The organism is Micromonospora echinospora (assembly GCF_014203425.1).
GTDB lineage: Bacteria > Actinomycetota > Actinomycetes > Mycobacteriales > Micromonosporaceae > Micromonospora > Micromonospora echinospora_A.
In genome coordinates, this window is record NZ_JACHJC010000001.1 from 5,715,243 (window position 1) to 5,772,913 (window position 57,671).

Here is a 57,671-nt window from a genome sequence, read left to right on the forward strand (position 1 = left end):
CGGTCGAGGTGCTGGAGGTCCGCTCCGACCAGCGGCTGCCCGCCACCGCCGACATCTACCTGATCGGCGGCGGCGAGGACGGCCCGCAGGCGCTGGGCGCCCAGCGCCTGCTCGCCGACGGCGGCCTGCACCGGGCGGTGGCCCAGGGCTCGGTGGTCTTCGGCGTCTGCGCCGGCTACCAGCTGCTCGGCACCTCCTTCTTCGCCAAGGGCACCCGCTGCGCCGGCCTGGAGCTGCTCGACCTCTCCTCCGACCGCGGCCCCACCCGGGCCGTCGGCGAGCTGGCCGGCGAGGTCGACCCACGGCTGGGCATCCCGCACCTGTCCGGGTTCGAGAACCACGGCGGCCGTACCCACCTCGGGCCGGGCGTGTCCCCGCTGGCCCGGGTCACCGCGGGCGTCGGCAACGACGGCGCCACCGAGGGCGCGTGGCGGGGCAAGCTGCTCGGCACCTACTCGCACGGCCCGGCGCTGGCGCGCAACCCCGACCTGGCGGATCTGCTGCTGCGCTGGGCGACCGGCATCCACCAGCTTCCCCCACTCGACGACACCTGGGCCGACCGGCTCCGCTCCGAGCGCCGCACCGCGGTGGCCGCCGCCCCGAGGCCGTGACCGACGCCGCCCGGCCGGGGCGGCGACCGGTGGCCCGCCGGCTCGCCGGGTTGCTGCGGCAGCCCTCGGCGCGCCGGTTCGGGCTGCTTCTGCTGCTGCTCGCCGGGTTCGGCGTGACGCTGCTGCTGGTGCCCCGGCCGGATCCGGCCGACCTGCCCCGGCTCGCCGACTCGCTCGGCGGCTACGGCCCGCCCGCGGCGGTTCTCGGCGGCGCGCTGCTGCTGGTGGCGCTGGTGCCGCGCACGTTCGTCACGCTGGCCGCGGGCGCGGTCTTCGGCCCGGTGCAGGGCGCCGCGTACGCGCTCGGCGCGGCGCTGCTCGCGGCGGCCATCGGCTTCACAGTCGGCCGGGTGCTCGGCCGCGACTTCGTCGCCGAGCGGGTACGCGGCCGGCTGGCCCGCCTCGACGGCTGGTTCGCCCGGCAGAGCGTCTTCGGCGTGGTCACCGTGCGGCTGCTGCCGATCGCCGGGTTCGGGCTGGTCAGCTACGGCTACGGCACCACCGCCGCCCGGGTGCTGCCGTTCCTGACCGGCAGTGTGATCGCCTCCGCCCCCACCGCCATCGGCTACGCGGCGATCGGCGCCGCCGCGACCAGTCCCGGGTCGATCAACTGGTACGCCGCCGCGCCGGCCAGCCTCGGCCTGATCGCCAGCGTGCTGCTGGTCCACCGGTGGTGGCGGGCGGAACGGCGACGCGCTGCCGGCCCGGCCGGTCGACCTGCGGCGGAGGCCGGTCACGACGGTCCGCCGGGGGCGTCGGGCCGGTGACCGGGCCGCGGTGGCCCCCGGGAACGACCGCATGACGGTCCCGCCCGCCACGCGCAACGCGGTTGCCGGCGCTGCCTACCATTCGCGGGCATGAGGCTCTCGCCCCGCGCCGCGACCCGCTCCCGGACCTCGGCCGTCGTCTCGGCGGCCCTCACGGCGGCGCTGCTCTCCGCGTGCATCCCGGACAATGTGGCGCTCCCCTCGGGGACCGAGCACCTGCCCTCGTCGCAGGTGACCGCCGCGCCGGGTAGCGACTTCTGCCCGGTCGCCGTGCCGCAGAGCTGGCAGGACGCGGTCCGGGACGGTCGTCTGCCGCGGGAGCCCGGGGAACGGTGGGTGCCGCTCACCCCGGCGCCGGACGGCCGCTCCGCGTTCGCCACGGTGCAGCGCGACGGCCTCCCGGCGCTGCTGGTCAAGCAGGAGCGCAACGGCGACCGGCGGATCGTGGCCACCATGCCGGACCTGTTCACGTTCCCGCTGCTGGGGGACTTCGACGGGCGGTGGCTGGTCTACGCGCGCACCGACCTCCGCCGGGCCGCGCCGCACGGGGGTGGTGGCGCCGAGATCTTCGCCTGGGACGCGCAGACGGGGGGTGAGCCGCGGCAGGTCACCGGCGCCGTGCAGGGTGCCCGTCCGTTCCATCTGCACGACGGGAAGCTCGCCGTGACCCGGGTCGTCGACCAGTACCGGACCGAGCTGGCCCTGCACGACCTGGCGGCCGGAACGGCCCACCGGGTGGCCATCGGCCGGGTGAGCGCCGTCGGGTTCCGCGGCGCCGACCTGCTCTGGCACGACTGGTCGAAGCGCCGTCTGAACACCTTCCGTCCGAGCGGGAACCTGGTTTCCCAGCACGGAGCCTTCCTCGGCCGGGTCGAAGCGCCGGACATGACGACCGACGGCCGTACCATGGCCTGGATCTCCCCGGGCGACGGTGAGGTGAACGTCTGGCGGTCGGGCTGGAACGGACCCGTCCGGGTCCTGTCGGCGGCGCTGTCCACCCCGGTACCGGCGTCCGGCGGGCCCTCTGTCCCGCCGGACGCCGTGCCCCCGGCCGGCGGCCCCGTGAGCCGGGTCGCCAGACCCGCTGTCGTCGGCGACCTGGTGGTCTTCAAGTACAACCTGGGCTGGTACGTGGCCGACCTGCGGACCGGCTCGTACGCCCGGCTCACAGCGGACCACGCCGGGGCGGCGGTCTCGGGCCCGGCGCTGCTGATGGATTCGGACGACAGCTCCGTCCCGGCGGAACGGCACGCGTACTCACTGCTGCTCCTGGACCGGCTTCCGCCGCTGCCGGCATGCCCGTGACGTACCACGGGCATGCCGGCACCGGTCAGGCGACGACCGAGACCATGCGGCCCTTCACCACGATCACCTTGCGCGGCTCCTTGCCGGCCAGCGCGCCGGCGACCGCCTCCAGCGCCGCCGCGCGGACGGTCTCCTCGGTCGCGTCGGCCGGCACCTCGACCCGGCCCCGGACCTTGCCGTTGACCTGCACCGGGTACGTGACCGACTCGGCCACCAGCAGAGCCGGGTCGGCGACCGGGAAGTCCGCGTACGTCAGCGAGGTCTCGTGGCCCAGCTTGCGCCACAGTTCCTCGGCCATGTGCGGGGCGAACGGAGCGACCATCAGCACCAGCGGCTCGGCCACCTCACGCGGGGTCTCCGCCAGCCGGGTCAGGCCGTTCGTCAGCTCGATCAGCTTGGCGATGGCGGTGTTGAAGCGGATCCCGTCCATGTCGGCGCGGACCCCGTCGATCGCCTTGTGCAGCAGCCGCCGGGTCGCCTCGTCGGCCGGCGCGTCGGTGACCCACAGCTGGCCGGTCTGCTCGTCGACGACTGTGCGCCAGACCCGCTGCAGGAACCGGTAGGAGCCGACGACCGCCCGGGTCTCCCACGGGCGGGACACCTCCAGCGGGCCCATCGACATCTCGTACACCCGGAACGTGTCCGCGCCGTACGCCGCGCACATGTCGTCCGGGGTGACGACGTTCTTCAGCGACTTGCCCATCTTGCCGTACTCGCGCCGGACCTCGGTCTCGCCGTGGAACCAGCGGCCGTCGACCTCGACGACCTCCTCGGCGGGCACGTAGGCGCCGCGCGGGTCGACGAACGCGTACGCCTGGATCATGCCCTGGTTGAACAGGCGGCGGAACGGCTCGAACGACGAGACGTGGCCCAGGTCGTACAGCACCTTGTGCCAGAAGCGCGCGTACAGCAGGTGCAGCACGGCGTGCTCGGCGCCGCCGACGTACAGGTCGGTGCCACCGCAGTCGCCGTCGCGGCGCGGGCCCATCCAGTACGCCTCGTTCTCCGGGTCGGCGAAGCGCTGCGAGTCGGTCGGGTCCAGGTAGCGCAGCTCGTACCAGCAGGAGCCGGCCCACTGCGGCATCACGTTCGTCTCGCGGGTGTAGCGCCTGGGCCCGTCACCCAGGTCCAGCTCCACCTCCACCCAGTCGCGCCGCCGCGACAGCGGGGTCTCCGGGTTGCTGTCGGCATCCTCCGGGTCGAACGTCTTCGGCGAGAAGTCCTCCACCTCGGGCAGCTCGACCGGCAGCATCGACTCGGGCAGCGCGATCGGCGCACCGGTGGAGTCGTAGACGATCGGGAACGGCTCGCCCCAGTAGCGCTGCCGGGAGAACAGCCAGTCGCGCAGCCGCCAGGTGACCGCGCCGGCGCCGTGCCCGTTCGCCTCCAGCCACTCGATGATGCGGGCCTTGGCGTCGGCCACGCCCAGGCCGTCCAGGTCGATGCCGCGCTCCGGCGCGGCGCTGTTGATCGCCGGGCCGTCCCCGGTGTACGCCTTGCCGGCGAAGCCCTCCGGCGGCTGCACGGTCCGCACGATCGGCAGCTCGAAGACCTCGGCGAAGTCCCAGTCCCGCTCGTCCTGGGCGGGCACCGCCATGATCGCGCCGGTGCCGTACCCGGCCAGCACGTAGTCGGCGATGAAGATCGGGATCTGCCCGCCGGTCGCCGGGTTCGTCGCGTAGGCGCCGACGAAGACGCCGGTCTTCTCCTTGCTGTCCGCCTGCCGCTCCACGTCCGTCTTGGCCGCGGCGGCCTTCCGGTACGCCTCGACGGCCGCACGCGGACCGGCGTGCCCACCGGTCCAGGCGTCCTTCGTCCCCTCCGGCCAGGCCGCCGGCGTCAGCACGTCGACCAGTTCGTGCTCGGGCGCCAGCACCATGTAGGTGGCGCCGAAGACGGTGTCCGGCCGGGTCGTGAACACGCGCACCGGCGCCGCGTCGGTCGGGAAGTCGATGTGCGCGCCGGTCGACCGGCCGATCCAGTTGCGCTGCTGCAGCTTGATCGGCTCCGGCCAGTCCAGCGTGTCCAGGTCCTCCAGCAGCCGGTCCCCGTACGCGGTGATCCGCATCATCCACTGCTTCAGCTTGCGCTTGAAGACCGGGAAGTTGCCGCGCTCGGAGCGGCCGTCGGCGGTGACCTCCTCGTTGGCCAGCACCGTGCCCAGCCCTGGGCACCAGTTCACCGGCGCCTCCGAGACGTACGCCAGGCGGTGGTCGTCGACGATCTTCCGCCGCTCCCCCACGGTCAGCTCGGCCCACGGCCGCCCGTCCGGGGTGGCGCGGGTGCCGCCCTCGAACTCGGCGATCAGCTCGGCGATCGGGCGGGCCCTGCGCGCGTCCGCGTCGTACCAGGAGTTGAAGACCTGCAGGAAGATCCACTGGGTCCAGCGGTAGAACTCGGTGTCGATGGTCGCCACCGAGCGCCGCTCGTCGTGGCCCAGCCCCAGCCGGCGCAGCTGCGCCCGGTAGCGCTCGATGTTCGCCACAGTGGTGGTCCGGGGGTGGGTGCCGGTCTGCACCGCGTACTGCTCGGCGGGCAGGCCGAACGCGTCGAAGCCCATCGCGTGCAGCACGTTGCGCCCGGCCATCCGCTGGTAGCGGGCGTAGCAGTCGGTGCCGATGTAGCCCAGCGGGTGGCCGACGTGCAGGCCGGCGCCGGAGGGGTACGGGAACATGTCCAGCACGTACAGCTTCTCGGCGCCCGCGCGCGGATGACCCGGGTCGGCCAGCGGGCCGGTCGGGTTCGGCGCGTGGAAGGTGCCGTCCCGCTCCCAGACGTCCTGCCAGCGGTGTTCGATCTCGTCGGCCAGGGCGGCGGTGTACCGGAACGGGGGAATGTCGGTCGCCGGTGCGGCTGCCTCACTCATGGCGTCTCCTCGGCGCGGATCAATTCGAAAAATATGGGAGGTCTGCTGCGGGCACAAAAAAGCCCCTCGCGCAGGAGGGGCGGCCGTGCTGTCGCGCGTTCAGCGCATCAACACGGCTCGGTAAGAAGCAGGAAGAACCCGGCCATGCACGGCAGTGTACCTCGCCCGTCGGCCGGCCGGCGCGCCCGTTCCGGGTCGGCGGCCGATCCCCCGGTCCGGCGAATATTCCGGGCGTAACCGACCGACCACCTGCGGGAGTCGGCGATAACGACAAACATGGTTAGCCTGAGAGGCCAGTGAGATTACTGCGGCAGACGAGGCTCGGCGTCGCGAACCCAACGGCGGGTCCAGGTGCTCTATACAGAGCTGCCGTCCAGGCGACGAGGAGGAGGCCCGTGACACAACAGACCTGGGACGAGGTGGGCGGTCTGCTGCCGCACGACGAGTTCCGTGCCGCCAGCGAGGCCATCGTGGCCAACATCGAGCAGGTCATCGAGGGCAAGACCGCCACCGTCCGGCTCGCCCTGGCGGTGCTGCTGGCCGAGGGCCATCTGCTCATCGAGGACGTGCCCGGCGTCGGCAAGACCAAGCTCGCCAAGGCGATGGCGCGTTCCATCGACTGCTCGGTCCGGCGGATCCAGTTCACCCCCGATCTGCTTCCCAGCGACGTCACCGGCGTCAGCGTCTACAACCAGGAGACGCACGACTTCGAGTTCCGCCCCGGCGCGGTCTTCGCCAACCTGGTGGTCGGCGACGAGATCAACCGGGCCTCGCCGAAGACCCAGTCGGCGCTGCTGGAGTGCATGGAGGAGCGGCAGGTCACCGTCGACGGCGTCACCTACCAGCTGCAGACGCCGTTCATGGTGATCGCGACGCAGAACCCCATCGAGATGGAGGGGACGTACCCGCTCCCCGAGGCGCAGCGGGACCGGTTCACCGCCCGCATCGCGATGGGCTACCCCGACCCGCGGGCGGAGCTGGCCATGCTCGACGGGCACGGGGCCACCGACCCGCTGTCGGCGCTGCGCCCGGTCTCCGACGCGGCCACCGTCCGCCGGCTGATCGGCCACGTCCGGCAGGTGCACGTCGCCGAGGCGGTCAAGCAGTACGCGATCGACCTGGTCACCGCCACCCGGGAGGCGCCGGACCTGCGCCTGGGGGCGTCCCCGCGGGCCACGCTCCAGCTGCTGCGCACCGCCCGCGCGGTGGCCGCCCTGGAGGGTCGCGACTACGTGCTGCCGGACGACCTCCAGGTCCTCGCGGTGCCGGTGCTGGCGCACCGGATCATCCCGACCGCCGACGCCCAGCTGGCCCGGCGCACCACCGACGCGATCGTCGCCGAGCTGGTGCACCGCCTGCCGCTGCCGCACGACCGGCAGCGCTCGCCGTACGACACCCGGCCCGGCAGCGGCAACGGCAACGGCCGCGGGCCGTACGAGCCGCGGAGGCCGTGACGTGCGTGACGGCCTGCGTGGGCTGACCACCCGCGGCCGCTCCTTCCTGGCGGCCGCGGTGGCCGCCGCGATCTCCGCCGGCATCCTGGGCGAGAAGGACCTGCTCCGGGTGGCCGTCCTGCTCGCCGTGCTGCCGCTGCTGGCCGCCGCGTACGTCGGGCGCAGCCGGTACAAGCTGGCCTGCAACCGGTCGCTGGAGCCGCACCGGGTGCCGGTCGGGGCCAGCTCCCGGGTGGTGCTGCGGCTGCAGAACCTGTCCCGGCTGCCCACCGGCACGCTGCTGCTGGAGGACCGCCTGCCGTACGCGCTGGGCAGCCGCCCCCGGGTGGTGCTGGAGCGGCTCGGCGCGCACCAGGCCAGCTCCGTGGCGTACACCGTCCGGGCGGACGTGCGCGGCCGGTACGAGGTGGGCCCGCTGGTGATCCGGCTGACCGACCCGTTCGGGCTGTGCGAGCTGACCCGCTCGTTCCCCAGCACCGACCACCTCACGGTGATTCCGCAGGTCACCCCGTTGCCGGCGGTGCGGCTACCAGGTGAGTACGCCGGCAGCGGCGACAGCCGGGCCCGCTCGGTGGCGGTGCACGGCGAGGACGACGCCGCCACCCGGGAGTACCGGATGGGCGACGACCTGCGCCGCGTGCACTGGAAGTCCACCGCCCGCACCGGCGAGCTGATGGTGCGCCGCGAGGAGCAGCCGTGGGAGAGCCGCGCCACGGTGGTGCTGGACACCCGGGCCGGCGGGCACCGGGGCGAGGGGCCGACGGCGAGCTTCGAGTGGGCGGTCTCGGCGGCCGCCAGCATCGCCGTGCACCTGCGCCAGGCCGGCTACAAGCTGCGCCTGGTCACCGGCAACGGCGCCGACGTCGCGGCGACCGAGGCCGGCGGCGAGGGCCTGCTCCTGGACCAGCTCGCCGACGTGCACCTGGACCGGCGCGGCGAGATCACCACCCTGGTGCAGCAGGTCCGGCAGCGGGCCGACGGCGGCCTGATCATCGCGTTGCTCGGCACGCTCGGCGCCGCCGAGGCGGAGCTGCTGGCCGGGTTGCGCGGCAACGGCGCGACCTGCGTGGCGTTCCTGCTCGACAGCAACACCTGGCTGAACCTGCCGCCGAAGGCCCGCACCGAGGCGGAACGGGCGCACGGCGCCGCCGCGCTCGCGCTGCTGCAGAGCAGCTGGCGGGTCATCGGGGTGGAGCACGGCAGCCGTCTGCCGGCGCTGTGGCCGCAGGCCGGGCGCGGATCGCAGGGATTCGCGCTGCGGGCGGCCCTGGCCGAGACGGTCGCCGGAGGCATGCGATGACCGGAAGGAAGCTCCCGTGACCCCCCATCGCAACATCGGGTTCGTCGCCGCGGCGGCGACCCTGCTGGCGGCGGCCCCGCTGTCGGCGATCTTCGAACGCTGGACGTGGCTGATCCAGGCCACCATCGTGGTCGCCGTGGTGGCCGGCTCGGCCGCGTTGAGCCGGCTGGCCCGGGCACCGCTGTGGGGCCAGGTGCTGGCGATGCTGGCCGGCCTGACCCTGGGCCTGACGTGGATCTTCCCGGGCGGCACCGAGCTGCTCGCGTTCATCCCGACCCCGGGCACGTTCGCCCACTTCGGCGAGCTGATGCAGACGTCGCTGGAGGACATGCGCTCGTACGGCGTGAAGGTGCCCGACGTCGACTCGCTGCTGTTCCTCGCGGTGCTCGGCATCGGCGCGGTCGCCGTGGTGGTGGACGTCCTCTCGGTCGGGCTGCGCCGGCCGGCGCTGGCCGGCCTGCCGATGCTCGCCATCTACTCGGTGCCGGTGGCGGTCTACCTGGACAGCGTCCCCGCCACCCCGTTCGTGGTGGGCGCCGCCGGCTACCTGTGGCTGCTGGTCACCGACAACGTCGACCGGGTACGCCGGTTCGGCCGCCGGTTCACCGGCGAGGGACGCGACGTCGACGTCTGGGAGGCGTCGCCGCTGGCCGCGGCGGGCCGCCGGCTGGCAGTGGTCGGCGTGGCGGTGGCGGTGGCGCTGCCACTGGCCGTGCCCGGGATGACCGGTGGGCTGATGAACAACGTCGGAGCCGGGCCCGGTGAGGGCAACGGCCGGCCCGGCCAGGGTGGCAGCCCGGGCCGGATCGACCTGTTCGCGGCGCTCAGCGGCCAGCTCAACCAGAGCCAGGAAACCGAGCTGGTCAAGGTCAGCACCAGCGAGCCGAGCCCGTTCTACCTGCGCCTGGGCGTGGTCGACGACCTGCGGCCGAGCGGCTTCCAGGCGCGCGTGCCGACCGGGCGGCCGGTCACCCGCGGCCTGCCCGACCCGAGCGAGCGCGCCCCGCGTGGCGTCGAGCGGCAGCGCTACCGGGCCACCGTCGAGGTGTCGAAGAACCTGAACATGCCGCTGCTGCCGGTCTACGCCGAGCCGGTGAAGGCGGACGACCTCAACGGCAACTGGCTGTACGACTCGAGCCAGCAGATCGTCTTCTCCAACCGGGAGAACGCCCGCGGCAAGAACTACTCGTTCGAGTACGTGCGCTCGACGTTCAGCCCGGCGGCGCTGCGCGCCGCCCCGTCCCTGCCCTCGGACAGCCAGGTGAAGCGGCAGCTGACCGACCGGCCGTCGGTCCCGGCCGTCGAGGAGCTCGTCGACGAGCTGGTGAAGGGCAAGTCGAACGACTACGACAAGGTCCGCGCGATCTACGAGTACTTCTCGGTGGAGAACGGCTTCACCTACTCGCTGTCCACCCGCGACGGCAGCAGCGGGGAGGACATCACCGACTTCCTCGCCACCAAGGTCGGCTACTGCCAGCAGTACGCGGCGGCGATGGCCTGGCTGGTCCGGGCCGCCGGTATTCCGGCCCGGGTCGCCGTCGGCTTCACCAACGGCAGCAAGGCCGACAGCGGCACGTACGTGCTGACCAACCGCAACCTGCACGCGTGGACCGAGGTCAACTTCGGCAACGGAATCGGCTGGGTGCCGTTCGACGCCACCCCGGCGGCGAGCGTGCAGGGCTCGGTCCGCTCCGCCTGGGCGCCGGACACCGACGCCCCCGAGGAGGTCGCCCCGTCGCCCGGCAGCACCGTCGCTCCCGGCGCGGCCGACCCGTCGGCCGGCCCGAACGAGGCGGACCGGCTCGACAAGGACACCGACCAGGGTCTGGCCCTGGGTGGGAGTGACCCGGCCGAGCAGAACCGGGTGTGGCCGTGGTGGCTGGCGGCGGCGCTGGCGCTGCTGGCGCTGTTCGCCGTACCGGGCCTGCGCCGCTCCACCCTGCGCCGCCGCCGGCGCGTCCGGGTCCGGGCGCCCTCGGCGACCGCGCTCGCGGTGCCGGGTCAGCGGGGCGAGACACGGGAGGTCGTCGTCGGCGTGGACGCGGAGTCCGCCCGCGCCGACGCGCACGCCGCCTGGGACGAGCTGCTCGACACGCTCGTCGACTTCCACGTCCGGGTGGACCGCACGGAAACCCCCCGCGCGACCGCCGAGCGGCTGGCCCGGGAGGCGCTCGCCGAGAACGGCGACGCCGCGACCGGGGTACGGCTGCTGGGCCGGGCCGAGGAGCGGGCCCGGTACGCGCGGGATCCGCTTGCCGGCGCGGAGTTGCAGCCGGCGCTGCGGACGGTCCGGGGCGCGCTCGCGGCCGGGGCGGACCGCCGCACCCGCCTCCTGGCTGCGCTGCTGCCCCCGTCGGTGCTGCAGCGCTGGCGCACCGCCCTGGCCGAGCAGTCGGAGCGGGTCGTCACCGCGAGCGGGCAGGCCCGGACGCAGATGCTGCGCTGGAGCCCACGCCGCCTGTTGGCGGGTCGCACGGCCCGCTGACCGTTCCGCCCGCCGGCGCTCCCCCGCCGGCGGGCGGCCCTCTCCTCCTCCCTCCCCACCGCCCGCCCCCGTTGATCAAGGAGTTTGTGTCTCCGCGAGGCCGAATTCCACCCGCAAACCCCTTGATCACCGACTGCTCGGCCCGCCGGGAGGGCGTGGAGCGCCAAGCGCTTTGAGATCTTGGTAGGAAACGGCCCCTATGGGGGCTGTCATGTCCCGGGACATGTGTCAACGGGAAGTCCCGATAGATGTGTCAGGGGTTGTGGGTCATGGGGGTGGGGGTGAGGGGGATGTAGTTCTTGTCGGGGTTGAGGTGGAGGTAGCCGATGGGTTGGCCGTCGGGGTGGTAGATGGTGACGTGGTTGTTGTCGCGGATGGCGGTGACGGTGGTGCCGGCGTGGGTGGTGCCGACGCTGGTGCGGTGTCCGGCGACGGCGATGGCGCCGTTGCTGGCCACGGGGCAGTGGTGCAGGGTGGCGTCGGTTTGCAGGGGTGTGCTGGTGGGTCCGCCGAGGGTGGGTGCGTGGGTCCAGGCGTGGGCGGGTGTGGTGCGGCGGGGTAGGGCGCTGTGGCGGCGTTGGGTGTTGTAGTAGCGGCGGTAGGTGTCCAGGAGTGCTTGCAGGGCGGTGAGGGTCTGCGGTGGGGGTTGGGTGCTCAGCCATTTCTTGAGGGTTTGGTGGTGGCGTTCGACCTTGCCGCAGGTTTGTGGGTGGTAGGGGCTGGAGTTGATCGGGCGGGCGCCGTGGTCGATCAGGGTCTGCACGAAGGTGGAGATTGATCCGGGTCGGGTCCGGCGGCTGGTGAACGCGATGCCGTTGTCGCTGAGCACGATGGCCGGCACGCCGTAGGCGGTGAACGCCTGTCTGATCGCGGTGATCGCGGCTCGGGCGGTCTCCGCGGCGGCGGCGTGGCAGGCGACCAGGGTGCGGGTGCAGTCGTCCAGGACGTCGAAGACGACGACAGTGCGGCCGTCGGCGAGTTTCACTTCGGTGGCGTCGATCTGATAGCAGTCGCGGGGCCGGGCATAGCTGAAACGCCGCCACGAACTACGCGGTCGTTTAGCCGGAGTAGCCACGAGCAGGTCATGTCGGGCCAGCACCCGGTTGACCGTCGAGCGTGACGGCACCGACCAGGACGCGTCGGTGCGCCGGCGCACATCGTCCAACGCGTCTCGGATGAAGTCCGCCCCGTTGTCCGGGCCGAGTTCAGCGCGCAGTTTGCAGATCCACGCGTCCACCTCCGGCGGCGTGACCCGCGGACTGCTACGCGGACGCCGGGATCGTTCCTGCCACTGACCCTCGGCCCGGATACGTGCGCGGTGCCGGTACACCGTGCGCACCGACACCCCGTGCTCACGCGCGAACTCGGCCGCGTTCACCCGAACCCCCGCCGCCAGCTGCGCGTCCAGCAGGTTCATCACATGCCGCCGAGAAGCCATGCCCGGCAGCACATACCACCCGACCCAAGATCCCTACCACGTGACACATGTATCGGGACTTCAACGCTGACAGATGTCATGGGACTGAACAGCCCCTATGGGGGCACTTTCTTACCAAGATCTTCGTGGTTCCCGCGCTTCGGAAGATCCGTCTCAAACCCGTGGACCATGAGGAGACGGCAGGGGTCGACTGGGCGAAGCCTGGACCGTGGAGGCCGACTGCGGCACCAGGCCGGTCACCCGGCACTCCGGAACAGGCAACGGGTCGCGCGGATCACGGGAAGGGTCGAGCTGACCAGGGCGGCATCGTCGCGGGCGCTGACAGCTGACTCCGAAACCGCGGCGGTACGGGTGCCGAGCCGGCGCGGAGGGCGAACATCGGGCTGCCTGAGCCGTCGCGGGGCGAGGCGAGGCGAGGCGAGGCGGGGCGGGGCGCGGAGATGATGGTCGGCTGACGAAGCGCCGGTCGCGGGGCCAGTGGCGGCATCAGCGCTTCGAAATGGTCGCCCGTGTGCGGAGGGGGCGGGACTCACGCCGCGGCGAGGAAGCCGAGGGCCACCGCCACACCGGTCGGCGCCAACGACATCAGCGGGCACGGCGAGATCAACACCGGCCGGCGCCGTCAGCGGGCACGGCGGGGCCAACCGGGACGGCGACATCAGTCGGCCGTGAGCGGGCACGACGAAGCGAGCGCCGACGGGCGTCGCCGCGACATCCGCCCCGGTCAGGGGCGGAGCGCGGTCAGCGGTGTCCCTCCGGGCGCTGCCGCCAGCGGTCCTCCATCCGGTCGAGGAAGGAGCCCCGGCGGCCACTGCTGCGGCCACGGGGACGACGCCGGCTCGTTGTGCCGCCGACCACGTGCAGGTCGGGCGACTGGGATCGGCGGTGCGACTGCACCGCGTAGCCCAACGAGGCCAGCATGACGACGAAACCCGCCACGGCCACCGCGGGAATCTTGATCACGGCACCATAGATCAACAGGGCCAGACCAACGACGACCACGCCGGCAGCGACGAGCACGCGACGCCGCGCGTGGAAACGCGGGTCGCTGGCGCGCACGGCCGAGGCGAACTTGGGGTCCTCGGCAAGCGACCGCTCGATCTGCTCGAACAGCCGCTGCTCGTGCTCCGAGAGCGGCACGGCACTCCTCCCCGGTCACGTTGGTCGGCCCGGGCGGGCCGACAGACCGTGGCAGCCAACCGGCTGCTTACCCGCAAGTCTACGAGGGCCCCCGCGCGTCGGAAAGCGGGACGACCTACGGCCGGGTCGGTTTTTCGACTGGCCGGGTATCGCGACGGCTGAGAAGACTGGCCGGACCTATGACGGACCGCCCGAATCGGGCGGCCGCCGCGTCGGCTGCCGCCTCCGCCTCACGCCAGCCACGCTCGGGCGCACCGAGGGTGAGCTGCTGCGGGGTCTCCCCCGCGGGGGCGAGACCTTCCATCCGGACACCGACCAGCCGAACCGGCTCGCCGGGGGCGAGGGCCTCCCACAGCGCCCAGGCCGTGTCGAACATCTCCCGGGCGGTGTCGGTGGGCACGGGGAGCGTGCGGGAGCGGCTGATCGTCCGGAAGTCGGCGAAACGGACTTTGAGCGACACGGTACGGCCCACCTGCCCGGCCGCCCGCAGCCGGGCGCCGGCCTTGTCGGCGAGCGCGAGCAGGGACCGCCGGATCTCGTCCGGGTCGCTCACGTCGGTGTCGAACGTGACCTCCGCGCCGATCGACTTCTCCACGTGTTCCGGCGAGACCCCGCGCGGATCGCGGCCCCACGCCAGCTCGTGCAGGTGGGCGGCGGACGCCTCGCCCACGGCCCGCCGCAGCAGGCCGGCCGGCGCCTCGGCCAGGTCGCGTACGGTGCGCAGGCCGAGCCGCCGCAGCGCGTCGGCAGAGCGCTCCCCCACGCCCCACAGGGCGGACACCGGCAGCGGGTGCAGGAACTCCAGCACCCGGTCGGCCGGCACCACGAGCAGGCCGTCGGGTTTGGCGCGGGTGGAACCCAGCTTGGCCACGAACTTGCTCGGCCCGACGCCCACCGAACAGGTCAGCCGCTGCTCCTCGGCGACCCGCCGGCGGATCAGCCGGGCGATGGCGGCGGGCGGCCCGAACAGCCGGCGGGCGCCGGTCACGTCGAGGAACGCCTCGTCCAGCGACAGCGGCTCGACCAGCGGCGTGACGTCCCGGAAGATCCGCATGACCGCCCGCGACGCCTCGGTGTAGGCGGTGAAGTCGGGCGGAAGGTAGACCGCGCCGGGACAGAGCGCCCGGGCGCGGGAGGTGGGCATGGCGCTGCGGACGCCGTACCGCCGGGCCTCGTAGCTGGCGGAGCTGACCACCCCGCGCGGGCCGACGCCGCCCACCACCACCGGCCGCCCGCGCAGCTCGGGGCGGCGGCGCACCTCGACCGATGCGTAGAACGCGTCCATGTCGACGTGCAGGATGGTGCAGCCGGTGTCGTCGGCGTCCGCCCCGAAGCGCGGGTCACCGCCTCGGGGCAACGACTGGCTGCGGCCCATGTCAGCCAGGCTAGCCCGCCGGTCCGACAACCCACCGCGCCACCCGGTCAGCCCCGGATCACCAGCAGCGGGATGGTCATCTCGGCGGCGGTGTCCGCGCCGTGGTACGCCACCAGCCGCGACGCCATCGGCGGCTCGGAGCGGGTGGCGACCACCGCGTACGTGTCCCGGCAGACCACCACCACGTCGCCGATCCGGGTCAGGTGCGCCTCCGGCACCGGCCCGAACCAGCCGGTCGCCACCGCCTCGGCCCGGGTCAGCACGTGCGCGGCCGGGCCCAGCAGCTCGGTCCAGGCGGCCACCACGTCGTCCTCGGCGCCCGGCTCGGCGTGCAGGTAGCGGACCCGGGGCTCACCGGCGACCACCCGCACCCCGGCGCGTAGCCGGGGGTCGGCGTCCAGGTCGATCCGGTGCCCGGCGGGCACGTCGAGCTGGCCGTGGTCGGCGGTGACCAGCAGCGCGGCGTCCGGCGGCAGCCCGTCTACGAGCCGGGCCAGCAGCGTGTCCACATCGGCGGCGGCCAGCCGCCAGGGCTCGGAGTCGACGCCGCTGAGGTGCCCGTGCCGGTCCAGGTCGGGGTGGTACCCGGAGACGAGCGCGGGCCCGTCCCCGGCGGCCAGCGCCGCCAGCATCCGCGCGGCGAGCGCGTCGGCGCCGGCCGCGCCCCGGTAGTCGCCGCCCCGGTTGGCGGCGAGCGTCAGACCGCTGCCGGCGAACTCGGGACGGCTGACCACTGTCACCGCGATCCCGGCGGCGCGGGCCCGCTGGTACCAGGTGGGTACCGGCTGCCAGCTCGCCGGGTCGGGGTCGCCGGCCCAGTCGACGTGGTTGAGCACCCGGTCGGTGCCGGGCACCCGGACGGTGAAGCCGAGCACGCCGTGCGCGCCCGACGCGGTGCCGGTGCCGAGGCTGACCAGGCTGGTCGGAGTCGTGGACGGGAAGCCGGTGGTGAGCTGCCGGCCAGTGGTGGCGGCCAGTCCGGCGAGCGTCGGGGCGTACCGGGCGGCGGCGGGGATCTGGTACCAGCCGAGGCCGTCGACGAGCAGCACCGCGATGCGGCGCACCCCGGCCAGCCTCGGTGCCAGGCCGAGCCGGTCGGCCGCGCCGGGCACGCCGAGCACTGACAGCGCGCTGGGCAGCACGTCGGCCAGGCTGCCGCCGTCGTAGCGTGGCGGAACCCGGTCCAGCGGGCCGGGCGGCGGGCCGGTCATGCCGGGCGGCGGGCGAACAGGTGCAGTTGAGCGGCGAGATCACGGTACGGGGGCCGGGCCGCGAGCGCCCGTTCCAGCTCCACCAGGGCGGCCGGCTGTCCGTCGGCCACGGCGGCCGGAAGCAGGTCGGCGAGCACCCGTACCCCGTGGATCTCCTCCACGGCGAGGCCGGCGGCGGTGAGCAGCGCGCCCGCGTCGGCGGCGTCGTAGCGGCGGCGCAGCGTGTCCCGGCGACCGGTGGTGCCCTGCGGGTCGGCGGCGAGCGCGGCGGCGGCGTCCAGTTGCCCGTTCATCGCCCGGCCGAACACGGCGGCGGCCCGGCCGGCGACGAGCACGCTCGCCGCGCCGCCCGGTCGCAACGCGGTGACCAGCGCGGAGATCACCGGTTCCGGCTCGTCGACGACTTCGAGGACGGAGTGGCAGAGCACCAGGTCCACGCTGGCCGGTTCGACCAGCCCGGCGAGCGCGTCGGCGTCGCCCTGCGTCGCGCGTACCCGGTCGGCGACCCCGGCCTCGGCGGCCCGGCGGGTCAGCGCGGCGAGCGCGTCAGGGCTGGCGTCGACAACTGTGACCCGGTGACCGGCCTCGGCGAGCGGGACGGCGAAGCCGCCGGTCCCGCCGCCGACGTCGAGCACGGAGAGTCGTTCGCCGGCCCGCCGGTCCAGCTCGGCCCGGAGCACCGACCAGATGACGGCGGTGCGGGGGGTGAGGGTTCGGATCTGCTCCACGCGCCGAGCCTAGTCACCCCCCGGCCCGGGTTCAGGACTCGCCGCCGCCGGCGGGGTCGTCCTCGGCGCGGGAGCGCTCGGTGTTGGCCACCGGGCCCTCGGTCACCTGGTATTCCCGCGGCTCGGCCTCGTGGGTGGGCGCCCAGTCGGCGCCGAGGCGGGTCCGTCGGGCGTTGGCTACGCCACCGGCGTACGTACGGTGAAAGGTCATCGGTTCATCCCCCATACCCCGGGTGAGCCACTCTGCCCACCCGCGTCGGGAGTCTCCCGCCTCCGGCTCCCAGAAACCGTAATGTGGATCACTCCATCAACGGAAATCCCTGGATACCGGTGTGACGGGGGGCTCGATCGCGTCCAGCCGGTCCGCGGTGAGGTTCGTGACGCCCTCGTGCCGCTGCAGCCGGCCCCGCACCACCAGTGCTCCACTGGTGCGGGCGATTCGACGGTAGCGCTGCCACAGCCCCGGGGAGCAAGTGACATTGAGCATTCCGGTCTCGTCCTCCAGGTTGAGGAACGTGACGCCGCCGGCGGTCGCCGGGCGCTGCCGGTGGGTGACGATCCCGCCGACCCGGATCCGCCGCCCGGGCGGCACCTGGCCGAGCCGGGCGATCGGCACCGCGCCCAGCGCGTCGAGCCGGTCCCGGATGAACCGGGCCGGGTGGCTCTCCGGGGACAGGCCGGTGGCCCAGACGTCGGCGACCAGGCGGTCCACCGCGGCCATGCCGGGCAGGGTGGGCGGGTCCGCGCCGGTCACCGTGCCGGGCAGCCGGCCGGGCCGGTCCTGGGCCGCCGCGCCGGCGGCCCAGAGGGCCTGGCGCCGGGTCAGCCCGAAACAGGCGAAGGCGTCGGCGGTGGCCAGCGCCTCCAGCTGCGCGGCGGTGAGACCGACGCGGCGAGCCAGGTCCGGCATGTCCCGGTACGGCCCGTGCGCGGTCCGTTCCGCCTCGATCCGCTCGGCCACGTCCTCGCCGAGGGTGCGGACGCTGCCCAGCCCGAGCCGTACCGCCGGGCCGCCCAGCCCCCAGGCGTGCGGCGGCTCGCCCGGCACGCTGCCCCACCGGGTCTCCGGCGTGGACTCCAGCACCGCCTTGGCGCCGCTGGCGTTGATGTCCGGCCGGCGTACCTCCACGCCGTGCCGGCGGGCGTCGTCGGCGAGCGTCTGCGGCGAGTAGAAGCCCATCGGCTGGGCGTTGAGCAGCGCGGCCAGGAACGGGCCCGGGTGGTAGCGCTTGAGCCACGAGCTGGCGTACACCAGGTAGGCGAAGCTCATCGCGTGGCTCTCCGGGAAGCCGTAGCTGGCGAACGCGGTGAGCTTGCGGTAGACGTCGTCGGCCAGCTCGCCGGTGATGCCCCGCTCGGCCATCCCGGCGTAGAGCCGGTCGGCGATCTGTGCCATCCGTTCCACCGACCGTTTCGCCCCCATGGCCCGGCGCAGCTGGTCGGCGCCGGCCGCGTCGAACCCGGCCAGGTCGATGGCGAGCTGCATGAGCTGCTCCTGGAACAGCGGCACGCCGAGCGTCTTCTCCAGCGCGTTGCGCATCAGCGGGTGCGCGTACGTCACCGGCTCCTGGCCGTTCTTGCGCCGGATGTACGGGTGCACCGAGCCGCCCTGGATCGGGCCGGGCCGGATCAGCGCCACCTCCACCACCAGGTCGTAGAACTCGCGCGGCTTGAGCCGGGGCAGCGTGGCCATCTGGGCGCGGCTCTCCACCTGGAACACGCCCACCGAGTCGGCCCGGCAGAGCATGTCGTAGACCTCGGGGTCGTCCAGGTCCATGTCACCGAGGTCGAGGCTGGACCCGATCAGGTCGTAGCCGTAGTGCAGCGCCGACAGCATGCCGAGGCCGAGCAGGTCGAACTTGACCAGGCCGACGGCGGCGCAGTCGTCCTTGTCCCACTGGAGCACGCTGCGGCCGGGCATCCGGCCCCACTCCACCGGGCACACCTCGATCACCGGCCGGTCGCAGATCACCATGCCGCCGGAGTGGATGCCCAGGTGCCGGGGGAACGTCTGCAGCTCGTTGGCGTACGCGACCACCTGCTCGGGGATGTCCGCCACGTCGACCGCGGCGACCGAGCCCCACCTGTCGATCTGCTTGCTCCAGGCGTCCTGCTGGCCGGGCGAGAAGCCGAACGCCTTCGCGACGTCCCGCACCGCCGACCGGGGCCGGTACGAGATGACGTTGGCGACCTGGGCGGTGTGCTCCCGGCCGTAGCGGGCGTAGACGTGCTGGATCACCTCCTCCCGGCGGTCGGACTCGATGTCCACGTCGATGTCGGGCGGGCCGTCGCGTTCCGGGGCGAGGAACCGTTCGAACAGCAGCCGGTGCCGGACCGCGTCCACGTTGGTGATGCGCAGCGCATAGCAGACCGCCGAGTTGGCCGCCGACCCCCGACCCTGGCAGTAGATGTCCTGCGCGCGGCAGAACGCGACGATGTCGTAGACCACCAGGAAGTAGCCGGGGAAACCGAGGTCCTCGATCATCCGCAGCTCGTGCTCCAGTTGCGCGTACGCCTCCGGATGCGCCTCGGGCGGGCCGTAGCGCTCGCGGGCACCGTCCATGGTCAGCCGGCGCAGCCAGCTCATCTCGGTGTGCCCGGGCGGCACCGGGTACGCCGGCAGCTTCGGCGCCACGAGCTGCAGGTCGAAGGCGAGTTCCGCGCCGTACTCGGCGGCCCGTGCCACCGCGCCCGGGTACGCGGCGAACCGCGCCGCCATCTCCGCGCCGCTGCGCAGGTGGGCGGTGGCCGCGGCGGGCAGCCAGCCGTCGATCTCGTCGAGGCTGCGCCGGGCCCGGACCGCTGCGACGGTGGTGGCCAGCCGCCGCCGGCCCGGGGTGGCGTAGTGCACGTTGCCGGTGGCCACCGTGGGCAGCCCGACCGCGGCGGCCAGCTCGGCGAGCGCGTCGTTGCGGTCGGCGTCGACCGGGTGGCCGTGGTCGGTCAGCTCCACCGCCACCGTCTCCGCCCCGAACAGCGCGGTGAGCCGGTCCAGTTCCCGGGCCGCCGCGGCGACGCCCTCGGTGAGCAGCGCCGCGGGCACGTGTCCCTTGCGGCAACCGGTGAGCACCAGCACGTGGTCGCGCAACTCGGCGGCGATCTCCTCCAGCTCGCCGTAGACCGGGCGGCCCTTCTCCCCGCCGCGCAGCTGGGCCCGGGAGATGGTGGCGGCCAGGCGCGCGTACCCCTCGTGGCCGTGCGCGAGCACCAGCAGGTGCCGGCCGAGCGGGTCGGGTTCGCCGTTCTGCGGGCCGGGCAGCCCGAGGGAGAGTTCCGCGCCGAAGATCGTCGGCAGCCGCAGCGCGCGGGCCGCCTCGGCGAAGCGCACCACGCCGTAGAAGCCGTCGTGGTCGGTGACGGCGAGCGCGGTGAGCCCCAGCCGGGCCGCCTCCTCGGCCAGTTCCTCCGGGTGGCTGGCCCCGTCGAGGAAGCTGAAGTTGGAGTGCGCGTGCAGCTCCGCGTAGGGCACCACGCCGTCCGGCCGGTCCAGCTCCGGCGGCCGGTACTCCTGGCGCTTGCGGCTCCACGCCGGTGAGTCGCCGCCGTCGGCGTCGACCGCGAGCGGGTCGACCACGTGCAGGTGCCGCTCGCCCGTGGCCCGCCCGGAGAGCACCTGCTCCAGCTTGGACCAGGGCATCTTCGGGTTGTGGAAGCTCACCGGCGCCTCCCCCGCCCGGCACCCGACCGCCCGAGATCTTGGTACGAAAAGGCCCCTGGAGGGGCGCTTTCCTTCCAAGATCTTCCCCGGCGCTCAGTCATAGATCGCCTCCACCAGCCACTGCCCGCCCTCGACCGCGAGCAACAGGGCGGCGCCGTCGGCCAGGCACACCTGGAACCGGGCCCGGCGGCGCGCCTCGGCCGGCGCCCACCAGCGTTCGTCCACCGGCCACGGACCGGCCCACCCGGTGATCTCGGCCGGGCGGCCGGCGCCGACGGTGAGCCAGGCCGGCGCCGCGCTGACCGCCAGCCGAGCGCTCACCACGACCGGCTCCCCGGCGGCGTCACGCACATCGGCCGACAACGGGGTGGGCAGCACCACAGCCGGCGACGGCGGCGGAATCCGTCCCGGCCACGGCGGCTCGGCCACCGCCCGGCCCCGCCCGCCCCGCCGTCCCGCACGGCCCCCAGGGGGTACGACGACAGAGGCTCCCGCCGCCGCCGAGCCCGCAGGAACGTCTTCTGAACGGTGTCCGGACACCGGTGCCGGGGCGGGTGGTGGGCCGGGACGGGCGGGCACCCGCTCGTCGCCCCACGGCACGAGGCGCACCTGGTCGGCCGGGGAACGCCCGCCGCCGAGCACCGCGGTGACCACCGCCTCGGGGCCGAGGATGCCCTGCACCCGGCTCAGCGCGCGGTGCGCCCGCTCCCGCTCCTCACCGGTCTCCCCCCACAGCCCGGGTTGCAGGCCCGCCTGGGCGAGCACCCCGTCGGGCACCAGTCGCAACCGGACGATCCCTGCGGTCGGGCGGGCCGGGCGGGCCCCGCCCCGGCCGTTGCTGCCGGAGAGCCAGCCGTCGAGCTGCCAGCGGACCCGGTCGGCGATGGCCGCGGCGGTGAGCAGGCCGTCGTGCCGCCAGACCCGGTGCAGCTCCTGGCCGTGCGCGGTGACCGCCTCGATGCCGAGCCGGGTGCAGGCCAGCCCGTACGCGGCCAGCCGCTCGTGCAGCAGTTCGGCGAGCGTCCGGGCGGCGAACGCGGCGGCGTCGACCCGGTCGACCGGCTCGTCGTAGTCGGCGGTGACGGCCAGGTCGGCGGGCGGCTGCCGGACCGCGAGCGGGCGGTCGTCCCGGCCACCGGCGAGCCGGTGCGCCAGCGCGCCGTCGAAGCCGAACCGGGCCAGCACGTCCCCGGCGGGCAGCGCCGCGAAGTCGCCGAGGGTGCGGACGCCGAGCCGGCGCAGCAGGTCGGCCAGGGCGGGCCGGCCGAGCGCCTCGACCGGACGGCCGGCCAGGAACTCGCGGGTGCCGCCGGGGGCCACGATCCGCCCCTCCCGGGCGGCCAGCCCGGCCGCGAACACCCCGTCGGCGATGCCGGCCTGGCTCTCCACCGCGCAGCTCTGCGCGACGTGCTCGACGATCCGCTCGGCCGCCGCTTCCTCGCCGCCGAGGTAGCGGCTCGGCCCCCGGGCCGCGGTGGCGCAGGCGCCGGGCCGGATCACCTCGACGCCGGCGACCACCTCCTCCACGGCGGCCACCACCGGCTCGAACGCCCGCGCGTCCCGGCCGGGGTCGTGGTCGACCACTGTCAGGTGCGGGCACCGCCCCTGCGCCTCCCGGCGGCGCAGCCCGCGCCGGATCCCCTCGGCGCGGGCCCGCTCGGAGCAGGCGACCACCCGGTTGGCGTGCAGCACCACGACCGGGTCGGTGGCGGGCACCCCGTCGACGATCTCGGCGGCGAGGACCGGCCAGTCCGGGCACCAGAGCAGCAGCGTCCGCTGCGGTGCGCCGCTCACGCCGGACCGGCCGCGGCGAGCGTACGGGCGGGCGGGGCCACCACGCGCAGGCGGCGGGCCGACGCGGCGGACGGTGCGCCGAGCCCGGCCGAGCGGGGGATCACCCGGGTCAGCTCGTCACCGGGCAGCCACACCTTGATCTCCTTGGGGCGGGCGGCGGCGCCCCGGCCCCGGGCCGAGACGGTCACCTCGCGGCGGCGCAGCCGCCCGCGACCGGGGCCGAGCCCCTGCCAGACGCCCCGGACCACCTGGAGCGTCACGTCCGCGCCGTCCCACCGGCCGTACGGAACCAGCACGCTTCCGCGCTGCCGGGCGCGGGCGGCCAGCCGGGTGGTGACCGAGGCGGCGACAGTGGCCGGCACGGCGGTGACCACCACGTCGACCCCGTCGATGAGCGCGGCGACCACAGTGGGCCACTCCGGCCCGGGGTCGGGCACCAGGGCCAGCCGGTCCAGGGCGATGCCCGCCTCGGCCGCCGCGCCGGCCCCGAAGGTGGGTACGCCGACCACGGCGCACCACGAGCCGGCCCGGGACGCCTCGGCGAGCAACGCGAGGATCAGCGAGGTGGCGCCGCTGCGCCGGGGTTGGCCGGCGCCGATCGCGACGGTGCTGCCGCGGCGCAGGCCGCGGTTGGGCAGCAGCCCGGTCAGCTCGGCCCGGACGGGCAGCACCCGGTGGCCGCCGGCCGGGTCGGGCGCGCTCGCCGGACGGACCAGCTCGGCCAGGGCGGCGGAGCCGACCACCATGCGGCCCGCCATCGGACCAACCCCCCGTCGTGTTTCGCCACGGGTCCCGCCCGTGGATGGTGCTGTGGATCGTGTGCTGTGGATCGTGTCGGTGCTGCGGCACCCGCGTGCCGTTGGTGCGGCGCCCGGCCACCCGGGGTCCCGCCGGTGGTGGCCGGGCGCCACGAATCAGGCGGCTGCCGCTCCGGGCCGCGACGGCGGGGAGTCGGACGCGCCGCGCCGCAGGGGCCGGGGCAGGCCGTCGAGCGCCGGCTGGTGCGCCAGGCCGAGCGCGGTCTCCACCACTGTCACGAACTCCTCGGCGGCGCGCAGCAGGTCGTCGGCCTCCCGGGCGGTGACCACGCGGGGGATGCCGGCCTCGGCGGCGGCCCGCTTGCTCGCGCCGGCCGCGAAGTAGGCGGCCCACTCGTCCAGCTCGGGGGCGACGGTGGCGAGCAGCACCCAGACGCTGGTGATCCGGTTCCGGCGGGTGGGCGCGGGGCGGGCCCGGGCCGCGAGCACGGCGGCGGCGGCGCGCAGCGCCGCGAGGTGGGCGGCGGCGTACCGGAGGCCGTCGGGACGGGTGCGGGCGGCCTCGGCCAGCCCGTCGCGGGCCACCGCGAGCAACTGGGCGGGGGTGCGGTGCGGCAGCACGTGCGCGGGCACCGTGGGCGCCTGGGCCGGACTGGTCGGCATGGGTCTCTCCTCCGCGTGTGGCCGGGGCGGGCGGTCGCGCGACGGAAAACCGTCGCCCGGTCGCCCGGAGCGGTCGGTGCGGAGGAAGACGCACCTTGAGGTGGCTGGCCGGCCGGGTGTGGACGCTTCCCCACACCCACCCCCGGCCGGCGTACCGGCGGGTCCGTCGCCCGCCGCCCGGGGGTCGTGGGCGGCGGGCGACGACCTGCCTGACGGGCCCGGACTCGCGACTGTCCGAACCCGGTGCGGCCCGCGGTGCCGCACCTCCCGGAAACCGGTGCCGCGAAACACCGTCTCCGGAGCGTTCGACGGGTGCGCGACCGGCTCGAACCGGGGCCGGTCAGCCGGGGAGCTGAGCCGATGCCGTTCGGACTGGGCCGAACTTCGAACCGGAATCGAACACTCGTTCTAACTACCCTGACAGTACACCTCCCCCCCGACGAAAACGCAACGTGTGACGCGCCGAGGACACACGGGAGGCCACGGCCCCCGGCGGGGCCGTACCGGGGTGAGGGAAGAATGGGGTCATGCAGCCACACCCGAACGTGCAGGCGGTGCAGCGCGCGCTCGACGAGGCGGGCGCGCGGGACGGATCGGGCGAGGCCAGCCTCGTCCGACTGCTGCCCGACGCGGTGCACACCGCCGCCGCCGCGGCCGAGGCGCTCGGCGTCGCCGTCGGCGCCATCGCCAACTCGCTGATCTTCGACGCGGACGGCGCGCCGCTGCTGGTGCTCACCTCCGGCGCGCACCGGGTGGACACCGCCGGGCTCGCTGCCACGCTGGGCGTGACCCGGCTGCGCCGGGCCACCCCGGAATTCGTCAAGCAGCACACCGGGCAGGTGATCGGCGGCGTCGCCCCGGTCGGCCACCCCGCGCCGCTGCGCACCGTCGTCGACACCGCCCTGACCGGGTACGACGAGGTGTGGGCGGCCGGCGGCGTACCCCGGGCGGTGTTCCCCACCACGTACGCGGAACTGCTGCGGATCACCGCCGGCGCTCCGGCCGAGGTGGCGTGAACCCCGAACTCGTCACGCTGCACGTGTGGCGTGTGCCCCGACGGGCCGTACCCGGTGTGCTGGCCCGGATGGCCACCCACCCGGCGCGGCTGCGCCGCCTGCCCGGCGTCCGCTTCGCCAAGCTGCTCGGCACCGGGACCGGCACCGGATTCGGCCCCGGCGACGCCGACCTGACCCGGTGGGCCGCGCTCGTGGTCTGGGACTCCCCCGCCGACGCGGCCGGCTTCGACGCCTCCCCGGTCGCCCGGTCCTGGGCCCGGATCGCCCGCGCCGCGGTACGGGTCGAGCTGCGCCCGCTGACCAGCCGCGGCCGGTGGTCCGGCCGGGAGCCGTTCGGCGCGCCGTCGGGCGGACGGGTCACCGGGCCGGTGCTGGCGCTGACCCGGGCCCGGCTGCGGACCCGCCGGGCGGCCACGTTCTGGCGGGCGATCCCCCCGGTCGCCGCCGAGCTGCACACCGCGCCCGGCCTGCTCGCCCGCTTCGGCGTCGGCGAGGCGCCGCTGGGCTGGCAGGGCACGGTGAGCGTGTGGCGCGACCCGGCGGACCTGGTCGCGTTCGCGTACCGTTCCCCCGAGCACCGCGCCGCGATCACCCGCACCCCCACCGAGGGCTGGTACGCGGAGGAACTGTTCGCGCGGTTCGCGGTGGGCGACGTGGCCGGCGACCGCACGGTGCTCGGCTGGGCCGCCGAGGACGACCCGGAAACAGCGAGAGGGTACGCATGAGGCTGGTGCGGTGGACGCCGGACGACCTGGTCCGGCGGCTGGACGACGTGGTGGCCGTCTACGGCGAGGCGATGGGCTACCGGCCCGACCTGCTGGAGGCCCGCCGCGGCTACATCGCCACCCACGTACGCCGGCCCGGCTTCCGCGCCGTCGCCAGCCTGACCAGCGAGGGACACCTGGCCGGCTTCGGGTACGGCTACCGGGGCGCCACCGGGCAGTGGTGGCATGACCAGGTGCACCGGGCGCTGAACGCGCAGGCCCGGCAGCGCTGGCTCACCCACCCGTTCGAGGTGGTCGAGCTGCACGTCCGCCCGCCCGCGCAGGGGCACGGCCTGGGCGCCCGCCAGTTGCGCGCGCTGCTCGCCGTGGCCGAGGGCGACACCACGCTGCTGTCCACCCCGGAGGCCGACGAGGAGAAGTCCCGGGCCTGGCGGCTGTACCGCCGGTTCGGTTTCGTCGACGTCCTGCGCCACTTCCACTTCCCCGGCGACGAGCGGCCGTTCGGCGTGCTCGGCCGGGACCTGCCGCTGCCCCCGCCGGACGAGTCATGAAAGCCCGGTTGCCCTGGGCGCTGCTGGCCGCGCTGATCCTCGCCCAGATCTGCTACCCGCTCACCGGCGGCGCGACCCGGGCCGGGCTGACAGTGGCCACCGTGGTGCTCGGCTGGCTGCTCTCGGTCGGCCACGCGCTGCTCACCCGCGGCGCCCGTACCGCCGCCGCGCTCGTCGCGGTCGTCACCGGCGGCGGGTTCGCGGTGGAGGCGATCGGCGTGGCCACCGGCTTCCCGTTCGGCACCTACGACTACTCCGGCGAGCTGGGCCCGAAGCTGGCCGGGGTGCCGCTGATCATCCCGCTCGCCTGGACCTGGATGGCCTGGCCGGCGTGGCTCACCGCGGTCCGGCTCGTCCGCTCCCGCCTCGCCCGGATCGCGCTCTCGGCGGTGGGCCTGGCCGCCTGGGACCTGTTCCTCGACCCGCAGATGGTGGCCGAGGGCTACTGGACCTGGCTCGACGCCACCCCGGCGCTGCCCGGGCTACCCGGCATTCCGGTCAGCAACTACCTGGGCTGGCTGGGCTTCGCGGTGCTGCTGGCGATCGCGCTGCGCCCGCTCGCCGGGCCGTCGGTGGACCGGGTCGACGGCCGGGACGCGCCGATGTTCGCGCTCTACCTCTGGACGTACGCCTCCAGCGTGCTGGCGCACGCGGTGTTCCTGCGGCTGCCGGCGTCGGCGCTGTGGGGCGCGGCCGGGATGGCGGTGGCGGCGGTGCCGCTGGCGGTGACGCTGTGGCGGGCCCGCCGGGACCGGGCCGCCGAGCCGGAGCCGGCGCCGCGCGTCGACGCCCCGGCATGATCGCCGCCCTCGCGCTGGCCGTGGCGGTCGCCGCGCTCACCGGGCACACGCTCGTCAACGCGTACGCCTGGCTGCGCCGCCCCACCGCCGGCCCGGCCGAGGTGACCGAGCCGGTGGCGGTGCTGCTGCCGCTGCGCGACGAGGCCGAGCGGGTCACCCCGTGCCTGCGCGCGCTGCTGGCCCAGCGCGGGGTGCCGGACCTGCGGATCGTGGTGCTCGACGACGGATCGACCGACGGCACCGCCGACGTGGTCCGCGCGGTGGCCGATGACGATCCCCGTCTCACGCTGCTCACCGGCGTCGCCCCGCCGCCCGGCTGGCTGGGCAAGCCGCACGCCTGCTGGCAGCTCGCCACCCGTACCGCCCCGGAGCCGACGGTGCTGGCCTTCGTCGACGCGGACGTGGTGCTCACCCCGTACGCGGTGGCGGCGGCCGTGACCGAGTTGCGCGCGGCTGATGCGGCGCTGCTGTCGCCGTACCCCCGGATCGTGGTGCGGACGGCGGCCGACCGGCTGGTGCAGCCGCTGCTGCAGTGGTTGTGGCTGACGTTCCTGCCGCTGCGCGCGATGGAGCGCTCGCGGCGGCCCTCCCTCGCGGCGGCGGGCGGGCAGTTCCTGGTCCTGGACCGGGCCGGCTACCTGCGGGCCGGCGGGCACGCGGCGGTGGCCGACAAGGTGCTGGAGGACATCGAGCTGGCCCGGGCGGTGAAACGGGCCGGCGGGCGGATCGCGCTCGCCGACGGGTCCCGGCTGGCGTCCTGCCGGATGTACGACACCTGGCCGCAGCTGCGCGACGGCTACACCAAGTCGCTGTGGGCGACGTTCGGGCATCCCACCGCCGCGGCGGCCGTGCTGGCGCTGCTGGTCGCGCTCTACGTCGCGCCGCCGCTGCTGGCCCTCGGGGCGCTGCTGGCCGGCGCGCCGGTGGTGGCCGCGGTGGCGTTCCTGGCCTACCTGGCCGGGGTCGCCGGGCGGGTGGCGAGCGCGCGGGCCACCGGCGGGCGGGCGTGGCCCGACGCGCTGGCACACCCCGTGTCGGTCGTGGTCCTCGGTTGGCTGACCGTCCGGTCGTACCATCTGCGGAAGCGACGCCGGCTCACCTGGCGGGGTCGCCCGGTCACCTAGGAGGGGCACGCCATGGCGCGCATCGTGGTCATCGGCGCCGGCGTGGGCGGGCTCGCCGCCGCCGCCCGGCTCGCGGTCACCGGGCACGAGGTCACCGTCCTCGAACGGGCCGGCACGGTCGGAGGCAAGCTCGGCCGGTACGCCCACCACACCCCGGAGGGGGTGTGGCACTTCGACACCGGGCCGAGCCTGTTCACCCTGCCGCAGGTCTTCCACGACCTGTTCGAGGCGACCGGCGCGAAGCTCGACGAATACCTCGACGTGGTCCCGCTGGACCCGATCGTGCGGCACGTCTTCCCCGGCGGCGGGCCCACGCTCGACTCCTGCGCCGACCCGGACGAGTTCGCCGCCCGGATCGGCGCCGCGTTCGGCGACCGGTCCGCCGCCGACTGGCGCGGGCTGTGGCGGCGCGCCGGCCGGGTGTGGGCGGCCTCGCACCGGGACATCCTGCGCCGTACCGTCGACTCGCCCCGCGACCTGGCCGCGCTGGCCTGGCGGCTGGGCGACCTGGCCGCCATCGGCCCTGGCCGTACGCTGCGCGGGCTGGGCCGCCGCCACCTGTCCGACCCGCGGCTGCGGATGCTGCTGGACCGGTACGCCACGTACACCGGCGCCGACCCGCGCCGCGCCCCGGCCGCGCTCGTCGCCGTCCCCTACGCCGAGCTGGCGTACGGCGGCTGGTACCTGCGCGGCGGGCTGGGCACGCTCGCCGACGCGCTGCTGTCCCGCTGCCTGGACCTCGGCGTGGTGGTACGCACCGACGCCACAGTCACCCGGATCGACGCCGCGGGCGGCCGGGTGCACGGGGTACGCGTGGCCGGGTCCGCCGCGCCGGTGCCGGCCGACGTGGTGGTCGCCAACGTGGACGCGCTCACCGTCTACCGGAACCTGCTGCCCGATCCGCGCCGGCTGGCCGCGCTCACCGACCGCAGCCTGGCCGGGTTCGTGCTGCTGCTGGGCGTACGCGGCGACTCCGGGCTGGCCCACCACAACGTCTTCTTCCCCCGCGACTACGACGCCGAGTTCGACGCCGTCTTCGGCGACCCGGGTCGCGGGGTGCGGGCCCGCCCGGCGCCCGACCCGACCGTGTTCGTCACCGCGGCCGACGACCCGGCGGTCCGCCCCGACGGCCACGAGGCGTGGTTCGTGCTCGTCAACGCGCCCCGGCACGGCACCGCCGCGAGCGCTGTGGACTGGCGGCGGCCCGGCCTGGCCGAGGCGTACGCGGACCGGATCCTCGACGTGCTGGCCGAACGCGGCGCCGATGTGCGCGACCGGCTGGTGTTCCGGGAGATCCGCACCCCGGCCGACCTGGACGCGGCCACCGGCGCGCCGGGCGGGGCGATCTACGGCACCGCGGGCGGGCTGCTGCGCCCGGCCAACCGGGGTCCGGTCGCCGGGCTCTGGCTGGTCGGCGGCTCCAGCCACCCCGGCGGCGGCCTGCCCATGGTGACGCTGTCCGCGGAGATCGTCGCCGAGGCGGTCGGCCCGGCCTGGTGAGGTGTAAGGAAGGGCCCCTTGTTAACGCCTCCGGTAGAGGAAGGGCCCCTTCTTAACGCGGGCAGCCCGCCGCGCGCCGGGCAGCGCGGGCACGGGCAGCGCGGGCGCGGGCGCGGCGGTCAGCCGGCGTCGACAAGGGCGCGGCGGACGGCGGAGAGCAACTGGCCGAGGCCGAACCCGGCGAGCAGCACCCAGACCGTGGTGGCCATGGTGATGGTGCCGGCGGTCAGGTCGGCGTCGATCAGGCCGGTGAGCCCGGCGACCAGCAGCCCGACCAGCGCGACGCTGACCCGGGTCGGTCGCTCCCCCACTGTCACCGCGCCGATCTCCCGCATCCCGGCCGACACCGCTCGCGCCCGCACGTACTCGTGCAGCCAGGACAGGCCACCGGCCGCCGCGACCAGCGCGCCCGGCGCGCCGAGCAGCCAGAACGCGATCAGCCAGGCCACCTCGCCGAGCCGGTCGGCGACCGAGTCGTAGACGTAGCCCAGGCGGGTGGTGCGGCCGGTCGCGACCGCCACCGCGCCGTCGACGCTGTCGGCCACCGCGGCCAGCAGCACGAACAACGCGCCCAGGAACGGTCCGTCGCCGGGCCGCTCCACGAACAGGGGTACGCAGAAGCAGAGCAGCACCCCGAACACGGTCACCGGGGTGGGACCGACGCGCAGCCGGCCCAGCACGTAACCCACGTGGTAGGCGAAGCGCAGCCAGGCACGCACCACCGGCGCGGCGGTACGCGGATCGAAGCCGCCGTGCAGCCGCGCCCACGCCGTCGCGTACTGGTCCCAGTTCAGCTGTGTGCCCACCACGGATCAACCGTAGAAGCACGGCGCGGGTGTCGTGTGGCGGGTGGTCACACCCGTGCGGCCGCGCGCAGCCGCTGCCACACCTCGCGGGTCGCGGTGGACCGGTTGAGCGTGATGAAGTGGATCCCCGGCACGCCCTCGTCGAGGAGCTTCTCGCACATCTCGCTCGCCTGCTCGACGCCGAGGCGGCGCACCGCCTCGGGGTCGTCGGCCACCCGCTCGAACCGCTCGGCGAGCGCCGGCGGGAACGGCGCGCCGGACAGCTGCACCGAGCGTTCGATGGTGCCGATCTGGGTCACCGGCATCACCCCGGCCAGGATCGGCGTGTCGCAGCCGGCGGCGGCCACCCGGTCGCGCAGCCGCAGGTAGTCGTCGGCGTCGAAGAACATCTGGGTGACGGCGAACTCCGCGCCCGCCCGGCACTTGCGGACGAAGTACGCGGTGTCGCTGGCCACGTCCGGCGATCGCGGGTGCTTGTACGGGAAGGCGGCCACCCCGACGCTGAAGTCACCGCTGTCCCGTACCAGCCGGACCAGGTCCTCGGCGTACCGGACGCCTTCGGGGTGGGCGATCCACTCGCCGCCCGGGTCGCCCGGCGGGTCACCCCGCACGGCCAGCACGTTGCGCACCCCGACCGAGGCCAGCCGCCCGATCACGTGCCGCAGCTCGGCCACCGAGTGGTTCACGGCGGTGAGGTGCGCCATCGGCAGCAGCGTGGTCTCGGTGGCGATCCGCTCGGTCACCGCCACCGTGGTGTCGCGGGTCGAGCCGCCCGCGCCGTAGGTGATCGAGACGAACGAGGGGCGCAGCGACTCCAGCTCCCGGATGGCCTGCCAGAGCAGTTTCTCCCCGGCCTGCGTCTTCGGCGGGAAGAACTCGAAGGAGAACGTCGGGCGGCCGTCACGGATCAGCTCCCCGATGGCCGGCTGGGGATTGGGGAGGACCGAGGGAAGACCGAGCGCCACGGACCGACTGTAGCCGGGAGTGCCCGGCTTACCGAGCGTCTTCCCAGCCCGCGAACACTCCGCGGCGCGACGTCGTACCCCGGGGGTAGAAAGACCACAGCGCGGTGGGGCGGCCGACGGCCGTCCCGGGGCCCGCGCGGGGGTCGCCACGACGGTGACGCGCCGGCGCCGGCCGGGCGTCCGCGTCGCCATCCGCGCTGTCGCCCCGGAGGTCACCATGATCCCGTCCTCGCCGCCCGGCCCGCGCCTGCTCGGGCCGCTCCTGGCCGAGCTGCGGGCCGCCCGCGGCTGGAGCCAGCAGCGTCTCGCCGCCGAGCTCTGCGCCGCCTCCGGCGTGCCCACCCTGACCCGGCACGAGGTGTCCCGCTGGGAGCGCCAGCTCCGGCTCCCCGGCGACTTCTGGTCCGCCTGGCTGGCGACGGTCCTGGGCGTGCCGGGCGAGCTGCTCGCCGGGGCCGCCGCCAGCAGCCGCCGGCTCGGCGCGACGCCCGCCGCCGTCGACCCGGCCGGGTCCCGCGCCCGGCTGGCGCTGCTCACCCTGGCGCACCGCTGGGCCGCCGACCCGGGCGGCGGCACGCTGGCCGGCCCGTTCACCGGCCCGGCGACCGCCGCGCCGTCCGGCCCGGCCACCGGCGACGGGTACGGGCCGCCCGGCGCCGACGACAGCGCCGGCTCCGGTCGGCGGCACCCGGCGGACGGGGCGTCGCTGGCCACGCTGCGGCGCTGGGACGACCTGCTCGGCGGCGGCGACCTCGCCGGGCTCGGCGCGCGCCGGCTGCGCCGCTCGGTCCGCGGCTACCGGCGCGCCGGGCCCGCCGGCCGGCGGCGGATGCTGCCGTCGCTGGCCGAGTCGGCGCAGCTCGCCGGGTGGCTGGCCGCCGACGCCGGCGACCTCACCGGCGGCCTGGTCGCCTACCGGCTGGCGCTGCGGGCCGCGGTGGCCGCCGGGGAGCCGCCGCTGGCCGGGCACGTGCTCGGGTCGGCCAGCCACCTGCTGGCCGACGCCGGCGACCCGGCCGGCGCGCTGGTCCTGGCCCGGATCGGGTACGCGGCCAGCCGCGCCACCGCCTCCCCGGGGCTGCGGGCGCTGCTGCTGCACCGGGTCGCGCTCGCCGCCGCGCTCGGCGGGAGGTGCCGCGCCGCCGGTCAGGCGCTGGCCGGGGCCGACCGGGCCGGGCCTCCGGAGCCCGGCCGGGAGCCGCCCTGGCTGTACTGGCTGGACGCGGCCGAGCTGGCCGCGATGACCGGACGCACGCTCGTCGCGCTGGGTCGTCCCGCCGCGGCCGTGCCGCTGCTGACGCCCGTGGTGACCGCGCTGGGCCGCCCGCGCCGCTCAGCGGTGTACGGCGGCTGGCTGGCCCGCGGGCACCTGGGGCTCGGCGCGGAGCCCGAGGCGTGCGCGGTGGCCGGCGAGGCGCTGCTCGACGCGGTCCGCTCCGGTTCGCCCCGGGCCGTCGGCCAGCTCACCGAGTTCCGCCGCGGGCTGGCCCGCCGTCCGCCCGGACCGGCGACCCGGGGGTACGCGCGGCTGCTCGCGGCGGCCCGTCCGTACCTGCCGTCGCGGCACCGATGGCGACCGTCACCGCCGGTGAGCTGCGAGCCACGCCGGGACGGTGGCACGACGGGATCGGGCCCGAACCGCTAGCGTCGTGGCGTGACCCACGCTGCTCCTGTTTCCCCCGTCGACCGTGCCGGCCTGCGTCAGCGGATCGACAAGGCGCTCACCGAGTTCCTGGCCGGCCAGCGCGGCTGGCTGACCGCCGTCGACGACGGCCTGCTGCCCGTCGCCGAGGCGATCGAGGCGTTCGTGCTGGGCGGCGGCAAGCGGCTGCGCCCGGCCTTCGGCTACTGGGGCTACCGGGGCGCCGGCGGGGTCGACTCCGACCAGGTCGTCGCCGCCCTGGCCGCGCTGGAGTTCGTGCAGGCCAGCGCGCTGATTCACGACGACCTGATGGACCGGTCGGACACCCGGCGGGGCGAGCCGGCGGTGCACCGCAGGTTCGCCGCCCGGCACCGGGCGGCCGGCTGGGGCGGCGACGCGGACGCCTTCGGCGACTCGGCCGCGATCCTGCTGGGCGACCTGTGCCTGGTCTGGTCCGACGAGCTGCTGCACTCCTCCGGCCTGGCGCCGGCGACGGTGGCCCGGGCCCGGCCGGTCTTCGACGAGATGCGCACCGAGGTGACCGTCGGGCAGTACCTGGACGTGCTGACCCAGGCGACCGCGGACACCTCGCTCGACCGGGCCGCCAAGGTGGCCCGGTACAAGTCGGCGAAGTACACGGTCGAACGGCCCATGCTGCTGGGCGCCGCGCTGGCCGGCGCCCCGCCCGAGGTGCACGCCGCCTACTCCGCGTACGGGCTGCCGCTGGGTGAGGCGTTCCAGCTCCGCGACGACGTGCTGGGAGTGTTCGGCGACCCGGAGCTCACCGGCAAGCCGGCCGGTGACGACCTGCGCGAGGGCAAGCGGACGTACCTGGTGGCGGCGGCCATGGAGACGCTCGACCAGGCCGGCCGGGAGGCGTTGCTGGCCGGGCTCGGCGTACCGGACCTGGACGCGGCCGGGGTGGACCGGCTGCGCGAGCTGATCACCACCAGCGGCGCGCTGGAGCGCGCCGAACAGCACATCGCCGCGCTCACCGAGAGCGCGCTTGCCGCGCTCACCGCCGTCGACCTGGACACCGAGGCCCGCCAGGCGCTGGTGGATCTGGCCATAGCCGCCACCCGCCGCCCCGCCTGACCGCCACTCTCCCCTCCCTCCCTCCCGCCACGCCCGCTTCCGAAGCGGTCGATCATGAAGTTGGCGGCACTTTCGGAGATCGACTTCGCCGCCAACTTCATGATCAACGAGGACGGGAGGGCCGGCGGCCCGGGTGGGTGAAGAGGGCTAGAAGCCCACGGCCTGGGCTCGGCGTTTGACCTCGCGGGCCAGGTCGCCGCCGAGCGCGACGGCCGGGGTGCCGGGAAGCGACGGGTCCTCCCGGTAGAGCCAGCGCAGCGCCTCCTCGTCGTCGTACCCGGCGTCGTCGAGCAGGTTGAGCACGCCGGGCAGGTGCTTGAGCACTGTGTGGTTGGCCACCAGGTCGGCCGGGACGCGGCGGACGCCGTCACGGCGCACCGCGAGCAGTTCGCGGTCGCGGATCATCTGGTGCACCTTGCTGATCGACAGGTCCAGGCGCTCGGCCACGTCGGGCAGCGTCAGCCAGCCGGCCGGGTCGGCCGGTCCGGCCAGGTCGGCGCCGGTCTCGGCGGGTACGGAATCGGTCACCCGACCACCCTGCCACGTGCCCGCCGGATCCGGTGCACGGCACCCCCGGACCGGCCAGCGAGCGCGCCGGGCCACCGGTGTCCCAACCCGGCGGTAGCATCCTGTTCTACGTTCACCCTTCCGACACATAGACTGCCTGCCGATGGACACACAGGTCGCCGACACGTTGCTGGGCTCGCTGATCGAGGGGCGCTACCGCATTCGCGGGCGCGTCGCCCGTGGCGGCATGGCGACCGTGTACACCGCCACCGACGAGCGCCTGGAGCGCACTGTGGCGGTCAAGATCATTCACCCGACCCAGGCGCCGCAGGCCCGGGCCCGGATGGCCGGCTTCGTCGAGCGGTTCACCGACGAGGCGAAGACGATCGCCCGGCTCACCCACCCGAACGTGGTGGCGGTCTACGACCAGGGCATCCACGCCGGCCTGCCGTACCTGGTGATGGAGTACGTGCGCGGCCGCACGCTGCGTGACGTGCTCGCCGAGCGCCGCCGGCTGAATCCGGACGAGGCGCTCGCGATCACCGAGCAGGTGCTCGCCGCGCTCGCCGCCGCGCACCGGGCCGGTCTCGTGCACCGGGACGTCAAGCCGGAGAACGTGCTGGTCGCCGAGGTGCCCACCGGCGGCAGCCGCGACCTGGTCGACAGCGTGGTCAAGGTGGCCGACTTCGGGCTGGCCCGGGCCGTCGAGGCGAGCGCGGAGGACGAGAACGGCAACCAGCTCATGGCGACAGTGGCGTACGTGGCGCCGGAGCTGGTCACCCAGGGCCATGCCGACCCGCGCACCGACGTCTACTCGGCCGGCATCGTGCTGTTCGAAATGCTCACCGGCCGGGTGCCCTACGACGGCGACCGCCCGGTGGAGGTCGCCTGGCAGCACGTCGACCGGGACGTGCCTCCCCCGTCGACGCTGGTTCCGGCGCTGCCGCCGGCTGTCGACGCGCTCGTCGCCCGGGCCACCCGGCGGGACCCGGCCGCCCGTCCGGCCGACGCCGCGGCGCTGCTGACCGAGGTGCAGGCGGCCCGCGAGGAGCTGGGCAACCCGCACGCGCACACCGCTGTGCTGCGCCAGCTCAGCGACGACACGGCGGTGCTGAGCCAGCCGACGCAGGTGGTGGCCGCGCTCCAGCCGGTCCAGCGCCCGGCGTGGGCCCGGCTGCCCGAGGGCGCCGCCGCGCAGCGCCCGCACCGCCGCCGCGCCGTCGAGCAGGAGGGGCCGGTCGCCCGGTTCGCCGCCCTGCGTACCCGGATCATGGGCTCGCCGCGCGGCCGGCTGGCCGTCGCCGCGGCGGTCGTGGTGCTCGGCCTGGTCGCCGCCGTCGGCGGCTGGTGGTTCGGCGTGGGCCGCTACACGGTCGCGCCGCAGATGGTGAGCCTCACCAAGGCCGAGGCCGAGGCGCAGGCCCAGCGCGGTGGTTTCACGCTGCGCTACGCCGACCCCCGGTACGACGAGAACGTCCCGAAGGACACCGTGCTCGGCCAGGCGCCGGGCTCGGCCGCCCGGATCGTCAAGGGCGGCACGATCACGCTGACCCTGTCGCTCGGCCCGGAGCGCCTGCCGGTGCCGGACGTGGTGGGTAAGGACTTCGCGCTGGCCCAGGTGGAACTGGAGGGTCTCAACCTGGTCGCGGCCAAGGGCAGCTCCCGCTACGACGACGCGCTGCCGGCGGGTGTCGTGCTGGCGACCGACCCGAAGGTCGGCACGGTGGTCAAGCCCGGGGCCAAGGTGACGCTGATCCTCAGCAAGGGCCGCGCCCCGGTGAGCGTGCCCGACCTGGTCGGCAAGAGCCTCACCGAGGCGCGCACCATCCTCGCGCGGCTCGGGCTCAAGCCGGTGGAGAACGTCAAGGACTCCGACAAGCCGAAGGACGAGATCCTCGGCCAGAGTCCGGCGGACGGCACCGGCGTGGAGAAGGGCGCCCAGGTCAAGCTGGAGATCAGCAAGGGCCCGCCGCAGGTGGCCGTCCCCCGGGTGATCGACATGCCCTGCCAGCAGGCCAAGCAGACGCTGGAGAGCCAGGGCTTCCCGGTCAACATCCAGCTCAACCCGAATGGCGTCGTCCGGCTGCAGAACCCGGCCGAGAACACGCCGGTGCCGCCGGGCACGACGGTCACGGTGACGTGCCTGTGAGCGCGGCCGACGGGTGCCGGCCGGTGGGGTCGCACACCCCCACCTCCGGTGGCCTGGCGCGGGCGGCCCTGCCGTACGCGGAGGCGGCCGAGTCCGAGGTGGTGCAGGTCTACGTCTCGAACTCGCGTGGCTGGGCGCTGCCGGCCGGTGACCCGGCGCAGGACGCGCTGTTCCGCGACGGCTGCGGCGAGCGTGGCCTGCCTGTGTTCATCCACGCGTCGCTGCTGGTCAACCTCGGCTCCCCCACCCCGGCGACGGTGAGCCGGTCGGCGGAGACGCTCGCGCACGCGCTGAAACGGGGCCGGGCGATCGGCGCCGGGGGCGTGGTGTTCCACGCCGGCAGCTCGGTGGACGCCGGGCACGCCGACGCGGCCCTACGGCAGGTCCGGGAGGCGCTGCTCCCGCTGCTCGACGAGACTGCGGCCACCGGCGGGCCGATGCTGCTGGTCGAGCCGAGCGCCGGGGGCGGCCGGTCACTGGCGTCCCGGGTCGAGCACCTCGGTCCCTACCTGGACGCGGTCGACAGGCACCCGATGCTCGGGGTCTGCTTCGACACCTGCCACGCCTGGGCGGCCGGGCACGACCTGGCCGCCGAGGGCGGCATGACCGCCACGCTCGACACGCTGGTCGCCACCGTGGGCGCCGACCGGCTGCGGCTGGTGCACGCGAACGACTCGAAGGACCTGTGCGGCTCCACCCGGGACCGGCACGAGAACATCGGCAAGGGCACCATCGGCGAGCCGGCGTTCGCCGAGCTGATGCGCCATCCGGCGACGGCCGGCGTGCCGGTGCTGGTGGAGACCCCCACGGAGAAGCACGTCGGCCACGCCGCCGACATCGCCACCCTCAAACGCCTCCGCCCCTGACGGTTCCCACCCTCACCCTCACCGCCGGCAAAGGCGGGCCGGTCAGGCGCGCAGGGTGGTGTTCAGGATGGTGGCGGCGCTGTCGATCTGCTCGTCGGTGACGTCCAGGTGGGTCACCAGCCGGGCGGTACGCGGGCCGAGCACCGAGATCAGCAGGCCTTCCGCCCGCGCGGCGGCCGCCAGCGCGTGCGCGTCCAGCGGGTGCTTGGTCAGGTCGAGCGGCACGATGTTCGTGCGCGCCACCGACGCGAGCACCCCGTGCGGGGCGACCGCCTCGGCCAGCCGGGCCGCCTTGGCGTGGTCCTCGGCGAGGCGCTCGACGTGGTGCGCCAGCGCGTACCGGCCGGCGGCGGCGAGGATGCCCACCTGTCGCATGCCACCGCCCATCCGCTTGCGCAGGACCCGCGCGCGGGCGATCTTCTCCGCGCTGCCCACCACCAGCGAGCCGACGGGTGCGCCGAGGCCCTTGGAGAGGCAGACCGAGAGCGTGTCGAACAGCACGCCGTACTCGGCCAGCGGCAGCCCGTCGGCGACGTGCGCGTGCCAGATCCGGGCGCCGTCGCAGTGCAGCGCCACCCCGTGCTCGTCGGCGACCTCGCGCATGCGACGCAGCGTGGGCAGCGGGATCACCCCGCCGCCGCCCCGGTTGTGGGTCTGCTCCACGGCGATCGCGCGGGTGGGGACCGCGAAGTAGCCGTCCGGCCGGATCATCCCGGCGACCACGTCGGGGTCCAGCTCCGCGCCCACCGCCGGCCACGTCCGCGACGAGATCCCACCGTACGCGGCGGCGGCGCCCACCTCGTACGTGACCACGTGCGCGTCGGCGTCGCAGAGCAACTCGTCGCCGGGCGGTACGTGCAACTGGAGCGCGAGCTGGTTGGCCATCGAACCGCTCGGGGCGAACAGCGCCGCCTCGTGGCCGAACAGCGCGGCCACCTCCGCCTCCAGCGCGGCGACGGTGGGGTCCTCGCCGTAGACGTCGTCGCCCACCTCGGCAGCGGCCATCGCCTCCCGCATCCCCGGCGTCGGCCGGGTCACGGTGTCCGTCCGCAGATCGATCAGGTTACCCACGGAGCATCTCCGCCACGAGGAACGCCAACTCCAGCGACTGCTGGGTGTTGAGCCGCGGGTCGCAGGCGGTCTCGTACCGGTCGGGCAGGTCGAGGTCCTCGATGCCCTGGGCGCCGCCGAGGCACTCGGTGACGTCCTCGCCGGTCAGCTCGACGTGCAGGCCGCCCGGGTGGGTGTCCAGGCCGCGGTGCACCTCGAAGTAGCCGAGCACCTCGTCAACGATCCGGTCGAAGTGCCGGGTCTTGTAGCCGTTCGAGGACTCGTGCGTGTTGCCATGCATCGGGTCGCACTGCCAGACGACCTTCGCGCCGGCTGCGGTGACCTTCGCCACGATCGGCGGCAGCGCGTCGCGTACGCGGTGGTTGCCCATCCGGCTGATCAGCGTGAGCCGGCCGGGGATGTTGTCCGGGTTGAGCTTCTCGCAGAGCTCGATCGCCTCGTCCGGGGTGGTGGTGGGGCCGAGCTTGACCCCGATCGGGTTGGCGATGCGGGAGATGAAGTCGATGTGCGCGCCGTCGATCTGCCGGGTCCGCTCGCCGATCCAGAGGAAGTGCCCGGACAGGCCGTACGCCTTGTGGTCGGAGATCCGCGTCAGCGCCCGGTCGTACTCCAGCGCCAGCGCCTCGTGCGAGCAGTAGAGCGTGACGGTGCGCAGCGCCTCGTCGTCCGTCATCCCGCAGGCCCGGATGAGGGCCAGCGCCCGGTCGATCTCGCGGGCGATCGCGTCGTAGCGTTCCCCGGCCGGGGACTGCCGGACGAAGTCCTTGTTCCAGTCGTGCACGGCGTGCAGGTCGGCCAGGCCGCCGGCCAGGTACGCGCGGAGCATGTTCATGGCGGCGGCCGAGTTGGCGTACGCGCGGATCATGCGCTGCGGGTCGGCGACCCGCGCCTCCGGCGTGGCCTCCAGCGAGTTGATCATGTCGCCGCGGTAGGCGAGCAGACCCCGGGCGTCGGTCGGCAGCGACCGGGGCTTGGTGTACTGGCCGGCCACCCGGGCCACCTTGACCACCGGCAGCGACGCGCCGTAGGTGAGCACGATGGCCATCTGGAGCAGCGTGCGGGCGTTCGCGAGCAGGTGACTCTCGGTGTTGTCGGCGAACGTCTCCGCGCAGTCACCGCCCTGCAGCAGGAACGCCTTGCCCTCGCAGACCAGGGCCAGCCGCTGCCGCAGCTGGTCGACCTCGTAGGGCGCGACCACCGAGGGAACCGTGTCCAGCACCCGGCAGACCTCGGCGACCTGGGCCTGGTCGTCCCACGGCGGGGTCTGCGCGCGCGGCAGCTCCCGCCAGCGGTCGAGGCCGAGGGCTGTGTCCTCGGCGGAGTCGGCGGTCGGGCGGCTGGTCTGCAGGCCAGGGCTACCCACGGCGGGGTGACTCAGCTGATGCCACTCATGGCGCATGGAGGAAAGCGTACGGCGACCGTCGCGATCACTCGTCGCCGAGGGGCATGGTTCCGGTCACTGGGAGGACACCGGCGAGGGCGCCGCCGGCGGCGGCGGCCCGGACGGGTCGGCGGTCGGCTCGGCCGTGCGGTCGCGGGGCGCCTCGCCGGAGATGCACCAGTCTGCACCGTTACGGGTCACCGTGAACAGCAGTGACCGGGTGGCCTTGCGCGATCCGGCGGCCACCGTGACGGAGGCGCTGACCTCCTGCCCGTTCGGGCCGGAGCGGACGTCGGTGATCGTCGCGTCGGGCACCGTGAAGTGGTCGGCGAAGTCGCCGTTCGGGCCGGTGGCGGCGGCGTCGAAGGCGGCGTGCATGGGCGCGCAGAGCTGGCTGCGGCCGGCGTCGGCGTCGCGGGCGGTGAGCGCGTCGAGGTACGCCTGCACGCGCTCCCGGCTCTTGGCCGCCGCCTCCTCGGCCGGCGCCCGGCCGCTGGGCGCGGTGGCGGCGCCCTTGTCGCCGGAGCCGCAGGCGGCCAGCGCCGCCGGCGTGAGCGCGAGAGCGAGGGCGAGCGCGGCGAACCGGCCCCGGTGGCTGCGACCCATCGGTCCTCCCGTCGCGTGGACTCGTCGAGCGGCGAGTGTGCCACACCCGGCCCGCGCGGCCGGGTGACTCCCCATCCTGACCCGGATCGGCGCGTGCGGCCAGGACGGCACGCGGGCGGGGAGGGGCCGGTACGGCCCCTCCCCGCCGGGTGGGTGGTGCGTCGGCCCTCGGCTAGCCGAGGCCGCCCTTGATGGCGCCGATCAGCTCGCCGTTGCTGGTGTCACCGGAGAGCTCCCAGAAGAACGCGCCACCGAGGCCCTGGCTGTTGGCGTAGCTCATCTTCCCGCCGATGGTCGCCGGGGTGTCGTAGCTCCACCAGTTGCTGCCGCACTTGGCGTACGCGGTGCCGCCGACCGTGCCGGTGGCCGGGCAGCTGTTCTTGAGCACCTTGTAGTCCTCGATGCCGGCCTCGTAGGTGCCCGGCGCCGCGCCGGTGGCGCTGCCGCCGGGCGCGGCCTGGGTCACGCCGGTCCAGCCGCGTCCGTAGAAGCCGACGCCGAGCAGCAGCTTGCTGGACGGTACGCCCTTGGACTTCAGCTTCTGGATCGCCGCGTCCGACCAGAAGCCCTGCTGCGGGATGCCCGAGTAGGAGTAGAGCGGCGAGTGCGGCGCGGTCGGGCCCTGGGCGTTGAAGGCGCCGAAGTAGTCGTACGTCATCGGCATCAGCCAGTTGAGGTTCGTCGCGGCGCCCGCGTAGTCGGTGGCGTCGATCTTGCCGCCGTTGCTGCCGTCGGCGGTGATCGCCGCGGTGACCAGGAAGCTGGAGCCGAACTTGCTCCGCAGCGCCGAGACCACGTTCTTGAAGGCGTTCGGGCCGCTGCTGTCGCACTGGAGGCCGCAGGCGTTCGGGTACTCCCAGTCGACGTCGATGCCGTCGAAGACGTCCGCCCAGCGCGGGTCCTTGACCAGTGAGTAGCAGGAGTCGGCGAACGCGGCCGGGTTCTGCGCCGCCTGGGTGAAGCCGCCGGACCAGGTCCAGCCGCCGAAGGACCAGAGCACCTTCAGGTTCGGGTACATCTTCTTCAGCTTGCGCAGCTGGTTGAAGCTGCCGCGTAGCGGCTGGTCCCAGGTGTCGGCCACGCCGTCGACGCTGTCCGCCGCGGTGTACGCCTTCTCGTAGTCGGCGTAGCTGTCCCCGATGCTGCACCGGCCGCCGGTGGTGTTGCCGAAGGCGTACAGGATGTGGGTGAGCTTCGCGGCCGAGCCGCTGGTGTGGATGTTCTTGACGTGGTAGTTGCGGGCGTAGACGCCCCACTCGGCGAAGTAGCCGACGACCTTCTTGCCCCCGGGCGGCGGCGTGGTGGGCGGCTGCGTGGTCGGCGGGGCGGTCGTCGGCGGCGCGGTGGTGGGCGGCGCGGTCGTGGGCGGCGCGGTCGTGGGCGGCGCCGTGGTCGGCGCGGTGGTCGTCGGCGTGCCGCCGCCGGTGCAGGAGCCGCCGTTGATCGTGCAGCTCACCGGCGCCTTGTACGCGCCGGTGCCGTTGTAGCCCCAGCTGAAGCTGGCGCCGGGGGCGAGCGTCGATGCCCAGCTCTTGTTGACCGCCACGTAGCGGTCACCGCTGCGGGTGATGTCGGCGTCCCAGGAGCTGCTGATCGAGGTGCCGGAGGGCAGCGTGAACTCGATGCGCCAGCCGTTGACGGTGGAGCTGGTGCCGTTGGTGACGGTCACCCGGCCCTCGTGGCCGGTCCCCCAGTCCTGCACCTTGGCGAACGTGGCGGTGACGCTGCCGGCGGCCGACGCGGTGGTCATGGGCACCGCGGCGACCGCGAGCGCGACCACGGCGCCGGTGGCCCACAGGGCCCGGCGGAGCGATCTCTTCATACGGCGTCCCTCCAATAGTTAGGAAAGTTTCCAAATTGATTGCTGAGACGCTACTCACGCCGTCACCACTTCGTCAAGATGTAGATGCGTCGATTTCACGGGTGGCGCGGGACGGTCCGGGCGACGGCCCGTAGCCTCGTCACATGACCGTTTTCGACGTCCAGATCGACGCCCTCACCGGCGGACCGGCCGATCTCGGCCGCTACCGTGACCGCGCCCTGCTCGTGGTCAACGTGGCCTCCCGCTGCGGCCTCACCCCGCAGTACGCGGGCCTTCAGGAACTCGCCGACACGTACGCCGGGCGCGGGCTCACGGTGCTCGGGGTGCCGTGCAACCAGTTCGCCGGCCAGGAGCCGGGCAGCGCCGCCGAGATCGAGGAGTTCTGCCAGGTCAACTACGGCGTGACGTTCCCGCTGACGGAGAAGGTGGACGTCAACGGACCGGACCGGCACCCGCTCTACGCCGAGCTGGTGTCCACGCCGGACGCCGAGGGGCACACCGGCGACGTGCGCTGGAACTTCGAGAAGTTCCTCGTCGCCCCGGACGGCACGGTGGCCGCCCGGTTCGCCCCGCAGGTCACGCCCGAAGACCCCGAGCTGCGCGCGGCGATCGAGAAGGTCCTGCCGGCCTGACGAATGCGCGCCGGGACGGTGCCGGGTCCCGGCGCGCATGCCGCGCGTTCACGAACAGACATCGGCAACTCCCCGCGTACCCGGGAGAAAGAATTCGCCCCCGCGAATCGAAACCGTCGTCGCAACAACACCGCCGAATCGTGGCGGCGACCCGACTGTGTCCTGTTCGGTCGCAACTCCGTCCGGCCGTACGAGTGGACCGGCCCGTCGACCCGGGCGAGCGGTACCTACGGCCACTTTCCGGAGACCGGCCTGACCTCATAACGTGGCTGACCCCGGCACATCGTCATCGATTGGTGGTCACGTGACGAGCACGGTCGACGGTCCCAGGAACGCCACAGAATCGGCAACTTTCCTCACGCATGATGCGCCACGCGAGCGACAACCGTAATTGCGCGGCGCGGCCTACCGCGGTGAACGATTCGCCGACGGACCTGTCACCGAATTGGTCGCCGACGGCCGCCGGAGCGTGGCCCCGAAAGTCGAGTACGACCCGGAGTACGGCCCGGGTGAACGTCCTCAACGACCAGGGGTCCGCAGCCGCCGGCCCTGGAGCAACGGCGCCGCGCAACGACAGCGGCGGCAAGCGAGAGGAGAAGAGCAGTGACGTACGACGGTAACCACGGTGTGGTGATCCAGTGCTCGTGCAGCGGACCGGCGGCGGCCGGGCCGAACGCCACGGCGGACCAGGTCGACCACATGGGCGAGGCGTCACTGCGGGAGATTCTGGAGCAGTTGCGGACAACCCGGCAGTGGGTCGAGGAGAACCGGTCGCAGCTGGTCGAGCCGGAGCTGGCGCTGGAGGAGGTCGACGACATCGTGGATCTGATCCAGCAGGAGCGGCCGGACCGTAAGCGGGTCATGGTCAAGATGGACCGGCTGGTCAACCGGCTCAGCGCGGTGGGCGGCATCGCCGGGAACGCCTGGGGCCTGAGCCAGCTGGTCAACCAGTTCGCGCGCTGACCGATTCGGCGACGGCCGCGCCCCGGCCTCGTGTGGGGCCGGGGCGCGGCCGATCGAGCCGAGGTCAGCCGGCGGCGGACCGGAAGACCGGGTAGTAGCCGCCGGACTGCCCGGCCGCCGTCGGGTGGTACGACTTGCTCAGGCTCAGAACGTTGAGCGCGTGCAGCCACTTGGTGCCGTAGCTGCACAGCTGGTGGCCGACGAAGATCGAGCGGACGTCGGCGAAGGTGAAGCCGGCCGAGACGGCGGCCGTGCGGGTGATGTCGTCGAGCAGGTTGATGCCCTCGTTGATCTTCGCCCGGGACGTGGCGCTGAGTCCGACGCAGGTGGTGCCGAGCTGGTAGAAGACCGGGTAGCCGACCACCACCACGCGGGCCGAGGGCGAGCGGGACTTGATGCCGTTGTAGACGTTGGCGAGCCGGCCGGGCATCGAGGTGCGGGCCACGTTCATGGCGGACTGCACGGCCGCCACGCACTGGGTCTCCCCCTGGAGCACGCAGGTGCTCATGATGTTGGCGAAGCCGACGTCATTGCCGCCCACAGTCACGCTGACCAGCGTGGTGGTCGAGGAGAGCGCGGAGAGCTGGCTGTTGATGACGTCGGCGGTGGTGGCGCCGGAGCAGGCGACCGAACGGTACGACGCGGGTTTGATGTTGGCGTTGTAGAGCGCCGGATAGGCGTTCGTGCTGCGTAGACAGTTACCGCTCTCGGAGGTGTAGCTGTCGGCGCCGACGCCGGAGGCGTACGAGTCGCCGAGCGCGACGTAGCGGTCGGACGGGGCCGCCTGGGCGGGGGCGGCCAGGGACAGAGTGACCCCGACCGAGGCGGCCAGGGTCAGGGCGAGGGTGGCAAGACGGGATCTCCGCACGTCGCACTCCTGGGGGCGTGAAGTGGTGGTGAGAGATAGATATCAATAAGATTACAGCGCATGGAAGATCACCGATTTACGGTTCGGTGCACATAGCGACTACTCGCTACAAATCGCTGCCGGTCTCCCGAGGCGGGATGAAGGATTCTGCCGGGAGGGTCAGCCGCATCGCCGGGTCGGCGGTCTCCCGGAAGCCCAGGGCACGGTAGAGCGGACGGCCGGCCGCGCTCGGGTCGTCCGGCCCGCCGAGCCGCCGCTCCACGGTGCCCACCGCGCAGGCCGCAAGCGACGCGCCGTCCGGCGCGTCGACCACGAAGGCGGCCAGCCACGGGTCCGGCTCCGCCAGCCAGGTCCGCAGGTTGTCCCGGGCGATGTCCTGCCAGCGGCCCGGCGGCGTCGGCGCGCCGCTCATGCCGGCGAGCATCAGACCACGCAGCCGGACCAACTCCTCGGCGTCGGACGGAGTCGCCGGGCGAGCGTCACCCACGGGGCGGCGTCAGACCGGGCGGCGGCCGGCGAAACCGCACTCGACCCGGTGGTACCACCTGATGTCGGTGTCCCCCTCCAGCCAGCACCAGAGCACCGCCCGGCCGTCGCGCTCACCGGGGAAGTCGAGCAGCACCGGGGCGATCCCCTTGACCGCGATGTCGTGCTGGTGGAACTCGTCCACCACGAGATGCAGGCGCGCCTCCAGGGCCTTCACCTCGGCGAGCCCGCCGAGCGCGCTGACGCCGTGGTCGGCCAGGTCGACCCGCAGCTCGGCCAGGTCGGCCCGCAGCCGGATCAGTTCGTCGACGCGCGGCCGCAGCGTGGCCACCAGGTGTCGCGCCTGGGCGAGAGTGAACACCGGGCCAGTATGCGGCACGACCGGTTACACGGACGGGTCCCAGGCCGCGAGCTGGTCGAAGATGCGACTGTCGCCTTCGAACCGCAGGGAATCCAGCGGTATGCGGCCGTAGAAGAACAGGACCAGGTCAACTGGCCGTGCCCCGGGCGGAGACGTCGGCAGTGTCCGGGGCCCCGCCAGCAGCGGGCGTGAGGTGGGCGACCTGCGCCCCGTCGGCGGACAGCCGGAGGCGCCAGGAGCGGCCCTCGGTGGCGTGGTAGTCGACGACGGCGGGCTGGTGCGGCCAGGCGACAGTTGTCGCGCAGAGGGTGAACTGGCAGTCGTCGAAACCGTCGAGGGCGACCTCCTCCGGCAGCGGCTGCGGGGCGCCCACCGTGAGCTGGACGTCGTAGGTGTGTACCGCGATCTCGGGAACCTGGCGCCGCGCCCAGGCACCGGCGGTCTGCGGTGACGGCGAGTCGTCCCACCACGTCCAACAACCCCGATCCGGACCGGCCGCACGCAGCGTGCTCGTCAGCTGCTCGACGGACTCGGTCCACCAGGCCAGCAGAGCCTCGCGGTCCCGGGGCGCACCCACTCCGTCCTCCCAGGCCGACTTCTCCGGCGGCCCGTCCGCAGGCCCCGCGGCGACGATCGCGGCTGTCTTGCGGCGGCCCGTGCCCACGTGTTGGACGAGATCGAACAGCGTCCGCTCCGGATGGGTCGGAACCTTCATGTCGAGGCTGGGCGCCGCGGCGACAGCGGTGCGGAAGGCGGTCGACCGTTCGTCGATGAGCCGCAGATGATCGGAGAACGTCAACGTCTTGTGCACGTCGGCTTTCTACCAGTGCACCCGGCGACCGGACAGCGGTTTTCGCAGCCGGCTGTCAGGACTGGACGCGCTCCGCCTCCTGCACGAACGTGTCGGTCCGGCGCGCGCCCATCCGGTCCAGCTCGTCCAGCACCGCGCCCACCCCGTCCGCGCCGACCAGCACCGTGACCCGCAATCGGGCGGCGAGGGGCTGGTCCTGCCAGTAGCCGCGCGGCAGCAGGCTCGCCTCCGGCGTCGTCGTCGCGACCGCGGCGTCGCTGACGATGACCGAGAGCGCGCCCGCGCGCAGCAGGGCGTCGCGCAGTTCCGCGCTGTTCGTCGCGGGGTCCGGCTCCAGCAGCGCGGTGACCACCCGTACCCGCTGGCCGGGTGGCACGGCCGGTTCACCGGCCGGCGCCGCCGCGGTACGGCGCCGGGGCGCGCCGGGCGCGGTCAGGCTGGTCACCCCGCCCAGGTGGTACGCGTCGGCGCCCTGTTGCGCCTGGTCCAGGCGCTCCTGGTCGGCGAGCGGGACGCGCAGGCCGACGAGCGCCTGCACCCCGGCGGCGATCAGCCAGGTCAGGACGAAGGAGAACGCGACAACGCTCACCACGCCGACGAGCTGGCGCCACAGCAGGCCGCCTCCGCCGCCGAGGAACAGCCCGTCGGCGCCGAGCGGGTTGACCCCGCGGTTGCCGAACAGGCCGAGCAGGAGCGTGCCGAGCATGCCGCCGACGAAGTGCACGGCGAGCACGTCGAGCGCGTCGTCGAGGCGCAGCAGGTACTTCAGTTTCAGCGCGAAGTGGCAGACCAGGCCGGCCAGCGCGCCGATCGCGACGGCTGACGCCGCGTTGACGTACCCGGCGGTCGGGGTGACAGTCGCGAGGCCCGCCACCGCGCCGGAGACCGCGCCCACGACGGTGCTGTGTCCGTCGGTGACGCGTTCCAGCGCCAGCCAGACGAGCATCGCCGCGGCGGCGGCGAGGTGCGTGTTGAGGACGGCCTGCGCGGCGAGGCCGTTGGCCTGGAGGCCGTCGCCGCCGTTGAAGCCGAACCAGCCGAACCAGAGGATGCCCGCGCCGACGATGGTCAGCGGGATCGAGTTCGGTGGCGCGGCGGTGTGCGGCCAGTTCCGGCGGCGGCCGACGACGAGCAGGACGGCGAGGACGGCGGCGCCGGCGCTGGCGTGCACGACGAGCCCGCCGGCCCAGTCCTGGGTGCCGAACTTCGCCAGCCATCCGCCGGGGTGCCAGAGCCAGTGCGCGATCGGCGCGTAGACCACCACCGACCAGACCGCGAGGAACAGCACCCAGCCGCCGAAGCGCAGCCGGCCCGCTGTGGCGCCGGTGACGAGCGCCGGTGTGATCACCGCGAACATCATCTGGAACAGCACGAATGCCAGCGTCGGAATGGTGATCCGGCCGTCGACCACGTGCAGGTTCGGCGCGGGCGGCACCTTCAGGTCGGTCAGCCCGAACAGCTCCAGGTTGCCGAACAGCCCGCTGCCGGCGTCGTCGCCGAAGGCGATGGTGTAGCCGACGAGCACCCAGGTCAGGCTGACCACGCCCAGCGCGATCATGTTCTGTTGCAGCATCGCCAGCACGTTGCGGGTACGGACCATGCCGCCGTAGAACGCGGCGAGCCCCGGCGTCATGAACAGGACGAGCCCGGCGCAGACAAGCACCCAGGCGGTGTCACCCGCGTTCGGAGCGGACACGGTTTCCCTCCTTCTCTCGCAGGTGGACGGAGTCGCGGACGGTGTGCAGGACGCTGTCCTTGACCCGTTCGTGGTTGGGCAGCGGCGCGAAGTGCCGGTCCGGCAGCAGCAACAGCCAGGTGGCGATGTTGAACGGACCGGTCAGCACCGGGATGCCCAGCGGCGTGAGCATGGTGGTCAGCGCCATCTGCACGAACAACGTCAGCGCGATGCCGAACAGCGTGTAGACGGTCACCAGCGCGCCGGGACGGTGCGCCACAGCGCCCACCACGACCGCGGTCAGGACCGCGTTGAAGGCGAACAGCCCTTTGTCCAGCGACGCGCCGTCGGCGCCGAACCAGAGCGCCAGCAGCGTCGCGCCGACGGCGCCGATCACCGCGAACAGCGCCGACCACCGGGAGTTGATCAGCAGAGCGACGAGGATGAGCAGGCCGGTGACCCAGCTCTCGATCAGGTAGACCTGGGACACGCCCTTGAAGAACGTCGGGACGAGGCCCCAGTCGAACGTGCCGCCGGCCGACGACCCCTCACCGGGGAACTTCGGCGTCAGCTTGGTGAGCACCGTGAACCTGTCGAACTGGTACGCCGCCATCAGCAGGAACCAGGTCGTGAGCACGAACGGGAACGTGTAGGCGGTCAGGTTCCAGCGTTTGAACACGGCGTTGAGGGCGAGCGTGACCACCACCGTGCCGATCGCGCCGAGCACGAGGTAGAGCCACATCAGCGGGCGCTGGTCCAGGAACGTGGGCACCGCGAGCCCGGTCAGCAGCGGGCTGAAGCCGAACAGGCCCTTGCGCCAGCTGGACATGTCGACCCGCAGCGCCAGCGCGGTGGCGGTGCCCACGACCAGGCCGAGCACGCCGCCGCCGAACACCCGGGGCGTCCCGTTCTCGAACGCGCCCCAGGCGAGCGCGATCAGGATGAGCAGGCCACTGAGCGGATTGTTCTGGAGCACCACCTGCGCGGCGCCGCGCAGGCAGGCGTCGACGAACCCGACCGCCGGGTTCCGGTCGGCCAGCCGGTGCCAGCCACGTCCGATGTCGGCCATCTCGCTGCCCTCCGGGTCAACGCCAGCTGAAGACCGGCGGGAAGGTGCAGCCGGTCACCTCTTCGCGGGCGGCGACGCAGAACGCGCGTACCGCTGCGCGGACCGGTTCGGTCTCCTGCCCGAGCACCTTGAACACCAGGCCGGCGTCGTTCGGCAGCCGGCTCACAGCGGTGGCCAGCGGTGTCACCTCGTCCCACACCGGCGTCGCGGTCCGCTCGAAGACCCTTGCCGCCCGGTCCGGGTCGGTGAGCAGCACGACGTTGCCGAAGACGTGGAAGCGGTCCATCATCCCGATCCGCGTCACCGGGAACCGGCCGGGCGTGATGACGAACTTCTCCACGAACAGTGGCCGGCCGTCGGGCCGCTGCGCCCGCAGCGTGGTCGAGAACAGGTCGTACGCGAAGATCTCGCCGTCGCGGTAGTACTTGCGGCCGGGCTGGAGCACCTCGGCGTACAGCATTGTCGCGGTCTCCGGGAGCCGCACCACGGTGTCGGAGACGAACCGGCTGCGCCGGAACGGGATCACCGGCTCCGGCAGGAACTCCAGGTAGGCGTCCTCGGCCAGGGTGAAGCTCTGGCTCTGGGTGCCGTAGTTGGCGTCCATCTCCTGGATCTTGGTGGCGGCCTGGGTGACCAGGTGCGCCTGCGCTCCAGGCCCCAGGTCGACGTCCATCCGCAGCCGGTCGCCCTGGAGCACGCCGCCGGAGGTGGTGAGGATCATGACGCAGGGCAGACCCGGCATCTCCTCGTCCCAGTACAGCGCGCGCTGCACCAGCAGCGGGGACTGCCGGTAGACGTCGCGCAGGATGGTCCGGTCCGCGCGCCGCTCGAACCCCAGCCGGAGGATGCCCACCTTGCCGTTCGCGGCAGCCGGCAACTGGGCCGGCTGGTCCTGGTACGGCGCGAGTTCCCGGACGGAGTCCAGAGTGGTCATGCCAGCACTTCGGCGTCGAAGAGCGCGTTGCGGCGGACCAGGTCCACCAGGTCGTCGATGCCCTCGCCGGTCTTGCAGTTGGTGAAGACGAACGGCTTGCCGCCGCGCATCAGCTCGGCGTCGCGGGCCATCACGTCCAGGTCGGCGTCGACGTACGGGGCCAGGTCGGTCTTGTTGATCACGAGGATGTCGGACTTGGAGATGCCGGGGCCGTTCTTGCGCGGGATCTTGTCGCCGGCCGCCACGTCGATCACGTAGATGAAGTAGTCGACGAGGGCCGGGCTGAAGGTGAGCGTCAGGTTGTCCCCGCCGCTCTCGATGAGCACGACGTCGCTGTCCGGGAACCGCGCCTCCATGTCCTCCACGGCGGCGAGGTTCATGCTGGGGTCCTCGCGTACGGCCGTGTGCGGGCAGGCGCCGGTCTCCACGCCGACGATGCGTTCCTCCACCAGCACGCCGGTCAGGGCGCGGCGGACGTGCTTGGCGTCCTCGGTGGTGACCACGTCGTTGGTGATGACCAGGATGCGCAGGCCCTGCTCGACCAGGCGGGGCACGACGGCCTCGATGATGGCCGTCTTGCCGCTGCCCACCGGGCCGCCGACACCGATCCGACTCGCTGATTTCATCTTGGGAAAAGCCCTTCAGGTGGTGAGCGGGAGCGCTCAGCTCATGAACATCCGTACGTGTGCGTGCTGGTGCGCGCCGGCCAGCACGTCGAGGTGCGGCGCGAAGCTCTGCATGTCGTCGAGCCCGGCGGTGCGCACCTCCTCGTAGTCCGCGCCGACCCGCTCGTTGACCGCGAAGAGGATCGACTGGGTGTCGAGGTGGTCCACCCGCATCAGCCGGACCGCCGCGCCGAGCACCATGGAGGCCGCGCCGTACTGGTGGGCGGCGAACGCGTCCGCCTCGCCCACGTCGAGTTCGGCGAAGAGCACGCCGAGCGCGACCGGGTAGGTGACCGGGACTCCGCCGCCGCTCTCCGCGACGCGCTTGCGCAGCAGGGACTCCCCCACCACCCGTTCGGCGGCCTCGGCCAGCTTGCGCCCCATGCGGACGGTCATCGTCCGCGTCTCCTCGTTGATCTTGCGCAGGTGTACGGCCTCGTCGGCCGCCCGGATCCGGTCGAGGTCCCCGGCGCCCGCGGCGCGGTGCGCCACGAGCAGCGCGACGCCGTCACCGGTGGCGGCGGCACGGGTGACCGTCCGCACGAACTCCTGCAACGTGGTCCGGTCGTGCACCGCGCCCTGCTCGACAGCCGTCTCCAGCCCGTTGGAGAAGGAGAACGCGCCGACCGGGAAGACCGAGTCGCCGAACTGGAGCAGCTTCAGGGCCCCGGTCACCGTGGACACCCCGGCCCCTCAGTTCAGATCGGCGGGCAGGTGCGTGTGCGGGGTCGAGTCGGCCCCGCCGAACAGCCGCCGCGACTCGTGCGGGGCCAGGTACGCGATGATCTCGGTGCCGGGGATGAACTCGTGGGTGAGGCCGGTGAACGCGTGGGTCCGCATCACCGAGTCCATGACCTTGCTGTCCACCGTCAGCGGGACGTACATCTTGGTGCCCTTCACGACCGCCGGCCAGTGCTGGTTGCCGATCGCGTGGCCGAGTTCGACGGCGGAGCGGATCACCATGTCCAGCGACTCGCCGTGCAGCGTGTCGAGGTGTACGACCATCACCTCGCCGAGCGCGATCCGGGCCACCACAGCGGTCGCTGTGGCGTCGTCCCAGGCGAGCACGTCTCCGTCGCGCAGCCGTACGCCGCGGGCCAGGGACAGCGCCAGTTCGGTGCCGAGGCTCGTGGTCCGGCGCAGCCGGCTCTTCTGGGCGTCCCACTGGTCGAGGACCAGGTCGTCGACCTTGGCCTCCCGGAGCCGCTCGGTCCAGGCCGGCTCGTTCACGTTGCCGAGTACCGTTTCGACGAGCATGTGTTCTCCTTTCACGCGACCCCGCCACCGGCCCGGCCGACAGCGGGCGCCGCGCCGGGTCAGCTGAAGAAGTAGAGCTGGCTGAGGGGAAGGTTCTTGGCCGCCGGCACTGTCGCGTGCACGCCGTCCATCTTGACCGCGAAGGTCTCCGGGTCGACCTCGAGCTTCGGCGTACGGTCGTTGCGCACCATGTCGCGCTTGGTCAGGTTGCGGCAGCCGTAGACCGGCATGACCTGCCGTTGCAGGCCGAGCTTCTCGGCGACGCCCGCCTCGTGCGCGGCCCGGGACACGAACGTCACGCAGTTCTTGGCGACCTGGGTGCCGGTGGCGCCGAACATGGGCCGGTAGTAGACCGGCTGCGGGGTGGGCAGCGAGGCGTTCGGGTCGCCCATGATGGACCAGGCGATCATGCCGCCCTTGAGCACCATCTTCGGCTTCGTGCCGAAGAACGCGGGTTCCCAGAGGACGAGGTCGGCGAGCTTGCCCGGGCTGACCGAGCCGATGACGTGCGAGACGCCCTGGGTGATCGCCGGGTTGATGGTCATCTTGGCGACGTAGCGCAGGACGCGGAAGTTGTCGTTGGCGTCGGAGTCCTCGGCCAGCTTGCCGCGGACGTTCTTCATCTGCCCGGCGAGCTGGACGGTGCGCAGCCAGGTCTCCCCCACCCGGCCCATGGCCTGCGAGTCGCTCTGCATCATCGAGATGACGCCCTCGTCGAGGAGCACGTCCTCGGCGGCGATGGTCTCGGTGCGGATCCGGCTCTCCACGAAGGCGACGTCCGAGGGCACCTTCGGGTTGAAGTTGTGGCAGACCATGATCATGTCGTACAGCTCGGACTGGCTGTTGATGCCGTACGGCACCGTGGGCGTGGTCGAGGCGGGCAGCACGTTCATCTGGCCGGCGACCTTGATGATGTCCGGCGCGTGCCCGCCGCCCGCGCCCTCGGTGTGGAAGGTGTGGATGGTACGGCCCTCGAAGGCGGCGATGCTGTCCTCGATGTAGCCGCTCTCGTTGAGCGTGTCGGTGTGGATGCTGATCTGGACGTCGTACTCGTCGGCGACGGCCAGGCAGGACCGGATCACCGCGGGCGGCGCGCCCCAGTCCTCGTGGATCTTGAAGCTGGGGACTCCGGCCATGATCTGCTCGACGAGGGGCGCCCGGCCGCTGCTGTTGCCCTTGCCCAGCAGGCCGATGTTGATCGGCAGGTCCTCGAAGGACCGCATCATGTTCTCGATGTTCCACGGGCCGGGCGTGATGGTGACGCCGTTGGTGCTGTCGGTCGGCCCGGTGCCGCCGCCCCAGAGGGTGGTGACGCCGTTGCTGAGCGCCGCCCACACCTGCTGCGGGGTGACCAGGTGGACGTGCGCGTCGATGCCGCCGGCGGTCAGGATCAGGTGCTCACCGGAGATCGCGTCGGTGCCCGGTCCGGTCACCAGGCCCGGGGTCACCCCGTCCATGATGTTGGGGTTGCCGGCCTTGCCGATCCCGGCGATCTTTCCGTCCTTGATCCCCACGTCCGCCTTGACCACGCCGAGCAGCGCGTCGACGATTGTCACGTTGGTGATCACCAGGTCCACCACGCCCTCGGCGCTGGTGGCCTGGCTGGCACTGCCCATGCCGTCGCGCAGGGTCTTGCCACCGCCGTACATGACCTCGTCACCGAGGACCCGCAGATCCTTCTCGATCTCGATGTAGAGGTCGGTGTCACCCAGCCGGATCTGGTCGCCCGTGGTCGGGCCGTACATTCCGGCATATTCCTGCCGTGAGATCTGACTCATGCGTTCTCGCTCCAGCTCTGGCGCGTCGAAGGATTGCCGGGCTACTTGTCGCCCTTGCCGCTCTTGTCCTGGCCCTTGCCCTTGCCCTTGGCCTGTTCCTTGGCCTGACCCTGGTCCTGCTGCTGCGGTGTCGTCTTGAAGCCGCGCGTCTGGGCCTGGTGGAGCGCCTCGGCCCGGTCCGGCCGGTACCCGGGGATCGGCCCGTCGCCGGTCCAGCCCTGGACCAGGCCGTTGAAGCCGTACACCCGCTGGGAACCGCCGTACGGGACGAGCTGGACGGTCTTGCGGTCGCCGGGCTCGAACCGGATCGAGGTCGTGGCCGGGATGTTCAGCCGCTTCCCGAACGCCGACGGGCGGTCGAACTCCAGGAAGCGGTTGGCCTCGAAGAAGTGGAAGTGGGAGCCGACCTGGATGGGCCGGTCACCGGTGTTGTGCACGACCACCTCGGTCACCGGCCGCCCGGCGTTGAGTTCCAGAGGTTGGTCGCTGAGCTTGTAGCCGCCGATGGGCCGAAGGTGCTTGGAGTTCGGTCCCGGATGTTGTTTCGCCATGTCGCCCCCGCTCTGCCGGAGACCGTGGCCTCCGGTCGCTGCTCTACTGGATGGGTGAGTGGACGGTGATCAGCCGTGACCCGTCGGTGAAGACCGCCTCGACCTGGAGCATCGGGATCATGTCCGCCACGCCGGGGATCACGTCGTCCGCCGTGAGCACGTGGCTGGCGTCGTTCATGACCTCCTCGACGGTCTTGCCCTCCCGCGCGCCTTCGAGCGCCGCGGCGCAGATCACCGCCACGGCCTCGGGGTGGTTGAGCTTGACCCCGCGCGCCCTGCGGGCGTTGGCGACCATCGCCAACGAGTGGATCGTCAGCTTGTCGAATTCCTTCGGCGTGAGATGCATTTCGCGATCCCTTCGTCCGCACCTTCTGTACGGTTTCAGCTATTTCGTCACGGTAGGAGCGGATTGGCTGCCCCGCAGGCTTTCAGGGAGATTTCAGGAACCGGTGTGCGTCCGCTTGCGCCGGTCGTAGTCGGCGACCCACATCTGCTGGATCTGCTCCGGCGTCCGGCCCCTGGTCTCCGGCAGATAGCGCCGGACGAACAGGAAGCCGACCACGCACAGGCCGGCGAAGAGCGCGAAGACGCCCGACCGGCCGAGCGCGTCGAGCAGGCTCAGGAAGAACTGCGTGATCAGGTACTCGGTGCCCCAGTGGGTGGCGGAGGCGATCGCCACGCACCGCCCTCGGATCGGGCCGGGATAGATCTCGTTGATCACGGTCCACGCGGCCGGGCCGATCGACACGGCGTAGAAGGCGACGAAGAAGACCACGCCGAACAGCAGGAACAGGCCCGCGGTGGTGATCCGGCCGTCGCCGCGCCCGGCACCCGCGCCGAGGAAGCTGACGCTCACCACGGCGAGCGAGACCGCCATCCCGGCCAGGCCGACCAGCAGCAGCGGCCGGCGGCCGACGCGGTCCAGCAGGCCCACCGCGACGAGCGCGAACGCCGCGTCCACCGCGCCGATGGCCCAGGTGGTCGCGGAGAGCTGCGCCTCCGGGGTACGGAATCCGGCCGCCGCGAAGATCGAGTCGGCGTAGTAGATGATGCCGTTGATCCCGGTCGTCTGCTGGAACAGCGCCAGCCCCACGCCCAGCGCGAGCGGACGCCGCCACTGCGGGGACAGCAGCTCCCGCCAGCTCGCCCGGCGGCCGTGCAGGCTCTTCTCGACCTCTCCGAGACGCTGGTCCACCCGGTCCTCGGGGACGGTCCGGCACAGCGACTGCCGGGCACGGCGGCGGTCGCCCCGCTTGAGGTACCAGACCGCCGAGTCCGGCACCACCACGGTGACCAGGATCAGCGCCACGCCCAGCACGACCGCGGCGCCGAGCAGGTACCGCCACGACTCGCCGCCGGTGAACAGCTCGTCCGCGAGGTAGCCGATGAAGATCGCGAAGGTGGTCGAGAACTGGTAGACCGCGAGCAGGCCACCACGGATGCGTTCCGGCGCGGCCTCGGCCGCGAACATCGGTCCGGCGACCGAGGCGACGCCGATGCCCACGCCGAGGAGCAGCCGCGCGCCGAGCAGCGCGCCGATGGTCGGGGCCGCCGCCTGCACGATCGTGCCGACGACGTAAGCGCCGGCGGCGACCCAGAGCGCGCCCCGCCGGCCGATCCGGTCGGCGAGGTGACTACCGGCGAGCGCGCCGGCCAGCGCGCCGAGCGTCACCCAGCTCGCCGCCACCTCCACCTCGAAGGTGTCCACGTCGAACGTGCGCCGGATGTCGTGCAGGGCGCCGCTGATGACGCCCTGGTTGTAGCCGAAGAACGCGCCGGAGAGGACGACGATCGACACGATCGCCACGAGGTTGTGGCGGGGCGGCCGGGCCGGTCGCGCGTCCGCTCGCCGCCATGTCACCCCGTCCGCCGGTGGCCGCCTCGCGAAGCGCCCTAACCCATATATATCCGACATATAGTAGGTTCGCCGCGGCGGCCCGACAGCGAAACTCCCGGACGCTGCCGGGGCTGCTCCTGCACACGGACGGGGGACGGGTGAATTGGTCGGCGCCGTACGGCCTCGCGGACTCCTACCGCGAGTTCCGGCACCCGCTCGCGGCGCTGGTGCTCGCCGTCGTCACCGCCGGCGCGCTGGACGCCTTCGCGTTCCTGCGGTACGGCGCGTTCGTCGCCAACCAGTCCGGCAACGCCATCTTCCTCGGCATGGGACCGGCCGGCGGGCACCCCACGTGGCCGGTCTCGGCGGCGTCGATCGTCGCGTTCGCCACCGCCGCCGGACTGGTCAGCCTGCTCCGCCGCCGAACCGGGCCGACGGCGGCGCCGCTGGTGGACATCGCCGTCACCGAGATCGCCATGGTGGTCTGGACCGTGCTCAACCTGGCGCTCGCGTACGGCCGGGACGGCACGGCCGTACGGGTGCTGCTCGCCGCCGCCGGCGCGGCCGCCATGGGCAGCCTGACCACGGTGGCGAGCCGTACCGCGGGGATCGCGACGCCGATCACCTACCAGTCGGACACCACGACGAAGACCGGTGAGCGGGCCGCCCGCTGGCTGCTCGGTCCCACCGCCGGCCGGGCCCGGGCCCGGCGGGGCACTCTGCTCGGGCTGCTCGCCCTGGTCAGCTACAGCGTCGGCGGCGCGGTCGGCACGCTCGCCCAGCACCGGCCCCGCTGGGTGCCGCTGTGGGGGACGCTCGCCCTGGCCGTGCTGATCCTGCTGCTCCGGCGGCACCCGGGACCGGCATCGCGTCCCGGCTGAGCGTCAGTCGGCCTGGGCGGCGAGTTCCCGCGCCCGGTCCCGGGCCGCCTCCAGCGCCGCCAGCATTGCCGCGCGTACGCCGTGGTTCTCCAGCTCGCGGATCGCCGAGATGGTGGTGCCGGCGGGCGAGGTCACCGCCTCGCGCAGCTTCACCGGGTGCTCGCCGGAGTCGCGCAGCATCACCGCCGAGCCGATCGCGGTCTGCACGATCAGCTCGTGCGCCACCTGGCGCGGCAGGCCGAGCAGGATGCCGGCGTCGATCATGGCTTCGACCAGCAGGTAGAAGTAGGCGGGACCGGAGCCGGAGAGCGCGGTGACCGCGTCCTGCTGCGACTCGGGCACCCGCACGGTCGAGCCGAGCGGGGAGAACATCTCCTCGGCCAGGGCCAGGTGTTCGCCGGTGGCGTGCGCGCCCGCCGAGATGGCGCTCATCGCCTGGTCGACAAGCGCCGGTGTGTTGGTCATCACCCGGACCACCGGGGTGCCCTCGGGCAGCCGGCGGTTGAAGAACGCGGTCGGCAGGCCGGCGCAGAGCGAGATGACAAGCTTGTCGGCCGGCACCTTCGGGCCGATCTCGTCCAGCAGCGCGGCGGCGTCCTGCGGCTTGACCGACACCGCGAGCACCTCGGCCTCGGTCACCGCCGTGAGGTTGTCCACCACCCGCACGCCGTAGCGGTCGGCCAGCTCCTTCGCCCGGGCGGGGCGCCGCGCGGTGGCGAGCAGC

At 73.7% G+C, this 57,671-nt stretch carries 52 protein-coding genes (2 of these 52 cut by a window edge); 19 read left to right on the forward strand and 33 right to left on the reverse strand.

Features of this window, described 5'->3' with window-relative positions:
* The 3 genes from FHU28_RS25510 to FHU28_RS25520 form a co-directional block, all read left to right on the forward strand.
* Positions 1–611, forward strand: partial view of a type 1 glutamine amidotransferase gene (locus FHU28_RS25510; RefSeq protein ID WP_073831013.1) — the 3' portion only. It extends 112 nt beyond the left edge of the window; the window shows 611 of its 723 coding nt (coding positions 113–723); its start codon lies off the left edge, out of view; it ends in the stop codon at positions 609–611.
* 29 nt (positions 612–640) lie between these two features.
* Positions 641–1,378, forward strand: a complete 738-nt coding sequence (locus FHU28_RS25515; protein WP_376700879.1) for a TVP38/TMEM64 family protein — start codon at positions 641–643, stop codon at positions 1,376–1,378.
* 90 nt (positions 1,379–1,468) lie between these two features.
* A complete protein-coding gene (locus FHU28_RS25520) occupies positions 1,469–2,683 on the forward strand; it encodes a TolB-like translocation protein (protein ID WP_184686922.1) in 1,215 nt (404 codons plus the stop codon).
* Between the two features lie 25 nt (positions 2,684–2,708).
* On the opposite strand, the gene leuS is transcribed toward FHU28_RS25520, so the two are convergent.
* Complete coding sequence (gene leuS / locus FHU28_RS25525) at positions 2,709–5,549, reverse strand: leucine--tRNA ligase (RefSeq protein ID WP_184686923.1); 2,841 nt, start codon at positions 5,547–5,549, stop codon at positions 2,709–2,711.
* 395 nt (positions 5,550–5,944) lie between these two features.
* On the opposite strand from leuS, the gene FHU28_RS25530 reads away from it, so the two are divergent.
* Genes FHU28_RS25530 through FHU28_RS25540 form a run of 3 tightly spaced genes read left to right on the forward strand, consistent with a single transcriptional unit; the run spans position 5,945 to position 10,788 of the window.
* The gene (locus FHU28_RS25530; RefSeq protein ID WP_184686924.1) at positions 5,945–7,003 is read left to right on the forward strand and encodes an AAA family ATPase; all 1,059 of its coding nucleotides are present in this window, start codon (positions 5,945–5,947) and stop codon (positions 7,001–7,003) included.
* Between the two features lies 1 nt (position 7,004).
* The gene (locus tag FHU28_RS25535) at positions 7,005–8,303 is read left to right on the forward strand and encodes a DUF58 domain-containing protein (RefSeq protein WP_184686925.1); all 1,299 of its coding nucleotides are present in this window, start codon (positions 7,005–7,007) and stop codon (positions 8,301–8,303) included.
* 16 nt (positions 8,304–8,319) lie between these two features.
* Positions 8,320–10,788, forward strand: coding sequence for a transglutaminase TgpA family protein (locus tag FHU28_RS25540; RefSeq protein WP_184686926.1), 2,469 nt, complete (start codon positions 8,320–8,322; stop codon positions 10,786–10,788).
* Between the two features lie 253 nt (positions 10,789–11,041).
* On the opposite strand, the gene FHU28_RS25545 is transcribed toward FHU28_RS25540, so the two are convergent.
* From FHU28_RS25545 to FHU28_RS25590, 10 genes are all read right to left on the reverse strand, one after another.
* Positions 11,042–12,226 (reverse strand): DDE-type integrase/transposase/recombinase, encoded by a 1,185-nt coding sequence (locus FHU28_RS25545; protein ID WP_184686396.1) that lies wholly within the window; start codon positions 12,224–12,226, stop codon positions 11,042–11,044.
* Positions 12,227–12,967: 741 nt separating this feature from the next.
* A complete protein-coding gene (locus FHU28_RS25550; protein WP_184686927.1) occupies positions 12,968–13,366 on the reverse strand; it encodes a DUF3040 domain-containing protein in 399 nt (132 codons plus the stop codon).
* 115 nt (positions 13,367–13,481) lie between these two features.
* A complete protein-coding gene (locus tag FHU28_RS25555; protein WP_184686928.1) occupies positions 13,482–14,741 on the reverse strand; it encodes a DNA polymerase IV in 1,260 nt (419 codons plus the stop codon).
* A 47-nt stretch (positions 14,742–14,788) separates the two neighbouring features.
* Entirely contained in the window at positions 14,789–15,952 is a 1,164-nt protein-coding gene (locus tag FHU28_RS25560) for an alkaline phosphatase family protein (protein ID WP_184686929.1), read from the reverse strand.
* Entirely contained in the window at positions 15,949–16,680 is a 732-nt protein-coding gene (locus FHU28_RS25565; protein ID WP_184686930.1) for a methyltransferase domain-containing protein, read from the reverse strand. Before FHU28_RS25565 ends, FHU28_RS25560 begins: the two co-directional genes overlap by 4 nt.
* 31 nt (positions 16,681–16,711) lie before the next feature.
* Positions 16,712–16,891: a hypothetical protein gene (locus FHU28_RS25570; RefSeq protein ID WP_073831023.1), complete on the reverse strand. Its 180-nt coding sequence runs from the start codon at positions 16,889–16,891 to the stop codon at positions 16,712–16,714.
* A 96-nt stretch (positions 16,892–16,987) separates the two neighbouring features.
* Positions 16,988–20,338, reverse strand: a complete 3,351-nt coding sequence (locus FHU28_RS25575) for an error-prone DNA polymerase (protein WP_184686931.1) — start codon at positions 20,336–20,338, stop codon at positions 16,988–16,990.
* Between the two features lie 93 nt (positions 20,339–20,431).
* A complete protein-coding gene (locus tag FHU28_RS25580) occupies positions 20,432–22,132 on the reverse strand; it encodes a DNA polymerase Y family protein (RefSeq protein WP_184686932.1) in 1,701 nt (566 codons plus the stop codon).
* Positions 22,129–22,890: a hypothetical protein gene (locus FHU28_RS25585; protein ID WP_184686933.1), complete on the reverse strand. Its 762-nt coding sequence runs from the start codon at positions 22,888–22,890 to the stop codon at positions 22,129–22,131. The genes FHU28_RS25580 and FHU28_RS25585 overlap by 4 nt, the downstream gene beginning before the upstream one ends.
* A 156-nt stretch (positions 22,891–23,046) precedes the next feature.
* Positions 23,047–23,553 carry an SAV_6107 family HEPN domain-containing protein gene (locus FHU28_RS25590; protein WP_069089017.1) on the reverse strand — a complete coding sequence of 169 codons (507 nt, stop codon included), beginning with the start codon at positions 23,551–23,553 and terminating at the stop codon, positions 23,047–23,049.
* Between the two features lie 527 nt (positions 23,554–24,080).
* On the opposite strand from FHU28_RS25590, the gene FHU28_RS25595 reads away from it, so the two are divergent.
* The 6 genes from FHU28_RS25595 to FHU28_RS25620 are packed head-to-tail and all read left to right on the forward strand — an operon-like array spanning position 24,081 to position 29,269.
* Positions 24,081–24,569: a YbaK/EbsC family protein gene (locus FHU28_RS25595; protein WP_043329446.1), complete on the forward strand. Its 489-nt coding sequence runs from the start codon at positions 24,081–24,083 to the stop codon at positions 24,567–24,569.
* The gene (locus FHU28_RS25600; RefSeq protein WP_184686934.1) at positions 24,566–25,294 is read left to right on the forward strand and encodes a monooxygenase; all 729 of its coding nucleotides are present in this window, start codon (positions 24,566–24,568) and stop codon (positions 25,292–25,294) included. Before FHU28_RS25595 ends, FHU28_RS25600 begins: the two co-directional genes overlap by 4 nt.
* Positions 25,291–25,845: a GNAT family N-acetyltransferase gene (locus tag FHU28_RS25605; RefSeq protein ID WP_116507493.1), complete on the forward strand. Its 555-nt coding sequence runs from the start codon at positions 25,291–25,293 to the stop codon at positions 25,843–25,845. The genes FHU28_RS25600 and FHU28_RS25605 overlap by 4 nt, the downstream gene beginning before the upstream one ends.
* Positions 25,842–26,645 (forward strand): carotenoid biosynthesis protein, encoded by an 804-nt coding sequence (locus tag FHU28_RS25610; RefSeq protein WP_184686935.1) that lies wholly within the window; start codon positions 25,842–25,844, stop codon positions 26,643–26,645. The genes FHU28_RS25605 and FHU28_RS25610 overlap by 4 nt, the downstream gene beginning before the upstream one ends.
* A complete protein-coding gene (locus FHU28_RS25615; protein WP_184686936.1) occupies positions 26,642–27,769 on the forward strand; it encodes a glycosyltransferase family 2 protein in 1,128 nt (375 codons plus the stop codon). The genes FHU28_RS25610 and FHU28_RS25615 overlap by 4 nt, the downstream gene beginning before the upstream one ends.
* 12 nt (positions 27,770–27,781) lie before the next feature.
* Entirely contained in the window at positions 27,782–29,269 is a 1,488-nt protein-coding gene (locus tag FHU28_RS25620) for a phytoene desaturase family protein (RefSeq protein ID WP_184686937.1), read from the forward strand.
* Positions 29,270–29,388: 119 nt separating this feature from the next.
* On the opposite strand, the gene FHU28_RS25625 is transcribed toward FHU28_RS25620, so the two are convergent.
* Together FHU28_RS25625 and metF are read right to left on the reverse strand one after the other, a co-directional pair.
* A complete protein-coding gene (locus FHU28_RS25625; protein ID WP_073831031.1) occupies positions 29,389–30,078 on the reverse strand; it encodes a CDP-alcohol phosphatidyltransferase family protein in 690 nt (229 codons plus the stop codon).
* Between the two features lie 44 nt (positions 30,079–30,122).
* Positions 30,123–31,040: a methylenetetrahydrofolate reductase [NAD(P)H] gene (metF, locus tag FHU28_RS25630; RefSeq protein WP_073831032.1), complete on the reverse strand. Its 918-nt coding sequence runs from the start codon at positions 31,038–31,040 to the stop codon at positions 30,123–30,125.
* Between the two features lie 154 nt (positions 31,041–31,194).
* Between metF and FHU28_RS25635 the strand changes: the two genes are divergently transcribed.
* Together FHU28_RS25635 and FHU28_RS25640 are read left to right on the forward strand one after the other, a co-directional pair.
* Positions 31,195–32,685, forward strand: a complete 1,491-nt coding sequence (locus FHU28_RS25635) for a helix-turn-helix transcriptional regulator (RefSeq protein ID WP_311773649.1) — start codon at positions 31,195–31,197, stop codon at positions 32,683–32,685.
* A gap of 9 nt (positions 32,686–32,694) precedes the next feature.
* Complete coding sequence (locus FHU28_RS25640) at positions 32,695–33,777, forward strand: polyprenyl synthetase family protein (protein WP_184686938.1); 1,083 nt, start codon at positions 32,695–32,697, stop codon at positions 33,775–33,777.
* A gap of 147 nt (positions 33,778–33,924) precedes the next feature.
* On the opposite strand, the gene FHU28_RS25645 is transcribed toward FHU28_RS25640, so the two are convergent.
* Positions 33,925–34,305, reverse strand: coding sequence for an Rv2175c family DNA-binding protein (locus FHU28_RS25645; protein WP_116507503.1), 381 nt, complete (start codon positions 34,303–34,305; stop codon positions 33,925–33,927).
* A gap of 142 nt (positions 34,306–34,447) precedes the next feature.
* Here FHU28_RS25645 and pknB point away from each other — a divergent pair, with 142 nt between their 5' ends.
* Together pknB and FHU28_RS25655 are read left to right on the forward strand one after the other, a co-directional pair.
* On the forward strand, positions 34,448–36,433 hold the full coding sequence (gene pknB, locus FHU28_RS25650) for a Stk1 family PASTA domain-containing Ser/Thr kinase (RefSeq protein WP_184686939.1): 1,986 nt from the start codon (positions 34,448–34,450) through the stop codon (positions 36,431–36,433).
* Positions 36,430–37,299 (forward strand): deoxyribonuclease IV, encoded by an 870-nt coding sequence (locus tag FHU28_RS25655; RefSeq protein WP_184686940.1) that lies wholly within the window; start codon positions 36,430–36,432, stop codon positions 37,297–37,299. The genes pknB and FHU28_RS25655 overlap by 4 nt, the downstream gene beginning before the upstream one ends.
* A gap of 42 nt (positions 37,300–37,341) precedes the next feature.
* Here the strand turns inward: FHU28_RS25655 and FHU28_RS25660 are convergent, their stop codons facing one another.
* The 4 genes from FHU28_RS25660 to FHU28_RS25675 all read right to left on the reverse strand — a co-directional run bounded on the left by FHU28_RS25660 (position 37,342) and on the right by FHU28_RS25675 (position 42,179).
* Entirely contained in the window at positions 37,342–38,361 is a 1,020-nt protein-coding gene (locus FHU28_RS25660; protein ID WP_184689906.1) for a threonine aldolase family protein, read from the reverse strand.
* A gap of 1 nt (position 38,362) precedes the next feature.
* Positions 38,363–39,769, reverse strand: a complete 1,407-nt coding sequence (locus FHU28_RS25665) for a class II 3-deoxy-7-phosphoheptulonate synthase (RefSeq protein ID WP_184686941.1) — start codon at positions 39,767–39,769, stop codon at positions 38,363–38,365.
* Positions 39,770–39,826: 57 nt separating this feature from the next.
* Entirely contained in the window at positions 39,827–40,357 is a 531-nt protein-coding gene (locus FHU28_RS25670; RefSeq protein ID WP_184686942.1) for a hypothetical protein, read from the reverse strand.
* 172 nt (positions 40,358–40,529) lie between these two features.
* Positions 40,530–42,179, reverse strand: a complete 1,650-nt coding sequence (locus FHU28_RS25675; protein ID WP_184686943.1) for a glycosyl hydrolase family 18 protein — start codon at positions 42,177–42,179, stop codon at positions 40,530–40,532.
* A gap of 143 nt (positions 42,180–42,322) precedes the next feature.
* Between FHU28_RS25675 and FHU28_RS25680 the strand changes: the two genes are divergently transcribed.
* The gene (locus FHU28_RS25680) at positions 42,323–42,811 is read left to right on the forward strand and encodes a glutathione peroxidase (RefSeq protein WP_184686944.1); all 489 of its coding nucleotides are present in this window, start codon (positions 42,323–42,325) and stop codon (positions 42,809–42,811) included.
* A 603-nt stretch (positions 42,812–43,414) separates the two neighbouring features.
* Positions 43,415–43,774, forward strand: coding sequence for a hypothetical protein (locus tag FHU28_RS25685; protein ID WP_184686945.1), 360 nt, complete (start codon positions 43,415–43,417; stop codon positions 43,772–43,774).
* Between the two features lie 64 nt (positions 43,775–43,838).
* Here FHU28_RS25685 and FHU28_RS25690 read toward each other — a convergent pair whose 3' ends face one another.
* The 14 genes from FHU28_RS25690 to FHU28_RS25755 all read right to left on the reverse strand — a co-directional run bounded on the left by FHU28_RS25690 (position 43,839) and on the right by FHU28_RS25755 (position 56,027).
* Positions 43,839–44,642: an SGNH/GDSL hydrolase family protein gene (locus FHU28_RS25690; RefSeq protein WP_116507516.1), complete on the reverse strand. Its 804-nt coding sequence runs from the start codon at positions 44,640–44,642 to the stop codon at positions 43,839–43,841.
* A 106-nt stretch (positions 44,643–44,748) separates the two neighbouring features.
* The gene (locus FHU28_RS25695) at positions 44,749–45,129 is read right to left on the reverse strand and encodes a GNAT family N-acetyltransferase (RefSeq protein WP_184686946.1); all 381 of its coding nucleotides are present in this window, start codon (positions 45,127–45,129) and stop codon (positions 44,749–44,751) included.
* A gap of 9 nt (positions 45,130–45,138) precedes the next feature.
* Positions 45,139–45,489, reverse strand: coding sequence for a DUF2203 domain-containing protein (locus tag FHU28_RS25700; protein ID WP_036342567.1), 351 nt, complete (start codon positions 45,487–45,489; stop codon positions 45,139–45,141).
* A 127-nt stretch (positions 45,490–45,616) separates the two neighbouring features.
* Positions 45,617–46,300, reverse strand: a complete 684-nt coding sequence (locus FHU28_RS25705; RefSeq protein ID WP_311773650.1) for a maleylpyruvate isomerase family mycothiol-dependent enzyme — start codon at positions 46,298–46,300, stop codon at positions 45,617–45,619.
* A gap of 55 nt (positions 46,301–46,355) precedes the next feature.
* Complete coding sequence (locus tag FHU28_RS25710) at positions 46,356–47,996, reverse strand: ammonium transporter (protein ID WP_184686947.1); 1,641 nt, start codon at positions 47,994–47,996, stop codon at positions 46,356–46,358.
* Positions 47,974–49,044, reverse strand: coding sequence for an urea transporter (yut, locus tag FHU28_RS25715; RefSeq protein ID WP_184686948.1), 1,071 nt, complete (start codon positions 49,042–49,044; stop codon positions 47,974–47,976). Before yut ends, FHU28_RS25710 begins: the two co-directional genes overlap by 23 nt.
* Positions 49,045–49,060: 16 nt before the next feature.
* Positions 49,061–49,978: an urease accessory protein UreD gene (locus FHU28_RS25720; RefSeq protein WP_184686949.1), complete on the reverse strand. Its 918-nt coding sequence runs from the start codon at positions 49,976–49,978 to the stop codon at positions 49,061–49,063.
* Positions 49,975–50,604, reverse strand: coding sequence for an urease accessory protein UreG (gene ureG, locus FHU28_RS25725; protein ID WP_013287653.1), 630 nt, complete (start codon positions 50,602–50,604; stop codon positions 49,975–49,977). The genes FHU28_RS25720 and ureG overlap by 4 nt, the downstream gene beginning before the upstream one ends.
* Positions 50,605–50,640: 36 nt before the next feature.
* Positions 50,641–51,318, reverse strand: coding sequence for an urease accessory protein UreF (locus FHU28_RS25730; RefSeq protein WP_311773651.1), 678 nt, complete (start codon positions 51,316–51,318; stop codon positions 50,641–50,643).
* An 18-nt stretch (positions 51,319–51,336) separates the two neighbouring features.
* On the reverse strand, positions 51,337–51,900 hold the full coding sequence (locus FHU28_RS25735) for an urease accessory protein UreE (protein ID WP_184686951.1): 564 nt from the start codon (positions 51,898–51,900) through the stop codon (positions 51,337–51,339).
* Between the two features lie 59 nt (positions 51,901–51,959).
* A complete protein-coding gene (locus FHU28_RS25740; RefSeq protein ID WP_184686952.1) occupies positions 51,960–53,678 on the reverse strand; it encodes an urease subunit alpha in 1,719 nt (572 codons plus the stop codon).
* Positions 53,679–53,719: 41 nt separating this feature from the next.
* Positions 53,720–54,229: an urease subunit beta gene (locus tag FHU28_RS25745; RefSeq protein ID WP_184686953.1), complete on the reverse strand. Its 510-nt coding sequence runs from the start codon at positions 54,227–54,229 to the stop codon at positions 53,720–53,722.
* Positions 54,230–54,272: 43 nt separating this feature from the next.
* The gene (locus FHU28_RS25750; protein WP_064445193.1) at positions 54,273–54,575 is read right to left on the reverse strand and encodes an urease subunit gamma; all 303 of its coding nucleotides are present in this window, start codon (positions 54,573–54,575) and stop codon (positions 54,273–54,275) included.
* 93 nt (positions 54,576–54,668) lie between these two features.
* On the reverse strand, positions 54,669–56,027 hold the full coding sequence (locus FHU28_RS25755) for a sugar porter family MFS transporter (protein WP_311773652.1): 1,359 nt from the start codon (positions 56,025–56,027) through the stop codon (positions 54,669–54,671).
* Positions 56,028–56,224: 197 nt separating this feature from the next.
* Between FHU28_RS25755 and FHU28_RS25760 the strand changes: the two genes are divergently transcribed.
* Positions 56,225–56,947, forward strand: a complete 723-nt coding sequence (locus FHU28_RS25760; RefSeq protein ID WP_311773653.1) for a YoaK family protein — start codon at positions 56,225–56,227, stop codon at positions 56,945–56,947.
* 3 nt (positions 56,948–56,950) lie between these two features.
* On the opposite strand, the gene proC is transcribed toward FHU28_RS25760, so the two are convergent.
* Positions 56,951–57,671: the 3' portion of a pyrroline-5-carboxylate reductase gene (gene proC / locus FHU28_RS25765; protein WP_184686954.1), read on the reverse strand. It continues 98 nt past the right edge of the window; 721 of the gene's 819 nt are visible here — the last part of the coding sequence; the start codon falls outside the window, past its right edge — the gene reads right to left on this strand; its stop codon occupies positions 56,951–56,953.

Excerpts from the sequence above, each read along its gene's own strand:
- FHU28_RS25520 (WP_184686922.1), top strand. The coding sequence starts at position 1,469 with ATGAGGCTCTCGCCCCGCGCCGCGACCCGCTCCCGGACCTCGGCCGTC.
- leuS (WP_184686923.1), bottom strand. The coding sequence starts at position 5,549 with ATGAGTGAGGCAGCCGCACCGGCGACCGACATTCCCCCGTTCCGGTAC.
- FHU28_RS25545 (WP_184686396.1), bottom strand. The coding sequence starts at position 12,226 with ATGGCTTCTCGGCGGCATGTGATGAACCTGCTGGACGCGCAGCTGGCG.
- FHU28_RS25555 (WP_184686928.1), bottom strand. The coding sequence starts at position 14,741 with ATGGGCCGCAGCCAGTCGTTGCCCCGAGGCGGTGACCCGCGCTTCGGG.
- FHU28_RS25560 (WP_184686929.1), bottom strand. The coding sequence starts at position 15,952 with ATGACCGGCCCGCCGCCCGGCCCGCTGGACCGGGTTCCGCCACGCTAC.
- FHU28_RS25570 (WP_073831023.1), bottom strand. The coding sequence starts at position 16,891 with ATGACCTTTCACCGTACGTACGCCGGTGGCGTAGCCAACGCCCGACGG.
- FHU28_RS25585 (WP_184686933.1), bottom strand. The coding sequence starts at position 22,890 with ATGGCGGGCCGCATGGTGGTCGGCTCCGCCGCCCTGGCCGAGCTGGTC.
- FHU28_RS25590 (WP_069089017.1), bottom strand. The coding sequence starts at position 23,553 with ATGCCGACCAGTCCGGCCCAGGCGCCCACGGTGCCCGCGCACGTGCTG.
- FHU28_RS25595 (WP_043329446.1), top strand. The coding sequence starts at position 24,081 with ATGCAGCCACACCCGAACGTGCAGGCGGTGCAGCGCGCGCTCGACGAG.
- FHU28_RS25605 (WP_116507493.1), top strand. The coding sequence starts at position 25,291 with ATGAGGCTGGTGCGGTGGACGCCGGACGACCTGGTCCGGCGGCTGGAC.
- FHU28_RS25610 (WP_184686935.1), top strand. The coding sequence starts at position 25,842 with ATGAAAGCCCGGTTGCCCTGGGCGCTGCTGGCCGCGCTGATCCTCGCC.
- FHU28_RS25615 (WP_184686936.1), top strand. The coding sequence starts at position 26,642 with ATGATCGCCGCCCTCGCGCTGGCCGTGGCGGTCGCCGCGCTCACCGGG.
- FHU28_RS25620 (WP_184686937.1), top strand. The coding sequence starts at position 27,782 with ATGGCGCGCATCGTGGTCATCGGCGCCGGCGTGGGCGGGCTCGCCGCC.
- pknB (WP_184686939.1), top strand. The coding sequence starts at position 34,448 with ATGGACACACAGGTCGCCGACACGTTGCTGGGCTCGCTGATCGAGGGG.
- FHU28_RS25665 (WP_184686941.1), bottom strand. The coding sequence starts at position 39,769 with ATGCGCCATGAGTGGCATCAGCTGAGTCACCCCGCCGTGGGTAGCCCT.
- FHU28_RS25670 (WP_184686942.1), bottom strand. The coding sequence starts at position 40,357 with ATGGGTCGCAGCCACCGGGGCCGGTTCGCCGCGCTCGCCCTCGCTCTC.
- FHU28_RS25675 (WP_184686943.1), bottom strand. The coding sequence starts at position 42,179 with ATGAAGAGATCGCTCCGCCGGGCCCTGTGGGCCACCGGCGCCGTGGTC.
- FHU28_RS25680 (WP_184686944.1), top strand. The coding sequence starts at position 42,323 with ATGACCGTTTTCGACGTCCAGATCGACGCCCTCACCGGCGGACCGGCC.
- yut (WP_184686948.1), bottom strand. The coding sequence starts at position 49,044 with ATGGCCGACATCGGACGTGGCTGGCACCGGCTGGCCGACCGGAACCCG.
- FHU28_RS25720 (WP_184686949.1), bottom strand. The coding sequence starts at position 49,978 with ATGACCACTCTGGACTCCGTCCGGGAACTCGCGCCGTACCAGGACCAG.
- ureG (WP_013287653.1), bottom strand. The coding sequence starts at position 50,604 with ATGAAATCAGCGAGTCGGATCGGTGTCGGCGGCCCGGTGGGCAGCGGC.
- FHU28_RS25735 (WP_184686951.1), bottom strand. The coding sequence starts at position 51,900 with ATGCTCGTCGAAACGGTACTCGGCAACGTGAACGAGCCGGCCTGGACC.
- FHU28_RS25740 (WP_184686952.1), bottom strand. The coding sequence starts at position 53,678 with ATGAGTCAGATCTCACGGCAGGAATATGCCGGAATGTACGGCCCGACC.
- FHU28_RS25745 (WP_184686953.1), bottom strand. The coding sequence starts at position 54,229 with ATGGCGAAACAACATCCGGGACCGAACTCCAAGCACCTTCGGCCCATC.
- FHU28_RS25750 (WP_064445193.1), bottom strand. The coding sequence starts at position 54,575 with ATGCATCTCACGCCGAAGGAATTCGACAAGCTGACGATCCACTCGTTG.